Source organism: Pseudooceanicola sp. DL12, assembly GCF_056270665.1.
This window is the reverse complement of sequence record NZ_CM149884.1, coordinates 1-54610: the sequence shown is the minus strand read 5'-3', so window position 1 is coordinate 54610 and position 54610 is coordinate 1. Positions and strand designations below refer to the sequence as shown.

Annotated in this window: 57 protein-coding genes (1 of these 57 cut by a window edge); 27 read left to right on the top strand and 30 right to left on the bottom strand. The window is 65.6% G+C overall.

Annotated elements, in window-relative coordinates; all coding sequences use genetic code 11:
* Nucleotides 1-1872, bottom strand: partial view of a DNA helicase RecQ gene (recQ, locus tag AC0WR5_RS00285; RefSeq protein WP_475865923.1) — the 5' portion only. 171 nt of this gene lie to the left of the window's left edge; 1872 of the gene's 2043 nt are visible here — the first part of the coding sequence; the start codon lies at nt 1870-1872; the stop codon falls past the left edge of the window.
* A gap of 125 nt (nt 1873-1997) precedes the next feature.
* On the bottom strand, nt 1998-2288 hold the full coding sequence (locus AC0WR5_RS00280; protein WP_475865921.1) for a YggT family protein: 291 nt from the start codon (nt 2286-2288) through the stop codon (nt 1998-2000).
* 181 nt (nt 2289-2469) lie between these two features.
* Between AC0WR5_RS00280 and AC0WR5_RS00275 the strand changes: the two genes are divergently transcribed.
* The 6 genes from AC0WR5_RS00275 to arfB all read left to right on the top strand — a co-directional run bounded on the left by AC0WR5_RS00275 (nt 2470) and on the right by arfB (nt 8194).
* The gene (locus tag AC0WR5_RS00275; RefSeq protein WP_475865919.1) at nt 2470-3003 is read left to right on the top strand and encodes an acyl-CoA thioesterase; all 534 of its coding nucleotides are present in this window, start codon (nt 2470-2472) and stop codon (nt 3001-3003) included.
* Nucleotides 3004-3153: 150 nt separating this feature from the next.
* The gene (locus tag AC0WR5_RS00270) at nt 3154-4476 is read left to right on the top strand and encodes an MFS transporter (protein ID WP_475865917.1); all 1323 of its coding nucleotides are present in this window, start codon (nt 3154-3156) and stop codon (nt 4474-4476) included.
* 116 nt (nt 4477-4592) lie between these two features.
* Complete coding sequence (gene mepA / locus AC0WR5_RS00265; protein ID WP_475869090.1) at nt 4593-5402, top strand: penicillin-insensitive murein endopeptidase; 810 nt, start codon at nt 4593-4595, stop codon at nt 5400-5402.
* A 71-nt stretch (nt 5403-5473) separates the two neighbouring features.
* Complete coding sequence (locus AC0WR5_RS00260; RefSeq protein WP_475865915.1) at nt 5474-6271, top strand: esterase-like activity of phytase family protein; 798 nt, start codon at nt 5474-5476, stop codon at nt 6269-6271.
* Between the two features lie 77 nt (nt 6272-6348).
* Nucleotides 6349-6996, top strand: coding sequence for a queuosine precursor transporter (locus tag AC0WR5_RS00255; protein WP_475865913.1), 648 nt, complete (start codon nt 6349-6351; stop codon nt 6994-6996).
* A gap of 784 nt (nt 6997-7780) precedes the next feature.
* Complete coding sequence (gene arfB, locus AC0WR5_RS00250) at nt 7781-8194, top strand: alternative ribosome rescue aminoacyl-tRNA hydrolase ArfB (RefSeq protein WP_475865912.1); 414 nt, start codon at nt 7781-7783, stop codon at nt 8192-8194.
* A gap of 68 nt (nt 8195-8262) precedes the next feature.
* Here arfB and AC0WR5_RS00245 read toward each other — a convergent pair whose 3' ends face one another.
* From AC0WR5_RS00245 to AC0WR5_RS00235, 3 genes are all read right to left on the bottom strand, one after another.
* The gene (locus tag AC0WR5_RS00245) at nt 8263-9726 is read right to left on the bottom strand and encodes a hypothetical protein (RefSeq protein ID WP_475865910.1); all 1464 of its coding nucleotides are present in this window, start codon (nt 9724-9726) and stop codon (nt 8263-8265) included.
* Nucleotides 9727-9821: 95 nt separating this feature from the next.
* Nucleotides 9822-11114 (bottom strand): nicotinate phosphoribosyltransferase, encoded by a 1293-nt coding sequence (pncB, locus tag AC0WR5_RS00240; RefSeq protein ID WP_475865909.1) that lies wholly within the window; start codon nt 11112-11114, stop codon nt 9822-9824.
* Nucleotides 11115-11212: 98 nt separating this feature from the next.
* Entirely contained in the window at nt 11213-12094 is an 882-nt protein-coding gene (locus AC0WR5_RS00235; RefSeq protein ID WP_475865907.1) for a polysaccharide pyruvyl transferase family protein, read from the bottom strand.
* A 623-nt stretch (nt 12095-12717) separates the two neighbouring features.
* Here AC0WR5_RS00235 and AC0WR5_RS00230 point away from each other — a divergent pair.
* On the top strand, nt 12718-13785 hold the full coding sequence (locus tag AC0WR5_RS00230) for an AraC family transcriptional regulator (RefSeq protein ID WP_475865905.1): 1068 nt from the start codon (nt 12718-12720) through the stop codon (nt 13783-13785).
* 461 nt (nt 13786-14246) lie between these two features.
* On the opposite strand, the gene pncA is transcribed toward AC0WR5_RS00230, so the two are convergent.
* The gene (gene pncA, locus AC0WR5_RS00225; protein ID WP_475865904.1) at nt 14247-14852 is read right to left on the bottom strand and encodes a bifunctional nicotinamidase/pyrazinamidase; all 606 of its coding nucleotides are present in this window, start codon (nt 14850-14852) and stop codon (nt 14247-14249) included.
* Nucleotides 14853-15081: 229 nt separating this feature from the next.
* On the opposite strand from pncA, the gene AC0WR5_RS00220 reads away from it, so the two are divergent.
* The 3 genes from AC0WR5_RS00220 to AC0WR5_RS00210 all read left to right on the top strand — a co-directional run bounded on the left by AC0WR5_RS00220 (nt 15082) and on the right by AC0WR5_RS00210 (nt 17209).
* Nucleotides 15082-15636, top strand: a complete 555-nt coding sequence (locus tag AC0WR5_RS00220) for an NADPH-dependent FMN reductase (RefSeq protein ID WP_475865902.1) — start codon at nt 15082-15084, stop codon at nt 15634-15636.
* Between the two features lie 106 nt (nt 15637-15742).
* Nucleotides 15743-16654 carry an oxygen-dependent tRNA uridine(34) hydroxylase TrhO gene (gene trhO, locus AC0WR5_RS00215; protein WP_475865901.1) on the top strand — a complete coding sequence of 304 codons (912 nt, stop codon included), beginning with the start codon at nt 15743-15745 and terminating at the stop codon, nt 16652-16654.
* Nucleotides 16655-16663: 9 nt separating this feature from the next.
* On the top strand, nt 16664-17209 hold the full coding sequence (locus AC0WR5_RS00210) for a chloramphenicol phosphotransferase CPT family protein (protein WP_475865899.1): 546 nt from the start codon (nt 16664-16666) through the stop codon (nt 17207-17209).
* Here the strand turns inward: AC0WR5_RS00210 and AC0WR5_RS00205 are convergent.
* The 5 genes from AC0WR5_RS00205 to fliF form a co-directional block, all read right to left on the bottom strand.
* A complete protein-coding gene (locus AC0WR5_RS00205; protein ID WP_475865898.1) occupies nt 17191-18684 on the bottom strand; it encodes an FAD-dependent oxidoreductase in 1494 nt (497 codons plus the stop codon). The genes AC0WR5_RS00210 and AC0WR5_RS00205 overlap by 19 nt on opposite strands.
* A 275-nt stretch (nt 18685-18959) precedes the next feature.
* Nucleotides 18960-19688, bottom strand: a complete 729-nt coding sequence (fliP, locus tag AC0WR5_RS00200; protein WP_475865896.1) for a flagellar type III secretion system pore protein FliP — start codon at nt 19686-19688, stop codon at nt 18960-18962.
* A 1-nt stretch (nt 19689) separates the two neighbouring features.
* Nucleotides 19690-19977 carry a FliM/FliN family flagellar motor switch protein gene (locus AC0WR5_RS00195; protein WP_475865895.1) on the bottom strand — a complete coding sequence of 96 codons (288 nt, stop codon included), beginning with the start codon at nt 19975-19977 and terminating at the stop codon, nt 19690-19692.
* On the bottom strand, nt 19970-20575 hold the full coding sequence (locus AC0WR5_RS00190; RefSeq protein ID WP_475865894.1) for a FliH/SctL family protein: 606 nt from the start codon (nt 20573-20575) through the stop codon (nt 19970-19972). The genes AC0WR5_RS00195 and AC0WR5_RS00190 overlap by 8 nt, the downstream gene beginning before the upstream one ends.
* The gene (gene fliF, locus AC0WR5_RS00185; protein WP_475865893.1) at nt 20572-22194 is read right to left on the bottom strand and encodes a flagellar basal-body MS-ring/collar protein FliF; all 1623 of its coding nucleotides are present in this window, start codon (nt 22192-22194) and stop codon (nt 20572-20574) included. Before fliF ends, AC0WR5_RS00190 begins: the two co-directional genes overlap by 4 nt.
* 122 nt (nt 22195-22316) lie before the next feature.
* On the opposite strand from fliF, the gene AC0WR5_RS00180 reads away from it, so the two are divergent.
* The 9 genes from AC0WR5_RS00180 (at nt 22317) to AC0WR5_RS00140 (ending at nt 31587) form a co-directional block, all read left to right on the top strand.
* Complete coding sequence (locus AC0WR5_RS00180) at nt 22317-22811, top strand: flagellar basal body-associated FliL family protein (RefSeq protein WP_475865891.1); 495 nt, start codon at nt 22317-22319, stop codon at nt 22809-22811.
* A 13-nt stretch (nt 22812-22824) separates the two neighbouring features.
* Entirely contained in the window at nt 22825-23184 is a 360-nt protein-coding gene (locus tag AC0WR5_RS00175; protein WP_475865890.1) for a hypothetical protein, read from the top strand.
* A gap of 3 nt (nt 23185-23187) precedes the next feature.
* Nucleotides 23188-23829 carry a MotE family protein gene (locus AC0WR5_RS00170; RefSeq protein WP_475865889.1) on the top strand — a complete coding sequence of 214 codons (642 nt, stop codon included), beginning with the start codon at nt 23188-23190 and terminating at the stop codon, nt 23827-23829.
* A gap of 48 nt (nt 23830-23877) precedes the next feature.
* On the top strand, nt 23878-24747 hold the full coding sequence (gene motA / locus AC0WR5_RS00165; protein ID WP_475865888.1) for a flagellar motor stator protein MotA: 870 nt from the start codon (nt 23878-23880) through the stop codon (nt 24745-24747).
* Entirely contained in the window at nt 24744-27068 is a 2325-nt protein-coding gene (locus AC0WR5_RS00160) for a hypothetical protein (protein WP_475865886.1), read from the top strand. The genes motA and AC0WR5_RS00160 overlap by 4 nt, the downstream gene beginning before the upstream one ends.
* 133 nt (nt 27069-27201) lie before the next feature.
* The gene (gene flhA, locus AC0WR5_RS00155) at nt 27202-29292 is read left to right on the top strand and encodes a flagellar biosynthesis protein FlhA (RefSeq protein ID WP_475865885.1); all 2091 of its coding nucleotides are present in this window, start codon (nt 27202-27204) and stop codon (nt 29290-29292) included.
* Nucleotides 29293-29308: 16 nt separating this feature from the next.
* A complete protein-coding gene (locus tag AC0WR5_RS00150; RefSeq protein WP_475865883.1) occupies nt 29309-30049 on the top strand; it encodes a flagellar biosynthetic protein FliR in 741 nt (246 codons plus the stop codon).
* A 9-nt stretch (nt 30050-30058) separates the two neighbouring features.
* Nucleotides 30059-31144, top strand: coding sequence for an EscU/YscU/HrcU family type III secretion system export apparatus switch protein (locus tag AC0WR5_RS00145; protein WP_475865881.1), 1086 nt, complete (start codon nt 30059-30061; stop codon nt 31142-31144).
* A complete protein-coding gene (locus AC0WR5_RS00140) occupies nt 31144-31587 on the top strand; it encodes a hypothetical protein (protein ID WP_475865879.1) in 444 nt (147 codons plus the stop codon). Before AC0WR5_RS00145 ends, AC0WR5_RS00140 begins: the two co-directional genes overlap by 1 nt.
* A gap of 24 nt (nt 31588-31611) precedes the next feature.
* Here the strand turns inward: AC0WR5_RS00140 and AC0WR5_RS00135 are convergent, their stop codons facing one another.
* The 9 genes from AC0WR5_RS00135 to AC0WR5_RS00095 are packed head-to-tail and all read right to left on the bottom strand — an operon-like array spanning nt 31612 to nt 36181.
* On the bottom strand, nt 31612-32109 hold the full coding sequence (locus AC0WR5_RS00135; RefSeq protein ID WP_475865878.1) for a flagellar basal body-associated protein FliL: 498 nt from the start codon (nt 32107-32109) through the stop codon (nt 31612-31614).
* 33 nt (nt 32110-32142) lie between these two features.
* Nucleotides 32143-32874, bottom strand: coding sequence for a flagellar basal body L-ring protein FlgH (gene flgH / locus AC0WR5_RS00130; RefSeq protein WP_475865877.1), 732 nt, complete (start codon nt 32872-32874; stop codon nt 32143-32145).
* The gene (gene flgA / locus AC0WR5_RS00125) at nt 32874-33296 is read right to left on the bottom strand and encodes a flagellar basal body P-ring formation chaperone FlgA (protein WP_475865875.1); all 423 of its coding nucleotides are present in this window, start codon (nt 33294-33296) and stop codon (nt 32874-32876) included. Before flgA ends, flgH begins: the two co-directional genes overlap by 1 nt.
* On the bottom strand, nt 33296-34081 hold the full coding sequence (gene flgG, locus AC0WR5_RS00120) for a flagellar basal-body rod protein FlgG (RefSeq protein WP_475865873.1): 786 nt from the start codon (nt 34079-34081) through the stop codon (nt 33296-33298). The genes flgA and flgG overlap by 1 nt, the downstream gene beginning before the upstream one ends.
* 11 nt (nt 34082-34092) lie before the next feature.
* Complete coding sequence (locus AC0WR5_RS00115) at nt 34093-34806, bottom strand: flagellar hook-basal body complex protein (RefSeq protein WP_475865872.1); 714 nt, start codon at nt 34804-34806, stop codon at nt 34093-34095.
* Between the two features lie 3 nt (nt 34807-34809).
* Entirely contained in the window at nt 34810-35076 is a 267-nt protein-coding gene (gene fliQ / locus AC0WR5_RS00110; protein WP_475865870.1) for a flagellar biosynthesis protein FliQ, read from the bottom strand.
* A 7-nt stretch (nt 35077-35083) separates the two neighbouring features.
* Nucleotides 35084-35377: a flagellar hook-basal body complex protein FliE gene (fliE, locus tag AC0WR5_RS00105; RefSeq protein ID WP_475865869.1), complete on the bottom strand. Its 294-nt coding sequence runs from the start codon at nt 35375-35377 to the stop codon at nt 35084-35086.
* A gap of 21 nt (nt 35378-35398) precedes the next feature.
* Nucleotides 35399-35779: a flagellar basal body rod protein FlgC gene (gene flgC / locus AC0WR5_RS00100; RefSeq protein ID WP_475865868.1), complete on the bottom strand. Its 381-nt coding sequence runs from the start codon at nt 35777-35779 to the stop codon at nt 35399-35401.
* A 12-nt stretch (nt 35780-35791) separates the two neighbouring features.
* Nucleotides 35792-36181, bottom strand: a complete 390-nt coding sequence (locus AC0WR5_RS00095) for a FlgB family protein (protein WP_475865867.1) — start codon at nt 36179-36181, stop codon at nt 35792-35794.
* Between the two features lie 84 nt (nt 36182-36265).
* On the opposite strand from AC0WR5_RS00095, the gene AC0WR5_RS00090 reads away from it, so the two are divergent.
* On the top strand, nt 36266-37699 hold the full coding sequence (locus tag AC0WR5_RS00090) for a FliI/YscN family ATPase (protein ID WP_475865866.1): 1434 nt from the start codon (nt 36266-36268) through the stop codon (nt 37697-37699).
* A 285-nt stretch (nt 37700-37984) separates the two neighbouring features.
* Here the strand turns inward: AC0WR5_RS00090 and AC0WR5_RS00085 are convergent, their stop codons facing one another.
* The 6 genes from AC0WR5_RS00085 to AC0WR5_RS00060 all read right to left on the bottom strand — a co-directional run bounded on the left by AC0WR5_RS00085 (nt 37985) and on the right by AC0WR5_RS00060 (nt 41779).
* Complete coding sequence (locus AC0WR5_RS00085; RefSeq protein ID WP_475865864.1) at nt 37985-38803, bottom strand: DUF1217 domain-containing protein; 819 nt, start codon at nt 38801-38803, stop codon at nt 37985-37987.
* On the bottom strand, nt 38800-39204 hold the full coding sequence (flbT, locus tag AC0WR5_RS00080; RefSeq protein ID WP_475865862.1) for a flagellar biosynthesis repressor FlbT: 405 nt from the start codon (nt 39202-39204) through the stop codon (nt 38800-38802). The genes AC0WR5_RS00085 and flbT overlap by 4 nt, the downstream gene beginning before the upstream one ends.
* On the bottom strand, nt 39201-39581 hold the full coding sequence (gene flaF / locus AC0WR5_RS00075) for a flagellar biosynthesis regulator FlaF (RefSeq protein ID WP_475865860.1): 381 nt from the start codon (nt 39579-39581) through the stop codon (nt 39201-39203). The genes flbT and flaF overlap by 4 nt, the downstream gene beginning before the upstream one ends.
* Nucleotides 39582-39666: 85 nt before the next feature.
* Nucleotides 39667-40941, bottom strand: coding sequence for a flagellin N-terminal helical domain-containing protein (locus tag AC0WR5_RS00070; protein ID WP_475865858.1), 1275 nt, complete (start codon nt 40939-40941; stop codon nt 39667-39669).
* A 213-nt stretch (nt 40942-41154) separates the two neighbouring features.
* Nucleotides 41155-41514, bottom strand: coding sequence for a flagellar biosynthesis protein FlgN (locus tag AC0WR5_RS00065; RefSeq protein ID WP_475865857.1), 360 nt, complete (start codon nt 41512-41514; stop codon nt 41155-41157).
* Nucleotides 41480-41779: a rod-binding protein gene (locus tag AC0WR5_RS00060; protein ID WP_475865855.1), complete on the bottom strand. Its 300-nt coding sequence runs from the start codon at nt 41777-41779 to the stop codon at nt 41480-41482. The genes AC0WR5_RS00065 and AC0WR5_RS00060 overlap by 35 nt, the downstream gene beginning before the upstream one ends.
* A 117-nt stretch (nt 41780-41896) precedes the next feature.
* On the opposite strand from AC0WR5_RS00060, the gene AC0WR5_RS00055 reads away from it, so the two are divergent.
* The 3 genes from AC0WR5_RS00055 (at nt 41897) to AC0WR5_RS00045 (ending at nt 45461) form a co-directional block, all read left to right on the top strand.
* A complete protein-coding gene (locus AC0WR5_RS00055) occupies nt 41897-43765 on the top strand; it encodes a flagellar hook-length control protein FliK (protein ID WP_475865853.1) in 1869 nt (622 codons plus the stop codon).
* Nucleotides 43766-43780: 15 nt separating this feature from the next.
* On the top strand, nt 43781-44449 hold the full coding sequence (locus tag AC0WR5_RS00050; protein ID WP_475865851.1) for a flagellar hook capping FlgD N-terminal domain-containing protein: 669 nt from the start codon (nt 43781-43783) through the stop codon (nt 44447-44449).
* 127 nt (nt 44450-44576) lie between these two features.
* A complete protein-coding gene (locus AC0WR5_RS00045; RefSeq protein ID WP_475865849.1) occupies nt 44577-45461 on the top strand; it encodes a phosphotransferase in 885 nt (294 codons plus the stop codon).
* 9 nt (nt 45462-45470) lie between these two features.
* Here the strand turns inward: AC0WR5_RS00045 and ubiB are convergent, their stop codons facing one another.
* Nucleotides 45471-47000 (bottom strand): 2-polyprenylphenol 6-hydroxylase, encoded by a 1530-nt coding sequence (gene ubiB, locus AC0WR5_RS00040; RefSeq protein WP_475865848.1) that lies wholly within the window; start codon nt 46998-47000, stop codon nt 45471-45473.
* A gap of 3 nt (nt 47001-47003) precedes the next feature.
* A complete protein-coding gene (gene ubiE, locus AC0WR5_RS00035) occupies nt 47004-47747 on the bottom strand; it encodes a bifunctional demethylmenaquinone methyltransferase/2-methoxy-6-polyprenyl-1,4-benzoquinol methylase UbiE (protein ID WP_475865846.1) in 744 nt (247 codons plus the stop codon).
* A 195-nt stretch (nt 47748-47942) separates the two neighbouring features.
* Here ubiE and mutM point away from each other — a divergent pair, with 195 nt between their 5' ends.
* Together mutM and AC0WR5_RS00025 are read left to right on the top strand one after the other, a co-directional pair.
* Complete coding sequence (gene mutM, locus AC0WR5_RS00030; RefSeq protein WP_475865844.1) at nt 47943-48794, top strand: bifunctional DNA-formamidopyrimidine glycosylase/DNA-(apurinic or apyrimidinic site) lyase; 852 nt, start codon at nt 47943-47945, stop codon at nt 48792-48794.
* Nucleotides 48795-48860: 66 nt separating this feature from the next.
* A complete protein-coding gene (locus AC0WR5_RS00025) occupies nt 48861-49637 on the top strand; it encodes an enoyl-CoA hydratase (protein WP_475865843.1) in 777 nt (258 codons plus the stop codon).
* Between the two features lie 56 nt (nt 49638-49693).
* Here the strand turns inward: AC0WR5_RS00025 and AC0WR5_RS00020 are convergent, their stop codons facing one another.
* Together AC0WR5_RS00020 and AC0WR5_RS00015 are read right to left on the bottom strand one after the other, a co-directional pair.
* The gene (locus AC0WR5_RS00020; protein WP_475865841.1) at nt 49694-50845 is read right to left on the bottom strand and encodes an NAD(P)/FAD-dependent oxidoreductase; all 1152 of its coding nucleotides are present in this window, start codon (nt 50843-50845) and stop codon (nt 49694-49696) included.
* Nucleotides 50846-50976: 131 nt separating this feature from the next.
* Nucleotides 50977-51975 carry a zinc-dependent alcohol dehydrogenase family protein gene (locus AC0WR5_RS00015; RefSeq protein ID WP_475865839.1) on the bottom strand — a complete coding sequence of 333 codons (999 nt, stop codon included), beginning with the start codon at nt 51973-51975 and terminating at the stop codon, nt 50977-50979.
* Nucleotides 51976-52301: 326 nt separating this feature from the next.
* On the opposite strand from AC0WR5_RS00015, the gene rpsT reads away from it, so the two are divergent.
* The gene (rpsT, locus tag AC0WR5_RS00010) at nt 52302-52565 is read left to right on the top strand and encodes a 30S ribosomal protein S20 (protein WP_475869088.1); all 264 of its coding nucleotides are present in this window, start codon (nt 52302-52304) and stop codon (nt 52563-52565) included.
* Between the two features lie 517 nt (nt 52566-53082).
* Entirely contained in the window at nt 53083-54513 is a 1431-nt protein-coding gene (gene dnaA, locus AC0WR5_RS00005) for a chromosomal replication initiator protein DnaA (protein WP_475865837.1), read from the top strand.
* Nucleotides 54514-54610 lie beyond the last annotated feature (97 nt).

Below are 54610 nucleotides of genomic sequence, written 5' to 3'. Positions count from 1 at the left end.
CAGGTCGGCCTGCACCTGCATCAGCCGGTCGTAGAGATTGCCCGCCTCGCGCCCGGCCAGCTTGCGCCGGGTCGGATGCAGCTGTTCTGCCTCGCCCGCGATGACGGAGAGGAAGGTATCGCCATAGGCATCGAGCTTCTTGGCGCCGACGCCCGAGATGCCGGCCATCTGGTCGAGAGTCTGCGGCCGGCGCTCGGCCATCTCGATCAGGGTCTTGTCGTTGAAGATGACATAGGCGGGCACGCGCTGCTCCTCGGCCAGGGCGCGGCGCTTGGCCTTGAGAGCGGAGAGCAGCGGCTCGTCCTCCTCCGAGACCAGCGTGCGCACGGCGGGGCGGCGCTCCTTTGCGGCGGCGAGGCTGTCGCGGCGCAGGCGGATCGTTTCCTCTCCGCGCAGGATCGGGCGGGCGGCCTCGGTCATGAAGAGCGCGCCGTGACGCTCGCCATTGGGGCGGATCAGGTCATGGCCCATCATCTGACGAAAGATCGCCTGCCATTCGCCCTTCTTGAACTCCTTGCCCACGCCGAAGGTGGGCAGCTCGTCATGGCCGCGCTCGCGCACCTTTTCCGTCTCGGTGCCGGTGAGGACGTCGATCAGGTGGCCGGCGCCGAACCATTCGCCGGTGCGCAGGATGGCCGAGAGCGCCTTGCGCACGGCCTCGGTGCCGTCGAAGGTCTCGGGCGGACGGTCGCAGAGATCGCAATTGCCGCAATTCTCGCAGCTCTCGCCGAAATACTTCAGCAGCGTGGCGCGGCGGCAATCGAGCGCCTCTGCCAGGCCCAGCAGGGCGTTGAGACGGCCATGGTCGGCGGCCCGGCGTTCGGGCGGCGCGAGGCCCTCGTCGATCTGGGACCGACGCAGGCGGATGTCATCGGGGCCGAAGAGCGTGAGCGTCTCGGCAGGCGCGCCATCACGCCCGGCGCGGCCGATCTCCTGGTAATAGGCCTCGATGCTTTTCGGCAGGTCGGAATGGGCGACCCAGCGGATGTCGGGCTTGTCGACGCCCATGCCGAAGGCAACGGTGGCCACGACGATCAGCCCGTCCTCCTGCTGGAAGCGCAGCTCGGCATGGCGGCGGTCGTCGGCCTCCATACCGCCGTGATAGTGGATCGCCTCCATCCCGGCCTCGCGCAGGCCCTGGGCGATGTTCTCGGTGCGGGCGCGGGTGCCGCAATAGACGATGCCTGACTGCCCCTTGCGCGCGGCGGCAAAGCTCAGGATCTGCTTGCGCGGGGAATTCTTGGCGGCGAAGGCGAGGTGGATGTTGGGCCGGTCGAAGCCGCGCAGGAAGGTCTGCGGCTGCACGCCGTTGAAGAGGCGACGGACGATCTCGGCTCGGGTTTCCTCGTCGGCGGTGGCGGTAAAGGCGGCAACGGGCACGTCTAGCATTTCCCGCAGTTCGCCGATGCGCAGGTAATCGGGGCGGAAATCATGGCCCCACTGCGAGACGCAATGCGCCTCGTCCACGGCGATGAGCGAGACGTTGATGCGGCGCAGCATCTGCATGGCGCCACCCGAGGCCAGGCGTTCGGGCGCGAGGTAGAGAAGCTTGAGCCGCCCCTCCTCGATGGCGTTCCAGACGGCCTCGGTCTCTTCCTCGGTGTTGCCGGAGGTCAGGGCACCAGCCTCGACACCGGCCTCGCGCAGCCCGCGCACCTGATCGCGCATCAGGGCGATGAGGGGCGAGATCACCACGGTCACGCCGTGGCGCATCAGGGCAGGCAGTTGGAAACAAAGGGATTTGCCACCGCCCGTGGGCATGATGGCAAGGGTGTTGTCACCGCGCGCGACCGCTTCGACAATCTCCTGCTGGCCGGGGCGGAAGGCATCGAACCCGAAGATGTCGCGCAGCAGCGCCTCTGCCTCTGCCATGGCCTCGCCCGAATAATTCCAGAAATCGGAGGACTACATCCCACGAAACCGGGCGCGTCACAAGGGAGCGGGGCCCGCGGGCCCCGTCAGCTGTCCTGCATGTCAGGCAAGCGCCTGATCGGGCGTCAGTAGTAGAAGGCGCCGATGTTGTTCTGGATGACGATGCGGATCGCCATGATCGCCAGAAGCACCACCAGGGGCGCCAGGTCGAGCCCGCCCATCGGCGGCAGGATGCGGCGGATGGGGGCATAGAGCGGTTCGAGCACGCGGTTCAGGCCGTACCAGATCTGGCCGACGATCTGCTGGCGCACGTTCAGCACCTGGAAGGAGATCAGCCAGGACATGATCACCTGCGCGAGGATGAAGAACCACAGGACATTGAGGACGAGGTTGATGATCATCAACAGGGACATCATGGGCGCGGTCTCCGGATCTCTGGCGCGATTGTCAAAGGCCCGTATCAAAGGCCGGTCTGATGCCCCGCACGGGGGCCGAGCTTAGGTAAGCAGTCACGGGCGAAAGCACAACCCGGACGCAGGGTTCTGGTTGACGGCATCCGCGCGGCAGCGCAGCAAAGCCCGTGAAGGGAGCCCCTGCATGTATCCTATCGTCAGATTTGCCAAGGAACTGATAAAATTTCGCAATGCGCCGCCCCTCGCGGCAGGCGAGACACATGTCAGCCATCACCGCGTCTGGCTCTGGGACCTGGACCCCTGGCGCGAGCTGAACAACGGCCGCACCCTGACGCTCTATGACCTGGGCCGCATCCCCTTTGCCCTGCGCAGCGGGATGAACCGGGTGATGAAGGAGCACCAGTGGGGCCTGACCGTGGCCGGCAGCGTGGTGCGATATCGCAAGCGCCTGACCCACATGATGAAGGTCGAGATGCGCACCCGGCTGATGGGCTGTGACGAGAAGTTCATCTACATAGAGCAGAGCCTGTGGACCGAGGACGGCGCCTGTGCCAACCACGCCATCCTGCGCACGGCGGTGATCCACAAGCGCAAGCTGGTGCCGACAGCAGAGGTGATCGCAGCACTCGGCCAGGATCCCGCGGCGCTGGCCCTGCCCGACTGGGTGCAGGGCCTCTTCGAGCACGAGAACGCCCGGCCCTGGCCGCCCGAGATGTAGGCCCCGCCCCTCAGGCCGCCACTTTGCCCTTGATCTGAGGCGGTTTTGCCGCGTTCCGCCAGCGGCAGCGCCCGTCCTCAAGGATTGTCTTGCCCCACGGGCGCGATGCGCCTCATATCCACGCAAACGGATGGCCGGGGGAGAATTGGCATGCGCAAACGCATCTGGGGGTGGTTTTTCTTCGACTGGGCCAGCCAGCCTTACAACACGCTGCTGATCACCTTCATCTTTGCGCCCTATGTCAAGGAGCTGATCGGCAACGGCGCCCAGGCGCAATCGGCCTGGGGCTTCGGCATCGGCGCGGCGGGTTTCGTGATCGCCATCCTGGCGCCGATCCTGGGCGCCATCAGCGATGTCTCGGGCAACCGGCTGCGCTGGATCTGGGGCTTCTCGGTGCTCTACGTCGTGGGCGCCTGGATGCTATGGTACGCCGCGCCGGGCAGCTTCAACCTGCATCAGACGCTGTTCTTCTTTGCGGTCGGCATGATCGGCATGGAATTCGCCACGATCTTCACCAACTCGATGCTGCCCGACCTGGGCCCGAAGGAGGAGATCGGCCGGATCAGCGGAAACGGCTGGGCCTTCGGCTACCTGGGCGGGCTGATCGCGCTGGTCATCATGCTGACGCTTCTGGCCGAGAACGGCACCTCAGGCACCACGCTGATCGGCATTCCGCCGATCCTGGGACTGGATCCCGCGCTGCGCGAGGGCACCCGCGCGGTGGGGCCGCTGACCGCGATCTGGTACGCAATCTTCATGATCCCCTTCTTTGCCTTCGTGCGCGACCCGAAGCCGCCGAAACCGCCAAGGGGAGCGGTCAGGCTGGCGCTCGGCAACCTGGGCGACACGATCCGCCACCTGCCCAGGACCCCCTCGCTCTTTGCCTTCCTCGGTTCCTCGATGCTCTATCGCGATGCGCTGAACGGCATGTATGTCTTTGGCGGCATCTACGCCTCGGGCGTGCTGGGCTGGACCGTCACCCATATCGGCATCTTCGGGATCATCGCGATCATTTCCGGCGCGATCTTTGCCATGATCGGTGGCCGTGCGGATCAGCGCTTTGGCCCCAAGGTGGTGGTGCGCGTCTGCATCATCATCCTGACGTTGACGGCGATCTTCACCATCTCGATCTCGCCCACCTCGGTGCTGTGGATCCCCCTGCCGGAGGGTTCCTCGCTGCCGGATATCTCCTTCTTCCTGGTGGGCGCGCTGATCGGCGCTGCCGGCGGCGTGATCCAGTCGGCCAGCCGCACGATGATGGTGCGCCAGGCCCGCCCGGAGCGCATGACCGAGGCCTTTGGCCTCTATGCGCTGGCCGGCAAGGCGACCTCCTTCATCGCGCCGACGCTGATCGGAATTGCCACCGTGATCAGCGGGTCCCAACCGATTGGAATCCTTCCGCTGGTTTTCCTTTTCCTCGCCGGTCTGGTGCTGCTACGCTGGGTGAAACCGGACGGAGATCCCCAGCCCTGATGCGCCTGCCCCTGATCCTTTCCCTGGTCACCCTCGCTGCAACGGCCCTGAGCGGCTGCGTTCCGGACAGCGGATCGCGGGAAATCGCCTCACGCGCGGTCGCCATTCCAACGGAAATGCAGGGCGTCGAGGCGCGGCAGCTCTTCGGCAAGATGAGCTTTGCCTCGGCGCAGGCCCCCGCCCCCTTTGGCAGCTATGCCAAGGGCTGTGTCGCCGGTGCCGTGCAGTTGCCGGAAACCGGGCCGACCTGGCAGGCCATGCGCCTGTCGCGCAACCGCAACTGGGGCATGCCCGAACTGGTGGATTACCTCGAAGACCTCTCCGGCAAGGCGGCGCAACTGCCGGGCTGGAACGGCATCTACGTCGGTGACATGTCGCAGCCGCGTGGCGGCCCGATGACCTCTGGCCACGCCAGCCACCAGATGGGGCTGGATGCCGATATCTGGATGCTGCCGGCCACCAACCTGCGCCTCAGCCGCGAACAGCGCGAGAACCTCTCCTCTATCTCGCTGCGCCGCAATGCAGGGGCCTATGTGAATTCCAACTGGACGCCACAGCACGCCGCCCTCCTGAAGGCCGCCGCCAGCGATCCGCGCACCGCGCGCATCTTCGTCTTTCCCGGCGCCAAGGTGGAAATGTGCAAGACGGCCACGGCGGCCGATACGGAATGGCTGCGCAAGATCCGGCCATGGTACGGACATCATTACCATTTCCACGTCCGGCTGCATTGTCCCAAGGGCGCCGGCGGCTGTGTCGAGCAAACGCCGCCGCCCGCCGGTAACGGCTGCGCCGAGGCGCAGACCTGGGTCAACAACATCCTGAACCCGCCGCCGCCCGATCCGAACGCCCCCGCGCCGAAACCCAAGCGGCAGCTGACAATGGCCGATATGCCTGCGCAATGCGTTTCCGTACTGCAATCGCGTTAGGCACCGCCTGTTTCGTCGCCCTTGTCGGAACCGGTTTCGCCCTGGCGGACACGAGCGCCCGGAAACTGGAAGTGCACCTTTCGGAGCTGCCGGCCGATCCCGGGCTCGGCGGGTTCTCCGGCATCGAGGTGGACGACGACGGCAAGGGTTTCGTGGCGATCAGTGACCGGGGTTTTCTGATCCATGGCCAGCTCGAGCGCGACGGGCGCGGACGTTTGCGCGATGTCACGATAGACAGCAGGGAACGGCTGCGCCCCCCCCAGGTTGGGAAACATCTCCTGCGGGTTCTGGACACCGAGGGCCTTGCCCTTGCGGCAGACGGGCAGGTTTTCCTGTCGGCCGAGCAAAATGCCGGGATCCTGTACCAGGAAGCCGGCACGCCGAACCTGAACGTTTCTCCGGGCAAGCCGCCCGGCACGGAGGCGCTCTCTCTGAACAAGCAGTACGAGGCGCTCGCGATCGACGGCAACGGCGCGCTCTACACGATGCCCGAACGCACCACCTATTTCGCCGGCAGCTATCCGCTCTGGCGCCGGGACAAGAGCGGCTGGCAAGTGGTCCGCAATATCCGAGCCCAGTTTCCCTACCTGCCGGTGGGAGCCGATTTCGGCCCCGACGGACAGCTCTACATCCTGGAGCGCGCCTTCATGCTGGGCTTCAGCGCCCGGGTTCGCCGGCTGGACCTCTCGGATCCACAGGACGTCCGCGGCGAGGTGATCTGGCGCAGCAACGCCTACCCGATGAGTGACTTCGAAGGGCTCGCCGCCTGGCAAAGACCCAACGGGCAGACGGTGCTGACGCTGATCTCTGACGACAATTTCAAGGATTTCCTGGACGGCCAGATTCTGGAAATCTCCTTGCCAGACTGAGCGGGAAGGGCTAAACGCCGCCAATTCCCCACCCGGGGACAAGTCGCCGTCACCTTGTCTAAAAAACGGATCGTACAATGCAACGTTCTCATATTCCTGGCATTCTTGCCATGGGGGCCATCGTCGTGGCCTCCAACGTCCTGGTCCAGTTCCTGATTCTTGACGGGCTGCTGACCTGGGGCGCCTTCACCTATCCGCTCGCCTTCCTGGTCACCGACGTGATGAACCGCGTCTATGGGCCGGGGGCGGCGCGGCGGGTGATTTTCGCGGGCTTCATCGTGGGCATCCTGTGCTCTCTGGTGGGCACGCAGATCATGCTGCAGGGGGATGGCTATAGCTATGCCGCTGTCGCCACGCGCGTCGCCGTCAGCTCTGCGCTGGCCTTCCTGGTCGCCCAGATGGTCGATGTCGCGATCTTCGACCGGCTGCGTCACACCGGCAAATGGTGGAGCGCACCGCTGGTCAGCTCGATCGTCGGTTCGGCGCTCGACACGCTGATCTTCTTCACCATCGGCTTTGCCGAGTTCATCACCTTTTTCGGGGAAAACGCCGACGCACAGGTCAACTGGGCCTGGGAAACCGTGCCTTTCCTGAATGTTGGCCCGGATGCGCCCCTGTGGATCAGCCTGGCCTTCGCGGACTGGATGGTGAAGCTGCTGCTGGCCATGATCGCGCTGCTGCCTTTCCGGGCAATCGTCGCGAAAATGACGGTGAAGGCTGCATGAAGTTCTTTGAGTTTTAACACTTCCATGCTCTTCTGAATGCATCGGAAACATTCAGAAAGGAGGTGCTCTAGTGTCTAATGAGGTATTGGAGAAAGGGGTCGGAACAGCCAGGAGGTCGTTCAGCTGAGGCAGCCCTCGGCTGAAAAAAATCCTGGTTGGTCAAGGATCTAACCGAAACCACCTCCTGATCTCGATTGGGGCCGTCCTGTTTCCGGGGCGGCCCCTTCCGTTTGTTCGGGGGCCTGTTCCGGGGCCGGAGCGCGCGGCGGCGCGTGGCCAAAACATATTGATAATTCAGGTAAAACGAGGCGCCGGGGGCCAGTTGGCCGGGCGCCTTTTTTATGGGCAGATGCTACGTGTCCGGAGCGGGTGGCGCCCCTGGCGGGCCTGTTCCGGGGCAGGTGAACGCGGGTGCCCGGGGCGCGGCGGGGGCCTCCGGCGGGCGTATTTGGGGAAAGATGAAGGCGGGGGCGCAAGAGGGGGCGGCGTGGCGAATTTTGCGCGGGTCAGAGCGCCTGATCCCTGTTGAGAGTATAGCCTCACCTTATGAGTTAACGGATTTTGCAAGCGGTTGATTTTGGCTGATGTCGACGTCGGTATTACGTCGGTATTACGTCGGTATCGCGTCGGTGCGAAAAGCGCGGGATTATCACCGTTGAATGGTTAACGGGAGGCCGTGAGAGGGGGCGCGATCCGCGGTTGCCTTGTGCCGCGCGGGGCGGGCGGGCATGTAGAGGGGATGCGCGGCCCATGGGCGGCGCGCGGGAAACGGACCGAAGGCGCCATGTTGCGGATCAACGAGAGCATCACCATCGAGGACTGGGAGCTGACGGAGCAATTCGTGCGCAGCTCGGGCCCCGGCGGGCAGAACGTGAACAAGGTGTCGAGCGCGGTGGAACTGCGCTTCGAGGCCATGCGCTCGCCCAACCTGCCGGAGCCGGTGAAGAACCGGCTGCGCCGGATCGCGGGGCGCCGCTGGACCAAGGACGGAGCGGTGGTGCTGCAGGTGCAGGAGGAGCGCAGCCAGGCGCGCAACCGCGAGATCGCGCGCGAGCGGCTGGCCGAGCTGATCCGGAAGGCCTGTGAAAAGCCGAAGCGGCGGATCCCGACGAAAGTGTCGCAGAACCAGAAGCGGAAGCGCGTGGATGCGAAGAAGGCGCGCGCCGAGGTGAAGGAGAAGCGGGGGTGGGAGAGGTAGGGGGCAAGTGTGGTTCGGAGGTCTAGGACCTAACCCGCCTTTGCGCAGGTGGGTGCAGAAATAGTCGACTAACGCCCTCGTTCTTGAATAATTGACCACCAAGAACAAACTTCATTGAGTCGCTCGAAGTAAGGAAAAGAAATAACCTGTTCCCTATTTCTCTCCACTTCTGGGGCCGCTCGCGCAACTGCTGGAACAGAAAAACCTAGGTCTTGAGCCGACGTGGCCGCCCGCGAAAATTCGATGAACTTATCGAATGTAGCCAGTTCCAAGGATACCTCTGCATCCTCCAAAGATGCGAAGGAAACAGGGATCCGAGCATCGCCTGTCAAACCGAGCCGGTCAGCCCTTTCATTGCAAACCTTGAATATCTCGTCGTGGAGGTCGCCCAGCAACTGCATCCAAGGATCTAGGCTCAAGATCGTGCCGACAGCATCAGGGGAAATTTTTCGGCCTTCTTCTAACATTTCGCCCTTGGCAAGGTCGTCGGCAAATTGCCAGATTTGCAGCACCCCCTTAATGATGTCCTCATATTTGTCCATGTGAGATTCAACTGGGTTGGGCGATGACAACACTGCGTGCGGCAACCTTCGAGATTTGCACTCAACGACCATCTTGATGGCGTCGTCAGAGGTAGAAATGAGAATGTCCGGAGAATCCTTGGAGCCGTACTTAAACTCTGGCTCAACTCGGAAACCTACCTGTTCGGCATAGTGAGAGATAATTTCGAGACACAGACTTTCGAAATTTCGGCCATAGCCCTGTCGCACCCCCCCATCACCGACCAGATCAAAATAGAGCCCATCCGTAAATCTGGCGACAACCAGATCGCTCAATGGAGCGGTAAAATGGCGCCCATCGCCCCCAACGCGAATAATCGGAAATTCCCGGATCGGGCTTCGTTCGTAGGATGATATCTTTTGCGGGGACCGTATCTCCCTCGCAAGCTTTATCATAGAGACCCGCCTCTTCGAGAAAGCACTAAAAAAGGCCGCGACTTCTGATTTCTCATAGGGATAGACCTCCTCGATACTATCAAGCGAGACTGCCCTGTGTTCCCGAACCGCAGCCGAAACGGTGAAAGCGATAAAGGTCGCGCCGGACAAGCCAACACCATATTTTTCTGAGAAGTAATCGTCTGCATCCTCAAAATTGTAGATGCGCCACGCCCGATACAATTTATGAGAATTAAGGTAGCCGACCTGCCAAGCCGCCTGTGGCCAATACAACCTCGGCAAAGCCTTTAATATGCCCCCCTCCGGAATATCCATCAAGGACTCGGAGTTCTCAAAAGCCTTAAGCCGGTTCAGTATTTCAGCAAACGCCGACCAAGCTTGACAGTTCACCACTCTATTGTTTCTCACGGGCCGAGTTGGATTGGAGAAATATTCGTTAATTAAATTCTCAAGCTCCCATTTTGGAAACCATGCACGCCCTTGAAAATCGAATTCTTTCTCTAGGGGCAAACCTCGCAACCACTTCCGCCCGATTTCGTATTCCCCGTCCAGAACTGCATTAGCAGCCCAAATCATGGTGATAAAACTGTCAAACTCGCAACATGAGAGCAAGCTACGCAGACGTTTCCGATGAAACAGTCGCGTGTGGGGCGAATAGCGAGGGCTATTCCTCACACCACAACCGCCCTTCTCTCCTGCTCCCCAACTCCGAACACCCGTTTGTAGCGCTCGACTTCCTCCGCGGGGCCCATGGCCTTTTCGGGGTTGTCGGAGAGTTTGACGGTGGGATGGCCGTTGGCCTTCACGGCCTTGCAGACGAGGGAAAACGGCGCAAGGGCGTCGTCTTTCACCAGGCCGCGGAAATCATTGGTGAGCAGCGTGCCCCAGCCGAAGGAGACGCGGATGCGGCCGGTGAACTGTCGGTGCAGGGTCTCGATCTGCTCGACGTCGAGGCCGTCGGAGAAGATGACGAGCTTTTCGCGCGGGTCCTCGCCGCGGGATTTCCACCAGTCGATGGCGGTTTCGGCGCCGCGGGCGGGATCGCCGCTGTCGATGCGGATGCCCGTCCAGCCGGCGAGCCAGTCGGGGGCGTTCCTGAGGAAGCCCTCGGTGCCGTAGGTGTCGGGCAGGATCATGCGCAGGTTGCCGGAATGCTCCTCGTGCCAGTCGGCGAGCACGTCGTAGGGGGCGCGGGCGAGGGCGGCGTCATCCTCGGCCAGGGCGGAGTAGACCATGGGCAGCTCATGGGCATTGGTGCCGACGGCCTCGAGATCGTCGCGCATGGCGATGAGGCAGTTGGAGGTGCCGATGAACTTGTCGCCGAGGCCCTCGATCATGGCCTGCACGCACCAGTCCTGCCAGAGGTAGGAATGGCGGCGGCGGGTGCCGAAATCGGCGATCTTTAGGCCGTCGAGGGCGCGCAGGCGTTCGATCTTTTCCCAGAGCTTGGTCATGGCGCGGGCGTAGAGCACCTGAAGCTCGAAGCGGCCCATCTTGTGCAGCACGGCGCGGCCGCGGAGCTCCATCAGGATGGCGAGGGCGGGGATCTCCCAGAGCATGACCTCGGGCCATTTGCCCTCGAAGGTCAGCTCGTACTGATCGCCCTTGCGCTCGAGGTGGTAGGGCGGCAGGCGCAGGTTTTCGAACCACTCCATGAAATCGGGGCGGAACATCTGGCGCTTGCCATAGAAGGTGTTGCCGCGCATCCAGGTGCTCTCGCCACGGCGGAGCGAAAGGGAGCGGACATGGTCGAGCTGTTCGCGCAGCTCGCCCTCGTCGATCATCCGGGCGAGGGGGACGTTCTTCGAGCGGTTGATGAGCGAGAAGGTGACATGGGTGTCACGCTTGTTGCGGAAAACCGACTGGCACATCAGCAGCTTGTAGAAGTCCGTGTCGATGAGGGAGCGGACGATCGGGTCGATCTTCCACTTGTGGTTATGGACGCGGGCGGCGATGTCGACCATGGCGGAACTCCTCACATTCCGTGCGATAAAGCAGGGCAGAGGGATGGAATGCAAGCATTCAGCGGGTGATCTGTGATCACTCGACCGTTTTGCTGTGATCACATGGCGCGGCGGGTGGGCGGGAAATAGGCATCCCGGACCCCGTCGAGAGCCTCGCGGAAGCGGGCGGTCAGGGCCTGTAGATGGGCGCCGTCGCTGAGCAGCGGGGGCGTTTCGGCCGCACGGCGCAGGCAGCGCGGCAGCCGGGAGGCCTCGAGCCGGTGCCGCAGGCGACCGCGACGCGAGAGGCGCTGGCCGAAGGGCAGCTCTCCCAGGCGGCCGTAGAGCGGCTGCGGCGCGCCCTCCAGCTCCAGGGCCTCGAAGACGTCGCGCCATTTCCCGGCATTGAACTGCCAGGAGGCCCAGACCGGCACCCATGGCACGCGGAAGGCATCGGCGATGATCGCCGCATGCATGGATTCCGCCACCACCAGCGGCGCCAGGGCAATGCGGCGGATCACCGAATGCGCCTCCTCGCGGGGCGAGGCAAAGGCAAGGCCGGCACGGGCACAGGCCTGGCGCCAGTCGTGGCGGCCGATGCTCTCGTGGTGCGGCACGAAGAGGGGCCTGTCGGCGCGGGGCTGCACCGAGAGGCCGGCAAAGCGGGGCATCTGCGGCAGCAGCATGGCCGGATCGATCATGCCGAGCTCGGGCGAAAGCTGCAGGGTGCGGGCGCTGACCGGGCCGCGCAGGGCGCGGATGTCCCAGGCGGGATCGAGCGGCAGATCGGGCGGATCGCCATAGCCCACCCCGGACCCCAGCACCAGCAGGCGACGCCCGGCAAAGGGCGCGAGCCGGGCGGCGTTGAGCAGGGTGCCGATGCCGAAGAGCGTGACATCCGGCGCCGCCTCGCGCCAGCCGGGCAGGACCTCGTCCCAGAACCAGAGGTTCATGTCATCGCCAAAATTACCCTCTGGATCCCGGTGATAGAACAGGTCCACGACACACCCCCCAACTCGCAAGCACTCCGGCCACACTAACCCTATGCGTGTTCTTGAGCCAATAGCCGCAACCCGGAATGGCACGCACACGCAGCACTCCGCCGGGGACAGCCCCCCCGGCGGAGCGGATGCGGCACGAAACTGAAGCAACGGGGAGAGACGCCGGCCAGGGAGCCAGCGATCAGGGCCCCCTGTCAGCGCGGGCCCGAACGGGGAGCCGGCCGGCCGCCCGCCCCCTCCGGACCGCGAGAGCACATGTCCGAAAGGGCCGGGACGGCCCGGCCGGCATCGCCCGGGTGTGTCCCTCCGGTGGTCCGATGCCGCATCACTCTTGAAGAACGGAGCACGAGGGCGTGCCCTACGCAGTACGCGCGACATGGAACCACCGGCCTTGACCGGCACGACCGCGAAGGCCGGGACCGGCCGTGGAGCTTTCCACTTCTACCCGGGCCCTGAATGCCCCCTGCCGGGCGTTCGCACTTGCCTGTTCCTGCCGATGACTTGCCAATTCCTGCCGGCCGGCGCAAAGTCACGCAACGGCAGGCCCCCGCCGGCAGCTGCAGCGGGCAAGGATCCGGGACACCCGGTCGAGAGCCGGCCAGGAACGGCATGGAATCAGGACGATGAACGAGACCACGCGGATCGACACGACGACAGGCGCAACCGGCGGCGGCACGACGGAAGACAAGGCCGCAGGCGAATCGGGCGCGGCGGCCACGGTTGCAGGGGAAACAGGCGACGACAGCCTGCGCGCGCGGCTTTATCGCCGCACGGTGCGCTATGCCCGGCAGGAGGGACTGGGCCTGGTGCCGCTGCCGCTTCTGATGTCGAACCTGGGGATCCTCTATACCGACCACCCGACCGACGTCAGCCACACGATCTATCAGCCGCTGTTCTGCGTGGTTCTGGGCGGCGAGAAACTGGTGGATTTCGACGGCCAGCGCTGTGTCTTCGGGCCCGGCAACGGCATGGTGCTGTCGACCGACCTGCCGGGCACCGCCCGGATCAGCAAGGCCGACCGCAACGCGCCCTATGTCACCATGGCGATCCTGCTCGATCGCGGGCTGCTGCGCAGCCTGGCGCGGGACCTGGGGCTGACCGAGGCCACCGCCGGGGCCGGTGCGGGGGGCGGGGCGGGGTTCGGTGCGGGACCCGGTGCGACAGGCGCGCAGGCGGTGCGCGGCCACGCGGTGACGGGCGCCGCACCTGATCAGCGGATCCTGGGCGTGCTGGACCGGATGATGGACCTGCTGGAGAGCGAGCAGCCCGACAACCCGATGCGCGCCGCCAAGCTGACGCGCGAGCTGCATGTCCTGCTGCTGCGCGACCCGGCGAACGCGGTGCTGCGGCGGCTGGCCTGCGAGGGCAGCGAGACCGGGCGGGTGGCCGACACCATGGCCTACCTACGCCACAACCTGCACCGCCAGATCCCGGTGGAGGACCTGGCGCGGCGCGCCGGCATGAGCGTCACCGTCTATCACCGCAGGTTCAAGGCGCTGAGCGGCACCACGCCGCTGCAGTTTCACAAGCGGCTGCGGCTGCTCGAGGCCCGGCGGCTGATCACCTCGGGCGAGACGGCGGTGACCGGCGCGGCCTGGCGCACCGGCTACGAGAGCGCGTCGCAGTTCAGCCGCGATTACAGCCGGATGTTCGGCCACCCGCCACGCGCGGACCGCAGCACCGGGATGTGATCAGGGTCTCGGAGAACCGGGATACTTCTCCAAGCCTCCGTAGATACGCAGGTGAGGAAGCTGTTCGAGGGCTGCGAGTGCAAGTTCGACAGTTCGTGGCAAATTAGTCTCCGAACATTCCCAGCCCGAGATGGTAGAACGAGAGCCAAGGCCCAGCTCCCGCTGCAAATCCTGCTGACGGTAGCCGTTGCGCAGCCGCCACGCCTTCAGGTCAAAGCCGATCATGCCTCACGCCCCCATTTGTGCGCCAGCGGACAGAAACAAAGACTATCTTTCGCACTCTGAGGCTGATCGCGAGGAAATGTGAGCGTGCACTTCGAAGCTTCGGAGACGTGTCTGAAAACCGGACATCTGATTGTTGGCATCTTGCGTCGGATTGGGGCATTTGGGCGTCCTTTTGTGTTGGTGTGGGCCCATAATCGCACATTAACCCTAACGCCAGGTTTCCGTCCGCCAGCGAGCTACGCGATGGTCACGCCGGCATCGCGCATGCCGGCGAGGGCCGCGGAGAGGGAGCCGTCCATGTCGATGCCACGGCAGAGATCGCTGCGCAGAGTGACGTTGAAGCCCAGTTTCGCGGCATCCACGGCGCTGAAATTGACGCAGAAATCGGTGGCGATGCCGACCATGGTCAGATCGGTGATGCCGCGCGTCTTCAGATAGCCCTCGAGCCCGGTGGGCGTGACGTGGTCGTTCTCGAAGAAGGCGGAATAGCTGTCGATCGCCGGGTTGAACCCCTTGCGGATGATCAGCTGGGCCCGATCCACGGCGAGATCGGCGTGGAAATTGGCGCCGTCCGAGCCCTGGATGCAGTGATCGGGCCAGAGCACCTGGGGCCCATAGGGCATTTCGGTGAGACTCATGACCGCGGCGCCGGGATGGGAGCTGGCAAAGGAGGAATGACCGGCGGGATGCCAGTCCTGGGTCAGGATGGTGGCATCGAATTCGGTCATCAACATGTTGATGCCGCCCACGATTTCATCGCCGCCGGCCACCGCCAGGGCGCCACCGGGGCAGAAATCCTTTTGCACGTCGATCACGATAAGGGCTTTGGGGGCGTCACTCATGGCACATCCTCTCTGGCGTCCGGGCCTGGCATTCGGGCCTGACATTCTGGCCTGGCATTCGGGCCTGGCATTCGGGCAAAACCTGACCGAGGCCGCGGGAAAGATCAACGCCCGCCTCGCCCGCGCGGCATTCTGCCTGTGCATCGGCGCAGGGCTGCTATCGGTTTCAGGGCATGGTCTTTGCCCTATCTGTCACTGTACGTAGTGTTGAACGACAAAGGAGACGATCATGTCCACCAAGATCGCCGTGATCAACGGCTCTCTGCGCAAGGCTTCCTTTTCCGAGGCCATCTGCAACACCCTGCCCGAGCTGGCCCCGGGCGCGGACTTCATCAACGTCGATTATGCCGACGTGCCCTTCTACAACGAGGACCTGAAGGCCGAGGGATCGCCCGCCGCGGTGCGCGCCGTGGTCGAGACCCTTGCCGGCTGCGATGCCATCGTCTTCGTCACCCCGGAATACAACCGCGCCATGTCGGGCGCGATGAAGAACCTGATCGACTGGCTGTCGAAGGAGCCGGAAGCGCCGCTGAAGGGCAAGGCCGGCCTGGTCGTGACCCAGTCGCCGGGCGCCGTGGGCGGGCTGACCGCCAACTACAACCTGCGCCAGGTCCTCTCGGTCTGCGGCATGCACCTTGTCTCGGGCTTCGAGGTGGCGATCGGCGCGGTGATGACCAAGGTCGCCGACGGCAAGCTGACCGACCAGGCGACGCGCGACTTCGTGGCCGCGAACCTGGACGCGCTGACCGAGATCGTGGCCTTCACCCGCAGCCGCGCGGCCTGAGCCCGCGCAGGTTTCGGAGAGGCTCCGGGCGGCCAGGCGCCGCCCGGTTAAACCTGAGCCGCGCATACATCTTGCGAGGGTGCGCGGTTCGTCCTAGATCGCAGCCATGTATACCGTCTGCGCCCTCTACCACTTCACCCGTTTCGATGACCCCGCCGCCCTGCGCGGCCCCCTGATCGCGCTCTGCGACCGCGAGGGGATTTCCGGCACGCTGCTGCTGGCGCGGGAGGGGATCAACGGCACCATCGCCGGGCCCCGCGCGGGGATCGACGCCGTGCTGGCCCATATCCGCGCCCTGCCCGGCTGCGAGGACCTGGAGTGGAAATTCTCCACCGCCAGCGAACAGCCCTTTGCCCGCATGAAGGTGCGGCTGAAGAAGGAGATCGTGACCATGGGCCAGCCGGACGTGGATCCGCTGGCACGGGTGGGCCATTACGTGGCGCCCGAGGACTGGAACGATCTGATCCGCAGCGAGGACGTGGCGCTGATCGACACCCGCAACGACTACGAGGTGGCCATCGGCACCTTCGAGGGCGCGGTGGACCCCAAGACGGCCAGCTTCCGCGATTTTCCCGCCTGGTGGGAGGAGAACAAGGAGCGTTTCCACAACAAGCGCATCGCCATGTTCTGCACCGGCGGGATTCGCTGCGAGAAATCAACGAACTACCTGCTGGGGCAGGGCGTGCCCGAGGTCTACCACCTGAAGGGCGGCATCCTGAAGTACCTGGAGGAAGTGCCCGAGGAAGACAGCACCTGGGAGGGCGAATGCTTCGTCTTCGACCGGCGCGTCTCGGTCGGCCATGGGCTGAAGGAAGGCCCGCACGAGCTCTGCCATGCCTGCCGCCGGCCGATCCTGCCCGAGGACAAGGCCCGCCCGGACTACGAGGAAGGCGTCTCCTGTCATCACTGTGTCACGGAGACCAGCGAAGAGGACAAGATGCGGTTCCGCGAACGCCAGAAGCAGATTGCCCTGGCAAGGGCCCGCGGCGAACGCCACCTCGGTGATTTCGACGATTAAGGGAGCCCGATGGCTCAGGTTATCTTCCTTCACGGCGCCTCGAGCAGCGGCAAATCCACCATCGCAAAGGCGCTGCAGGCCCGGATCGAACGGCCCTTCTGGCATGTCTCGATCGACCACATGCGCGACGCCGGCGTGCTGCCCCTGCCCCGCTACCAGAGCGGCGAGTTCGACTGGCGCGCCGACAGGCCGGCGTTTTTCGACGGGTTCCATGCCTCGCTCGGCGCCTACGTGGGCGCGGGCAACAACCTGATTCTCGAGCATATCCTGGATACCGAGGGCTGGCTCGAGGCGCTGCAGGCAGAGTTTGCCGGCCACGACGTGCTCTTCGTCGGGGTGCATTGCCCGCTGGATCAGCTGATCCGGCGCGAGGCCGCGCGCGGCGACCGCCCCGGGGGCAGCGCCGCGCAGGATTTCGCCACCATCCACGAGGGGCGCCGCTATGACGTCGAGGTCAATTCGCCCGATGGCGTGGAGGTGAACGCCGCCCGCATCCTGAGCGCCTGGCGCAGCGGGACGCGGACGGGCGATTTCGCCTATTCGCCGGCGGTGTAATCCGTCGCCGCCGCCCCGGCGATGCGCCCGGAGATATAGGCAAAGGCCGCCGACATCCCCTCGACCGTGGGATAGCTGTCGCCGTAGATTCCGCCGGCGTTGTTGCCGGTGACATAGAGGCCCGGCACCGGGGTGCGGGCGCGGGTGACGGCCTCGAACTTCTCGTTCACGCGCACGCCGCCAATGGTGCCCAGCGTGGTGGAGCGCGGCCGCAGCGCGTAGAAGGGGCCGGTTTCCACCTTGTATTTCAGGAACTTCGCCGGCTTGTAGAAGAGCGCGTCCTCGCCCTGTTCGACCGCATCGTTATAGGCGGCAACACTGGCCACCAGCGTCTCGGCCGGCACGCCGATCTGCGCGGCAAGATCCTCGAGCGTGTCGGCACGCCAGGCAACGCCCTTCTCCACTGCCTCGGCCAGGGCCTCGTCGATATCGGCGAGTGGTGCCACGCGGCCGGTCGGCGGCTGATGCGCCAGGCCCATGAAGGTGCGTTCGAAGGAATCGGGCATGTCGGTGCCCTCGGCCTTGAGGCTGGCGACGGTGGGGGCATCGAGCAGCGCGTAGTAGAAGCCGCCGGCGGCATAGGTCACGTTGCCCCAGAGCGCGAAGTCATAGACGATATCCTCGCCGGTGAAGCGCTGGCCGGTGCTGTCGAGCCAGAGCAGCGGCAGGTCGGTCAGGGTCATCACCGTCATCCCGGTGAGCTTGCCCTTGCCCGGCGCCGGGATGGTCGAGGCGGCGTGCAGCTCGTACATGCCCATGGCGCATTTGTCGGCGCCGGCCTCGAAGGCCATCCGCTGGGCATCGCCCACGGCCTTGCGCTCGCCCATGGAGTAGAGATCGGCGGGATCCTCGATCTCGAGATATTCCTCGGCCATCTCAGGATCGGCGACATAGCCGCCGGTGGCCAGGATCACGGCCGGCGCGGCAATGGTGATCGCCTCGCCCTTCGTCTCGGCCTCGATGCCGGTGATGCGGCCGGCACCGTCGCGGATCAGGCCGGTGCAGGCGGTCTCTGTCATCAGAAAGCCGCCGAGCGACTTGAAGCGGTCAAAGAGCGCCTCGTAGCCTTTGAACTTGTCGATGTACTGGTGATAGGTGCGCGGGTGGCTCTGATGCACTTCCTGAGTGTTATCAACCAGTTCCGTGGCAAGACCACGCTCTTCCAGCCAGTCGACCGTCTCGCCCGAGAGCGCGATCACCGCCCGCGTCAGCCGGGCGTTGGAGCGGTGATGGGTATAGGCCATCATCTCCTTGAAGCCATCCTCGACGCTCACGCCCTGCTCGCCCGCGGCCTTCTGCTTGGAGCTCTCGAACCCGGCAAAACCCTGGGAGCCGAAGAGCCCGGCGCCGCCCACCTTGTTGCCCTTTTCCAGCAGGATCACCCGGCGGCCCGCCTCTGCCGCGGTCAGGGCGGCGGCGATGCCAGAGGCCCCCGCGCCGGCGATGACGATATCGCATTCATGTGTGCTGCTCATGTGGTGCTCCTTGGTCCCGGCCGCCGGTGGCGGCCTCTGCCGGGAGTAGAGGCCGCAGCGCCGGGAGCCTCAAGGTGCGGTGCCGGCCGCCAAGGTGGAAACCGGCGGGATGTGGCCGACGGGCAAACATATTTTGCCCGCAATTACAGCAAGTTGACTCTGCGATACATGTTATGTCCCGGCCCGCACAACGCAGCGCTGAATCGGCAATTCCGGATGCCCGCAACGGCTGTTTTCACCGCCCCGGCGGGCAGTCAGATGGGGCCAGGCACCGGTCAGAAGTAGCTGCGCACCAGGCTGCCGGTGATCAGCGTCCAGCCGTCGGCCACCACGAAGAAGGCGAGCTTGAACGGCAGCGAGACGATGGCCGGGGGCACCATCATCATGCCCATGGACATCAGCACCGCGGCCACGACGAGGTCGATGATCAGGAAGGGCAGGAAGAGCAGGAAGCCGATCTGGAAGGCGCGGCTGATCTCGGACAGCATGAAGCTGGGCACCAGAACGGAAAGCGGCGCCTCCGGGCCGGTGACGATGCTGGCGGCATCGGGGCGCAGCGAGGCCATGGCCTCGAAGGTGGTGGGATCGGTGCGCGCCGCCATGAAGGTGCGGAAGGGCCCGATGGCGAGGGGAAAGGCCTCCTCGATGGTCATCTGCTCGTTCACGAAGGGCTGGATGCCCAGGGTCCAGGCCTCCTGGAAGACCGGCTCCATGATGTAGTAGGTCAGGAACATCGCCAGGCTGACGATCAGCATGTTGGGCGGCGACTGCTGCAGACCGATGGCCTGGCGCAGGATCGACAGGGTGGTCACCAGGAAGGGGAAACAGGTGATCATCACCAGTATCCCCGGCGCCAGCGAGAGCACCGTGATGAGCAGGATCAGCTGGATCCCGCGGGCCGACATCGAGCCGTTCTCGGCGATGTTCACCGTCACGTCCTGAGCCAGGAGCGGCAGGGGCAGGACAATCAGGAAAACAAGGAGAATTCTTCCCCAGGTTTTCAAGTCAGAGCTCTCCGGACAGGTCCACGACCTCGGTCAGGCGCACGGCAAGCTGGCCGGCCTGATCCCCCTCCATCTCCTCGAGCTCGCCGCGGGCGATCAGGCGATCGCCGACATAGAGCTCGACCGGATCCTCGACACGCTTGTCGAGCGGCAGCACGCTGTCGCGCGTCAGCTTGAGCAGATCGCGGATCAGCGGCCGGGCCTTGCCCACCGAGATGGTGATCTCGATCGGCACGACGGTGAAGGGATTGCCCCGCGGCGCGGCGGCCTCGGCGGTAGAGTCATCCATTCTCGATTTTCCTTTCCTCTTCGGTGAAGAACCCCTCGACCGCCAGGCGGATGCCATCGGTCACCGCGGCAAGGTCGATCTCGGTCTCTTCCTCTCCGATGCGGAGAAAGACCTGACCCTCGCCGAGGGTGTCATCTGGCAGGACGGCCAGGGGAAAGCCGAAGTCCTGCATCGTAAGGTCCTGGACCCGCTCGACATTTGCCGGCGCCACGACGATCTCGACCCGCTGGGTCGACTTGCGTTTCACCAGCGCCTCGAGCTCCTCCTTCAGGCGCAGACCCATGGTCTCGCGCGCGGCATCGGGCACCACCTTGTCGATGATGTCGGTCAGCAGCGGCCGGATCGCCGCCAGCACCGCCGCATGGGCCTCGTGGTAGGTGAAGGAGAGATCCTGCAAATTGCGCGCAAATTCCGCCGAGAAGGTCGATTGCTCCTCGCCCAGCGCCTTGCTCGCATCATCCCAGCCCGCCTGGTAGCCGCTCTCGTAGCCATCGAGGCGGATCGTCTCGATCTCCTCCTCCGACATGGCCGGCGCCACGGGCGGAGCCGGGGCCCTGGAGCTGCCGAAATCCTCGAGGATATGGGCTATGGCCTTCATGCGGTGCCCTCGCTTTCCTCGAGCCAGCTGCGCAGGATCTCCATGGTCTCCTCCTTGCGCTCCTCGATCAGCGCCTGCAGCTTGGCCACCGGATCGTCGCCGCCGCCGCTGTCGCCCATGCCGTCGAAATCGGAAATCATCGGGAAGCCGCCGCCGCCGGCGTCATCCCCGAACCCGGGCGCGAAGTTCAGCTCTGGCAGGGCGAAATCGTCGTCCTCCACCTCGCCGTCGAGCGCCCCGGCACTGCCGCCCTCGAGCAGGGGCACATCGGCTGTCTCGTCACGGCCCACCAGCACCGGGCGCACCACGAAGAGGCCCAGGACAAGCGCCACCACGGCAAGGACCGCCATCTGGATGATCGACATCATGTCGAGGTTCAGTCCGGCGACAAAGCCCATGTCGCTGCCGGTTCCAAGCGGCGGAACCGGTTCGAATTCCATGGATTTCAGCGTGATCACATCGCCCCGCCCCTCGTCGTAGCCGACGGCGGAGGAGACCAGTTCGCGCAGGCTCGCCATTTCCTCGTCGGTGCGGATCGAGGGTACCAGCTCGCCCGCCTCATTGGGCGCCATGACGTTGTTCACCAGCACCGCAACGGTCATCCTGCGGATCGCGCCGGGCGCGCGCACAACCTCGCGGTTCACCTCGGTGACCTCGTAGTTGACGCGCTCGCGGGTCTCGCTGTTCTGGGACGAAGAGGTGTTGTTGTTGTTGCCGGCGGCGCCATTGGGCAGGTTCGACGCAACGGTCACATCACCGCCGTCGGTATTCTGGGAATTGTTGCTGCGCTCCTCTGTGTCGGTGCTGACCGCCACGCGGCCATCCGGGTCGAAGCGCCGTTCACGGATCGATTCGCTCTCGGTGACGGTATCCACCGAAACCTCGACCACCGCGTTGCCATGGCCCACCCGCGCCTCGAGCAGGCGCTGCACGCGCTCCTTGATCTCCTGGGCCCGGTCCTGGGCGGTGCTGCCGCCGCCATCCTCCTCGGCGGCCACGATCAGCTCGCCCGAATCGTCGATCACGGCCACATCATCGGGGTTCAGCCCCGCCACGGCCGAGGCCACGAGATAGCGCAGCGCCTTGGCCTGCGCCGGGGTGATGTCGCCATTCGCCGTCACCGAAATCGAGGCCGTGGGCCGCAGGTCGCGCTGAAAGGGCGTGGCGCCCTGATGCGCGATATGAACCCGTGCCGCCTCGATCTGCGGGCTGGAGGCGATGGTCCGGGCAAGCTCGCCCTCCTTCGCACGCCAGTAGGCCGCATCGAACATCTGCGACGTGGTGCCGAATCCGGACAGGGAATCAAGCAGTTCGTACCCCTGGCTGGAGTTCCGCGGCAGCCCCTCGCTGGCCAGGGTCATCCGCAGTTCGTCCCGCGATCCGCCCTCGACATAGATCGATCCGCCCCGCACCTCGTAGGTGACACCACGCTGTTCCAGGGCGCGCACGATCTCTCCGGCCTGGCCGTTTTCCAGGCCCGAGTAGAGCAGGCTCATGGAGGGCTGCGAGGCCATCTTTGCGAGCCCGAGCACCGCCGCGAACATCGCGACCGCCGCCAGAATCGTCACGATTCGGCGTCTCGGTTCCATGTTGGTCCACAGGGTCAAAAGCTGTTGCAAACCGCATCTCCCGTCCAGCCAGCCTTCTGCCGGCGACTGACCCTTAATTGGCCGAACGGGCTTAACAATCGGTTAGTCCATGAGCGCTAAAACGGACCCTGCTGAGAGAATTTGGTAGGGCCATGTCCGAAGAGACCGAAGAAGAACAGGAAGAGCCGAAAAAGCGCTCCAAGCTGCCGCTGATCCTTGCGCTCGTGCTGGCGCTGGGCGGCGGGGGTGGCGCATTTTTCGCCATCTACAGCGGCATGATTCTGGGCGGCGGGCACGAGGATGCGGCCGCGGCGGATCAGGAACCGCACGAGGAATTCGTGGCGCCCGACGTCGCCTTCGTGCCGCTGGAGCCCATGGTGATCACCATGGGCGCCGCGACCGAAAACAAGCACCTGCGCTTCACCGCCAATCTCGAGGTGCCCTCGCACCAGGTGGAGAACGTCACCGCGGTCACGCCGCGGGTACTCGACGTGCTGAACAATTACCTGCGCGCCCTGCGCATGGAAGACTTCGAGGATCCCGCGGCGCTGGTGCGGATCCGGGCCCAGATGCTGCGCCGGATCCAGGTGATCACGGGGCCCGAGGCCGTGCGCGACCTGCTCATCACCGAATTCGTCATGACCTAGAAGGGGGAAAGACATGGAAATGATCTCGGATATCCTGCTGGTGGCCGGCGCCCTGGGCGCCGCCTTCTACTGCTTCATCCTCGCCCGCCGCCTGTCGCGGTTCAACGACCTGGAAAACGGCGTGGGGGGCGCGGTGGCAGTGCTCTCGGCTCAGGTCGACGACCTGACCAGGACGCTGAAGACGGCACAGGCCGCCGCGGGCGAGTCGAGCGCCTCCCTGGAACAGCTGACCGACCGCGCCGAGGCGGTGGCCAAGCGACTGGAGCTGCTGGTGGCCTCGATGCACGACCTTCCCGACGCGGCCGAGCCCGCGCCCAAGGCCGCGAGCCTGCCGGCCGAACCGGTGTTCTCGCGCCGCGCGGCAAAGGGCTGATCCATGGCCAAGGCACCCCGCAAGACATCCAAGGCCGCGAAGCCCGCCGCCCCGGCCGTGAAGCGGAAGAAGCGCCGCACCCGCCGCGGCACGCTGACGCTGATCGCGCTGCTGCTTGTCAGCTCGGCCATCCTGCGCGTGGGCGCCCATACCGGTGGCGTGGTCGCGCTCGAGAAACCGGCCGAGCATGGCGACACGATGGCCGCGGGCACGCCGCCCGCCGGCTGTGCCCCGGCGCCGGATGTCGAGGCGATGATGCAGGCCTTCGACGCCCGCGAGGCCAGGATCGAGGCCCGCGAGGCGCAGATTCGCGACCGGATGAACGCGCTTGCCGTGGCCGACCAGGAAATCGACAAGAAGCTGGCGCAGCTTGAAACCGCGGAAGCCGCGCTGAAATCCACGCTCGCCCTGGCCGACAGCGCCGCGGAGAACGACATCAGCCGGCTGACAGCGGTCTACGAGAACATGAAGCCCAAGGACGCTGCGGCCCTCTTCGAGCAGATGGACCCGGAATTTGCAGCGGGCTTCGTGGGCCGCATGCGCCCTGATGCCGCCGCGGCCCTGATGACCGGCCTTTCGCCGGACCGCGCCTACACGATCTCGGTGATCCTGGCCGGGCGAAATTCATCTGTTCCAAAGGAATGACCCTTAGCGTGAAGACATCATACAGGCAGTGGATTCGGGGCTAAACACATGATCGGTTTCGTTGGTATCGGCGTCATCTTCGTGATGGTCTTCGGCGGGTACATCCTTGCCGGCGGCAAGCTTGGCATCATCCTGAAATCCCTGCCGTTCGAGCTGATGATGATCGGCGGCGCCGCCCTGGGCGCCTTCCTGCTGTCCAACGACATGGCGGCGGTGAAACATACCGCAAAGGACGTGGGCAAGGTCTTCAAGGGCCCCAAGTGGAAGCACGGGGACTACCGGGACCTGCTCTGCCTGCTGTTCGAGCTGATCCGCCTGGCCCGGCAGAACCCCGTCGCCATCGAGGAACATATCGAGGCGCCGGAGAATTCCTCGATCTTCTCGAAATACCCCAAGATCCTGGCGGACCAGGAGGCGATCGAGCTGATCTGCGACACCATGCGCTCGGCCTCGATGAACTATGATGACCCGCACCAGGTGGAAGAGGTCCTGGAAAAACGCATGGATGCCAACCTGCACCACGCCATGCATTCCAGCCATGCCCTGCAGTCGGTGGCAGACGCCCTGCCCGCACTGGGCATCGTGGCCGCGGTGCTGGGCGTGATCAAGACCATGGCCTCCATCGACCAGCCGCCAGAGGTGCTGGGCAAGATGATCGGCGGCGCCCTCGTCGGCACCTTCCTCGGCGTGTTCCTGGCCTATGGCATCGTCGGCCCCTTCGCGGGCCGCCTGAAGACGGTGATCGAGGAGGACGGCCACTTCTACCAGCTGATCCGCGAGGTGCTGGTGGCGAACCTGCACAACCACGCCACGAATATCTGCATCGAGGTCGGCCGTCAGAACACGCCGTCTCACTGCCGCCCCAGCTTCTCGGAGCTGGAGGACGCGTTGAAAGAGGTGAAAAGCGGGGCCGCATGATAAAATCATTCCTGACCGCCTGCATTGCCCTGCTGCCCCTGACCGCCGCCGCCCAGACGGCGGTTGTGCGCACCGGCGACCATCCCGACTTCACCCGCCTGACGGTGCCCATGCCGACCGGCACCGACTGGCAGCTGGACCAGGCCGCACAGGATGTTTCGCTGCAATTCTCCGGTGCCCTGCAACGGCTTGATATCTCGCAGGCCTTCACGCGGATCAGCCGCGACCGGATTGCGGCTATCACCACCGGCGCCGGCCCGGCCCTCAACATCCAGCTGGCCTGTGACTGTGTGGCCGAGGCCTTCGTGGCCGCCAACAACCTGCTGGTCGTCGATGTCGCGCCCGGCTCCGCGAGCCCGGCGGCGGTGCGTCCCAACTGGCGCCCCGCCCTGCCCAATCTCTACACCGCCGGCACGCTGCGCTTCGGCCCCGAGAATGGCGGCGGCATCGCCCCGCCGCGCCCGGCCAGGCCGGCACAGCCCGCACCGGTCCAGGTCGACCTGCCCCGCCTGCCCACCGCGCCGCGGAACTCCATGCAAGACGTCGCCAACGACAGCTTCGCCCGCAGCGCCATCAACGGGTTGCCCTCGACCGTGCCCGATCCCGGCGCGTCCGGAGCAGAGCTGACACGGGAACTGGAAACACGCCTGCTTGCCGCCATCGGCCAGGCCGCAACCGAAGGCCTCCTCGAGGCAGATCCTTCCAATGTGTCTCAATTGCCCGATGACGTTCGGCAAATGAGCGACCCGGCCACCACTCTGCACGGCTCCGACCCCGGCCTCTCTGCCAAGCCAAGCACGCTCGAAGCTGACGAAGCCGAGGATCCCCGCCGCTACTTGCTGTCCCGGGACAGCTGCATGACGCACCTCGCTCCATTCATGTCGAGCGCCGATGATGAACCCTTCGTGCGACGCCTCGGCCAGTTGCGCTCGGCACTGACCGAGGAATTCGACCACGACAACCCCCGCGCCTACCTGGAATTGGCGCAGTTCTACCTGCTGAACGGCTTCGGCGCAGAGGCACGCCAACTGGTCGCCTCCGTGCCGCAACAGCCCGAGGTTCATGACGAAATCGTCTCCATCGCCAATATCATGGACTATGGCCATGACCACGCGGACGGAGCCTTTGCCAACCGGCTGGACTGCGAGACCGAGGCGGCAATGTGGGCCGCGCTAACCGGCCCCAGGATTCCGCCCGGCAGCGTCTATGACGGCGCCGCGATCAAGCGCAGCGTTATGACCCTGCCTGCACCGCTGAAATCCTACCTCGGCCCGCTGCTTGCCGAGCGCTTCACGATCGCCCAGGAGAAGGATTTCGCCAAGGATATCCTGCGTCTGGTCGATCGCGACATCGAGGAACCCACCGCCCGGCGCGACCTTGCTGAAGCCTTGATCCAGACCGAGGAAACCGGGCAGCCCGACCGCGAGGCCTATGACGCGCTGATCGCCAACAACGACGAGATCTCGCCCGAGGCGCTGCTGCATTTCACCAACGAGACCCTCGCCGCAGGAAATGCGGTGGACGCGGAAACAATCGGTCTGCTCGAAAGCTATCGCACGCAATTCCGCGACAGCGAGGTGGCGATCAGGCTGCTCCAGGCCGAGATCGTGGCCCATGCCTCCGCGGGCAACTTCCCCACTGCCTTCGATCTCTTCACCGCCGGCCGGCCGGACATTTCCGAGATCGAGAGCCGCCGCATCGCCGAGACACTTGCCGGCGACCTTGCAGAGAAGGCCTCTGATGCGGTCTTCGCGCGGATGTTCTTCCAGAACGAGGACGTGATCGCCCTGGCCGACCGCACCACGACGCAGAACCGGGTTGCCGAGCGGCTGCTCGATCTCGGGTTTCTCGAGGCCGCGGGGCAGATGGTCACGCGCGGGGCCGATGGCACGGCCGGCCGTGACCGCCGCATCCTGCGCGCCCGGATTGCACTGGCCGACAACCGCCCCCGCGCGGCAGAGGCCGAGCTGTTTGGCCTGGAAGGAGAAGATATCGACAGGCTGCGGGCCGAAGCCCGGCTGATGGCCTCGGAATTCGGCGCCGCGAAAGACCTGTTCACCGCCGCCGGCGACACGGCCGCCGCTGACGAGGCTGCCTGGCTGGCACGCGACTGGAACGCCCTGCGCAGCAGGGAGGAGGCCCCCGCGTCGCGCCTGGCCGAGGTGGTCACCGCGCAGGAGGCCGCGCCGGTCACCCTGCCCGAGGTCGGCCCGCCGACCCTGGCCGCCAGCCGCGATGCCCTGACCCAGGCCACCGAGACACGCGCTGCCCTGCAGGAACTGCTGTCGACGATGCAGGTGGATACCGCACTCGACCAATAGGCCGCAGCGCAAACATCGCTTCGACGAGGCAAGTTTGCGAGTCCTAAACCATTTCCGGATTTAACGGATACATCTCGCCGCCGGTCCGCCCAGGGCGCCCGGCGCGCACCCTGCAGAATGCAACGGGACCCCGATGAACGAAACCACCGCCCGCCCCCTGTTCCAGCCGACGATCCTGCTCGCACTGGCGCTGATGTCGATCATCGTGATGATGATCCTGCCCGTGCCCGCCTTCGTCCTGGACGTCGGCCTTGCCGGCAGTTTCGCCCTCGCGATCCTGATCTTCACCGTCACGCTCTTTGTCGAGAAACCGCTCGATTTCTCGGCCTTTCCGACGGTGTTGCTGGCCTCGCTGATGCTGCGCCTCTCGCTCAACATCTCCTCGACCAAGCTGATCATCGGACAGGGGCACACCGGCACGGCGGCCGCGGGCGACGTGATCCAGGGCTTTGCCGATTTCGTCATGAGCGGCTCGGTCTTTCTGGGGCTGGTGGTCTTTGGCGTGCTGCTGATCGTCAATTTCATGGTGATCACCAAGGGCGCCGCCCGGATGGCCGAGGTGGGCGCACGCTTTGCCCTCGACGGGATGCCTGGCAAGCAGCTTGCCATCGACAGCGACATGTCCGCCGGCGCCATCGACCACGTGCAGGCCAAGGAACGCCGCGAGCGCGAGCAACTTGAAACCACCTTCTTCGGCTCGCTCGACGGCGCCTCGAAATTCGTCAAGGGCGATGCCGTTGCAGGCCTGCTGATCACCCTGCTGAACCTCATCGTCGGCCTGCTGATGGGCGTTGTGGTTCACGGCATGGCGATCGGTGATGCCTTTGAAACCTATGCGATTCTCACCGTCGGCGACGGGCTGGTCACGCAGATTCCCGCGGTGATCATCTCGATCGCCTCGGCGCTGCTGCTCGCCCGTGGCGGCTCGACCGGCGCCACCGACCTGGCGCTGGTGGGACAGCTGGGCCGGCACCCCGCGGCGCTGGCCACGGTCGGCGTGCTGATGCTGCTCTTCGGCCTGGTGCCCGGCCTGCCCTTCGTGCCCTTCGTGCTCGGCGGGCTGGTGCTGGGCGGATCGGCATTGTCGGTGCATCGCAAGCAGCTGGCCGCCGCGACAAAGGCCGCCAGGCCAAAGGGCGAAACCCCTGTCATGAAACCGAAATCCCTGGGCGATACCCTCGACCTGGACGATATCCACGTGGAATTCGCCCCCGACCTGGTGAACATGGTCCTCGACCCCGGCACCGGCCTCGATGCCCGGATCGAGAACATGCGCCTGCACGTGGCCGAGAGCTACGGCCTGATCCTGCCCGAGATCCGCCTGACGGATGACCCTTCGCTGCCTGCCGGCAGCTACGTGATCCGCATCCAGGGGGTCGAACAGGCCCGCGCCACGCTGCGGCCGGAACGGGTGCTGGCGCTGACACAGGGCGCCACCTCCGGGCTGCCGCCCGGCGAGGAGGTGAAGGAGCCCGTCTATGGCGCGCCGGCGCGCTGGATCGACCAGGCGGCGCAGGATCACGCCGCGCTCTCCGGCCTGACACTTGTGACGCCAACCGAGGTCCTGGCGACCCATCTGCTCGAGACGATCAAGCGCAACTTTGCCCGCCTGCTGACCCTGAAGAGCCTGCGCCGCGTGCTCGAGGAAATGACCAACCTGTCGGACGAACGCCGCGCCGAGGCCAACCGCAAGCTGCTCGACGAGCTGATTCCGGAGAAGGTGCCGCTCGACCTGCTGCACCAGGTGCTGCGCCTGCTGGTGGCGGAACAGGTCTCGATCCGCAACATGCCGCTGATCCTGGAATCGGTGGCCGAGATCCGCCCCCAGACCCATCAGCCCGAGGCGATCTGCGAGCACGTGCGCCATCGCCTCGGCTTCCAGCTGATCGCCGACCTGCGCCGCGCCGACGGCAGCCTGCCGCTGATCCAGCTGGCCCCCGGCTGGGAGGACATCTTTGCCGCCTACCAGCTCGACCGCGAACGCGGCAGCATCGACATCGCCCTGCCGCCAGAGCTCTTCAACCGCCTGGTGAACAATGTCTCCGAGGCGGTTTCGGATGCCTCGGACAAGGGTATCTACCCGGCCATCGTCACCTCGACCCAGCGCCGCCGCTTCCTGCGCATGGCGCTGAGTGCGCGCGGACTGACCAACCCGGTGCTGTCCTTCGAGGAAATCGGCATCGAGGCGCGGCCCTCGCTGATCGCCATGGTGTCCGATGAATGAAACCGCCGCAGAGATCATGGCATTCGTCCGCACCGAGGGCTGGGCGGCGGCGATGATCTTCCTGCGCGTCGGCGCCTTCGCCTCCTTCCTGCCCGGCTTCGGCGAGCAATCGGTGCCCGCCCGCTTCAAGCTGATCACGGCCATGGGCCTGACCCTGATCGTGCTCTCCGCCGGGCCGGACCTGCCCGATATCGCGCCGGGCTATCGCAGCTTCCTGCGCCTGATGCTGACGGAAACCGTCGCCGGGCTGCTCCTCGGCGTCGGGCTCAGGCTCTTCGTCATCGGGCTGCAGACTGCGGGTACGATGATCGCGCAATCGACATCGCTGTCGCAGATCCTGGGCAACGCCGGGGTCGAGCCGATGCCCGCCATCGGCCATATCCTTGTGATCGGCGGGCTGGCCCTGGCCATGGTGCTCGGGCTGCCGGTCCATGCGGTGATGCTCATGCTGATGTCCTACGAGGTCATGCCCGTGGGCAGCCTGCCCGCAGGCGCGGACCTGGCGCAATGGGGCATCGGGCTGATCTCGCAGAGCTTCAAGCTGGCCTTCAGCCTGGCTGCGCCCTTCCTGATCATCTCGCTGATCTACAACCTGACCCTCGGCGTCATCAACCGCGCCATGCCGCAGCTGATGGTGGCCTTTGTCGGCGCCCCGGTGATCACCTTCGGCGGGCTGGCCCTGCTCTGGCTGCTGGCCCCGCAGATCCTGCAGACCTGGTCGCGCGCCATGTTCACCTTCCTCGTGGCCCCCTTCTGAGGCGCGGCCATGGCAGAGGAAGACAACGGGGGCGAAAAACCGCACGAACCGACACAGCGCAAGCTGGACAAGGCACGCGAGAAGGGCGAGATCCCGCGATCCGCAGACCTCTCGACCGCGGCGGCCTATGGCGGCATGTGCATTGCCGCCGTCTCGGTGGGCGGCGCCGCGCTCAGCCGCTTCGGCTCGGTGCTGCAGAGCCTGATCGACCGGCCCGAGGCGCTGTCTCCGCTGTTTTTCGATGGTTTCGGCAGCACTCCCACGGGCGGGCTGATCGGCAGCGTGCTGCTGGCGATCATGCCCTTCTTCCTGGTTCCGGCGGTGGCCGCGCTGACGGCCATCATCGCCCAGCGCGCCTTCGTCTTCTCGGGTGACAAGATCAAGCCCAAGCTCTCGCGGATCTCGATCATCTCGAACGCCAAGAACAAGTTCGGCCGCGGCGGGCTGTTCGAATTCTTCAAGAGCTTTGCCAAGCTGCTGATCTATTCCACCTGCCTGTTCCTCTTCGTGCGCGCCAAGCTGCCGGAGATGACGAACACCCTCTACCTCGATACCGGCATCGCCACGGCGACCCTGCTGAGGCTGTGCCTTGAATTCATGTTCATCGTCTGCGCCATTGCCGCCTGCATCGGCGGCATCGACTATCTCTGGCAGCGGTCCGAACACATGCGCAAGAACCGCATGACCGACAAGGAAATCCGCGACGAGATGAAGGAATCCGAAGGTGACCCCTACATCAAGCAGCAGCGGCGCCAGCGCGGTCAGGAGATTGCCCGCCAGCAGATGATGGCGGATGTGCCAAAGGCCGACGTGGTGATCGTGAACCCGACCCATTATGCCGTGGCGCTGAAATGGAGCCGCGCGCCGGGGTCCGCCCCGGTCTGCGTGGCCAAGGGCGTCGACGAGGTGGCCGCGGTGATGCGGCGCATCGCCACCGAGAACGGCGTGCCCCTGCACAGCGATCCGCCGACCGCCCGCAAGCTGTACGCCGAAGTCGAGATCGGCGCCCAGATCAGCCCGTCGGAGTATCGCGCCGTAGCCGCCGCGATCCGCTTTGCCGATGACATGCGCCGCAAGGCGAAAGGAAGGATCTGATGCCGCAATCCGATGAAGCCAAACGCCTGGCCCCGCTCGCCCGGATCACCGCCATGGTCTACGAGACCGAGCTGATGGAGCTGCAGCGGATCTCGGGGCGTGAGAAGACCCTGCGCACTGCCCTGGCCGACCTCGATGCCCAGGGCGCCGAGCGCTTCCTGCGCTCGGTCGCCTCGGCGGAGGGCGCACTGAGCCAGATCGACGCCCAGGATCGCGCCTGGCAGGACTGGGTCTCGATCCGCCGCGGCGCGCTTCAGGTGGAGCTGGCCGGGGTGCTGGCCGAGAAGACCGAGCACATGCTGGTGCTGACCCGCAGCCTGGGCCGCAAGGACATTGCCGCGAAGATGCTGAAAACCCGCGAGGCCACGGATCGCGAGGAGCGCATGCGCAAGCAGATGGCCGCGCTGCAGGAACTCTCGCTCATGCAGCGCGGCCGAAGCTGAAACAGCTGGGAGAAGGCCCGACGCTCAGGAATCCTGACGGGCGATATCGACGATCAGCACATCCGAGACGATCGGGCCCAGCACCTTGCGCGCGGCGCTGAATAGGCCGGCCCGCAGCACGTCGAGATTGTTCGAATTGGTGAAGGCCCCGTCGAAACCGCCGACATTGGAGTGATCGAACATCACCTGCAGGAATCCATCTCGCAGCTTCGGCTCGCGCGCATAGATGAACTGCTGCTGGCCCGGATCGGCCTCGAGGCTGAGAGAGATCGCCACCAGGGCGCCGATCCGGCCATTTTCCACCACCGGCACGATGAACTGGTTATTCATCTTGACGTATTCCTTGTCGGTGGGCTCTTCCTCCTCGGCGGGCGGCGGCGCCTCCTCATGGGCGACGGCCTGACCATCGCCACAGGGGTTGATCGCGGCCATTTCCTGTGGCGCCGGGCGCAGCATCAACCCCGCCGCGGCACCGCCGCCGATACCGATGATGATCAGGAGAAGGGGCAGGAGCTTTTTCATCGAGACACCTCGGGCAGGTTCATCGGAAACGGATCAGAAGGGCAGAACGTAATCGACGATCTGCTGGCCGATCCGCGGCTGTTGCACATCGGTGATCTGGCCACGGCCGCCATAGGACACGCGGGCCTGGGCGATCTTGTCATAGGTGATCTCGTTCTGGCGCGAGATGTCCTCGGGCCGGACGAAGCCGCTGACCAGCAATTCGCGCAGCTCGAAGTTCACCCGCACCTCCTGGTTGCCGGAAATCGAAAGTACGCCGTTGGGCAGGACCTGCACCACGGTGGCAGCGACGCGCAGGGTCAGCTTCTCGTTGCGGCTGACAGAGCCGTCGCCACTGGAACTGGAGTTGGAATCAAGGCCGACGGCAGCATTCATCGAGGCCCCGACCGGCAGCTGCTCGTCCAGCATCTGCGGGATCCCGAGCAGGTTCGGCACCGACATGCTCTCCGAGCCGGAGCGCGACCGCGAGGTGGAATTCGAAATCTCGGCGCTGTCGTCGATCTCGATCACCACGGTCAGGATATCGCCCTGCTGCATCGCGCGCCGGTCGCCCAGCAGCGACGAACGTCCGGCCGCCCAGAGCGAGGCTTCCTGCGCGCGGGAGCGGAAGGGCGCGGTGCTGGCCGGCAGGCCCGGCGACATCATGGCGGTGTATTCGCGGGTGTTCGTCTCGGGCGAGAAATCGGGCGCCTTGCCGATGTGGTCGCCGCATCCGGCCAGGAAGAGGGCGGCACCGGCGGCGATAAAATGGGAAAAACGGGTCATCACTGAACTTTCACTGTTCCATCGGGCTGGATGGTTCCGGTCACGGTTTGCCGCGACGACATGTTCATCACGCGGATGGCTTCGCCCACGCCGCCCCGGCCCAGCGCGCGGGCCTCGGTGACGATGACGAGCCCGCCGCGATCATAGATCAGGCTGACAATGCCATTGCGTTCGACCAGCGCCGGCGGGCCGAGGTCGCCGGGCCGCACGGGCCGCCCGGCATAGAGCGCGGTGCGCGTTTCCTGCCCGATCAACCCCTCCATCGAGGAATAGGCGCCGGGCACATCGATATCCTGCAGGGCCAGGTCTTCGGGGCCGACCACGCTCTGGGCGCGCAGGGTGCGCGCGGCGATGACGGTATCGGCCAGAACCGAGGGCGCCGGAACCAGCAGGGCGAGGACGAGAAACGCGCAGATCCTCATCAGCGCACCTGGGCCGTCGCGGCCAGCATCTGATCGGCGGCAGTGATCACCTTGGCATTGAGCTCATAGCCGCGCTGGGCCTCGATCAACTCGGTGATTTCACGCACGGGATCGACGGAACTGTCCTCGAGATAGCCCTGGCGCAGGGTACCGAGGCCATCGAGGCCCGGCGTGGTCACGTTGACCGGCCCGGAGGCCTCGGTCTCGACGAAGAGGTTCGAGCCGATCGCCTCCAGCCCCTTGGGGTTGGTAAAGCCGGCGATATTGATCTGGCCCAGCAGCTGCGCCTCGGTCTGGGTGGCGAAATAGGCATAGATCTCGCCATCGGCATTGATAGAGATCGAGCGGGCATCGTCGGGAATGGTGATCTCGGGCGAGACGGGATAGCCGTCGGAAGTGACGATCAGCCCGTCGCCGGTGCGCTTCAGGGCACCGTCCCTGGTATAGGCCGTCTGGCCGGAGGGCAGCGTCACCTCGAGATAGCCCCGCCCCTCGATCGCCACGTCGAGGTCGCCGCCGGTCTGGCTGAGCGACCCCTGGGCCAGCTGCATCGTCACCGCTGCCGGCCGCACGCCGAGGCCGAGCTGGATGCCGGTGGGCAGGATCGTTCCGTCGGAGGCATTGATGGTGCCCGCACGGCTCATCTGCTGATAGTGCAGATCGGCGAATTCGGCCCTCCGGGTGTTGTAGCCGGTGGTGGCCATGTTCGCGAGGTTGTTCGAGATCGTCTCGACCCGCATCTGCTGGGCAGCCATGCCGGTGGCCGCGATCTTCAGGGCTCTCATTCTGGAAAATCCTATCTCATCAGTGTTTTGACAGTGTCGGTGATGCGGCCATCCTCGCGCTCGAGGAAGGATTGCCCGAGTTCATAGGCGCGCTGGACGGAAATCATCCGGGCGATCTCGCTGATCGGGTCGACGTTGGAGGATTCCAGGAACCCCTGGACGATCCTCGGCTCCTCCACCGGGTCGAAGCCGGCCTCGGCGCTGAACATCGTGTTGCCGACGCGCTGAAGGCCCAGCGGATCGATCGGCATGACCAGGCCGAGCTGGCCCACCGGCACGCCACCGGCCGAGATCGTGCCGTCGGCCGCGACGCCGATCGCGCTGGCATCCGGCGGAATGAAGATCGGGGCGCCGCCCGCATCGAGCACCGGATAGCCCTGCAGCGTCACCAGGTCGCCCGCCGGCGAGGTCGCGAAGCTGCCCGCACGGGTCAGCCGCGGGCCGTCGGGCGCCTGCACAAGGAAGAAGCCGTCACCCTCGATGGCGAAATCGAGCGAGCTGCCGGTCTGGGTCAGGGCCCCCTGCATGAAAGAGGTGTTGCGCACGTTCGCCGTGGCCATTGACAGCGACGGCCCCTCGCGGGTCGAGGCGATGAACTCAGAGAAGATCAGCCCCTCCTGCCGGTAGCCGGTGGTGGCCATGTTCGCCATGTTGTTCGCGATCACGCTCATCTCGCGCATCAGGCCCGATTGCCGGGTCAGCGTCGTATAGCCCGCGTTGTCCAAGGGTCAGCCTCCGATGATGAGGGGGATGAGCTGGTCCTGGAAGAAGGAGACCAGCGTCTGGGTCATGAAGCCCATCGACAACCAGAAGACGACGACGATCGCGATCAGCTTGGGTACGAAGGTCAGCGTCATTTCCTGCACCGATGTCAGCGCCTGGAAGAGGCCGATCACCACGCCCACGATCAGCGCCACGGCGAGGATCGGGGTAGAGGTGATGACCGCCACCCAGAGGCCCTGGCGCAGCGTGTCGAATATCTGGGCTTCGGTCATGTCCGGGTCAGACCGGCATCCGCAGAATTTCCTGGTAGGCCTCGACGACCTTGTCACGCACGGCGACAGCGGCCTCGACGGCCAGCTCGGTCTGGGCCAGTGCCTGGACCAGGGCGTGGGAATCGGCTTCGCCGATCATGGCCGCTTTTGCGGTTTCCTCGCCTTGGCGGAAGGTCTGGCCAAAGTCCTGTGCCAGCTCTCCGAGGGCCTTGCCCAGGCCATCTCCGGTACCGGGAACAGGTTCCGTCGCCGGACGGGCCGCCGCGTAGTTCCGCGCGGCGTTCAGTGCACGAATGTCCATTCTGGACCTCCTTTGAGTGCGTTATCTGCGCAATAGGTCGAGCAGGCTGGCCGACATCTGCCGGGCCTGGTCGAACATCTTCAGGTTGGCCTCGTAGCTGCGCTGCGCCTCGCGGGCGTCGGCGATCTCGACCACGAGGTCGACGTTGGATCCGTCGTAATTGCCGGTGGCGTCGGCCAGCGGGCTGGACGGATCGTAGATCCGGCTCAGATCGCTCTGGTCGAGCTGCACGCGGCCGGTCTTCACCCCCCCCTCCTCGGCCTGGGCCTCGAAGGGCACAGTCTTGCGGCGATAGCCGGGCGTGTCGGCATTGGCGATATTCTCGGACGTGTGCTGCAGCCGCTGCGCCTGGGCGCGCAGGCCACTGGCCGAGACATTCATGGAATGCAGGAAATCCGTCATGGCGATCCCTCCTTACCGGCGGCCGATGGAGGTGCGCATCAGGCCGAGCGCGCTCTTGTAGATGGCGAGCGCCTGGCTGTGCTGCTTCTGAACCTCGACCGACTTGAACACCTGATCCTCCAGCGAAACCGAGTTGCCGTTGGGCGACATCCACGGATTGCGGTCCTCGGTCGCCTCGTAGCTCGCGGAGCCCTCCGCGGCATTCAGGTGACTGGCGCGGGTGGCCCTCAGACCAAAGGTTGGGGCGGAAGTGTTGATGGTTTCTGAAAAGGGACGAATGTCGCGCGCCCGGTACTTGGGCGTATCCGCATTCGCCATGTTCTCGGCGATCACGCCCTGCCGCACGCCCGCGTGGCGGGCCATGGCATCAGCCATGCGGAAGACTTGCAGATTCTCGAACACCGGGGCTTCTCCCTCGCTGGTTTCAATCAAGGCTTAACTCTGATTCCTTTAGAAATGGTTGGCATCAGATGAAGGAGCCGACCGATGACACAGAACGTGCTGCAAGGGGTCAGGGCAGAGATCGACGCGCTTTCCGCCGTCCGTCACGTGGGACGGATCGAGGCGGTGGAAGCCGAAGTGCTGAAGGTCACCGGGCTGGGCCGGCATGCCCGGCTGGGTGACGTGCTGCGCATCACGCGGCACGACGGTTCCGTCCTGCATGGCGAGGTGATCAAGCTCGACCGCGAAGCCCTGACCGTGCTGCCCGATGCCCCGCCCGAAGGGATCTCCCTCGGGGATCGCGTGGTGCTGCGTGGCGCCCTGCGCATCGCACCGGACGCCTCCTGGATCGGGCGCGTGATCGACCCGCATGGCCAGCCGCTTGATGGCAGGCCGATCCTGCCGGGTCTGCACGCCGTGCCGCTGCGAGCCGACCCGCCGCCGCCCGCCGAACGCCGTGGCCTCGGCACCCGGCTGGAAACCGGAATGGCAGTGCTGAACACCATGCTGCCGATCGTGGAGGGCCAGCGAATCGGGCTCTTCGCGGGTTCCGGCGTGGGCAAATCCAGCCTGATGGCGCACCTGGCCCGCAACATGGACGCCGACGTCGCCGTGATCGCCCTGGTGGGGGAACGCGGGCGCGAACTTCGGGAATTCATCGACAAGGTCCTCGGTCCGGAGGGGATGGCGCGGGCCGTCGTCGTGGCGGCAACCTCAGACCGGTCCGCCCTCGTGCGTCGCCGCTGCGCCTGGACGGCCATGACCGTGGCAGAGCATTTCCGCAGCCAGGGCAAGCATGTGCTTTTCCTGGCAGATTCGATCACGCGCTTCGCAGAAGCCCATCGCGAGGTGGCCGTGGCCGCCGGCGAATTGCCGGCCCTGCGCGGGTACCCCCCATCGACCGCGCATCAGATCATGCAGCTTTGCGAACGCGCAGGGCCCGGGGCGGGCGATGCCGGCACGATCACCGCGGTGCTCTCCGTTCTGGTCGCCGGCTCAGACATGGAGGAGCCCGTGGCCGACATCCTGCGCGGCGTGCTCGACGGGCACATCGTCATGGATCGCCAGATCGCGGAACGCGGGCGGTATCCGGCCATCGACCTGCTTCGCTCGGTATCGCGCAGCCTGCCCGATGCCGCCACACCGGAAGAGAACCAAGCCATTGCAGAGGCCCGCCATCTGCTCAGTGCCTATTCGCGGTCCGAACTGATGATCCAGGCAGGACTTTATGTGCAGGGCAGTGACGCCACCCTAGATCAGGCAATCCGCGCCTGGCCCGACCTGGAAAGTTTCCTTGCCGAGAAGGAGGATCAGGATACCGAAGCCTCGTTCAACCGGCTGCGCCTTATCCTGCGCCGCTCTGCCAGCGGCCCCGGACGCACCCCTGCCGGCAAGCGCCCGCAGGTCCCGAGCGGCAAGGAGCGGGGAGAGCGCCTGCGAAAAGGCGGCACGGCACTGACCGTTCCCGTCGTCAGATGAAGAAAGGGGGCATTGCCCCCTTCCCATCTTTACTTTTCAGTCCGCAGAGGGGTTTCCCGCCAAGAGGCACGAACCCAGCCGTGTCATGTAATGAACTGTCCTGTCACTCGCCGAACGACACGATCCGGAGGACCACTGCAACCGCAGAATCAGGATAGAAAGTCGCTGCACCATAGTCGTGCCAAGGCTTGCCACGAAAAGTCATCGATGTGGCCCCCTCGCTCACCAGTTGGCATGCTTGATGGGCTGAGACCTGTGCAAAGCGGCGTCGGACGGGTTCGGGCTTCAATAGCTCCGCATGCTTCGGCCAAAGCTGATGGCGCTGGCCAGAAGCGTCTGGGCAATCGAACCGGAGGAGGCCGCCTTGATATCGTTCAACTGGCTGCCAACAAGATATTTCTGGACAACCTTCTTGCGGATTTCATCGCTGGCGATCTCTGTTGGGTCGTCAGATCCCAGAATCGAGTCGGAGCGATCCTTGAAGATCTCAAGCTGTTGATCAATATCCAACTGACCAAAGCTGCTGGGTAGGTTGAGCGCCGTTTCAAAGACTTCGCGCAAGGGCGGATTGCCCATGATCTTGAACCATTTCGTGTCGGTCGAGCTCGTATCTGTCAGGAAATCCTGCAGCGAGCGATCCGCGTTCATGGCCAGGCGCATGGTCTCGTCCTGCTCCCCTACCGCCAGCTCGAATTCCTGGCGGCGGAATTTCTCGGTGATCGTCGCGCCAAATGTCGAGATCTTCGTGCTGGGCGTGCCACGGTCAAAACCGAAGGCATTTGCGAGGTCCTTGTATCGCTCGTCCGAGAGCTTGTTGGCGAGAGAGTCCGATTCCAGGGTCCCCTCTTCCAGCACCTTCCGGATGAAATAGCTGTTATTGATATCATCCTGCAGCCCGAATGCGCCCAGGGCCACGCGCAGAAGTCTCCGATCCTTCACCAATTCCTCTGCCGTCGTGATCTTGCCGATATTCTCTTCGAAATAGGCAGTGTCGCGGGTGATCAAAGGCGACTTGTCAAAGCTGGCTTTCTGGTTGTCATAGGTGCGCTCCAGAAAGATCCAGCCGGCAAGGTCACTGCTCGGTATGATCGGCGAGAATGTCATGACAATCTGGCGTTCAATAGGCGGTCTTCGCGCGGCAGAAGTCCCCGCAGCGCCTTCAGGCATTGATAGAACTGGTTGCCGATGACAGCTTCGGTGGCCGTGGCCAGCAAGGCCCTGCTGTCCGGATCCGTCAGGATCTGGCTCAATTCCTCGATACGGCGCAGCAACTGAAGGCGCGTCTCGTCCGGGTCGGCATCACCGGTCAGCACCAGCTGCGCCGCATAGCAGACCCGGCGCACAGGCGTGTTCGCCTCTTCCGGATGAATTGCATCGCGCAGGCGCAGGATGTTTACGTTGGGCGTCACGATGGACAGACGAGAGCGTCGGTCACCGTTTTCGATGACAGCCCCGTTGATCAACACACGCTCCTTCGGGGAGAGTTTCAGAACAAGACCACTCATTTGGTGGGCCCCCCATTGCGCAATCCGCGCATGATGGCCGAATTCACCTCGATCAGGGGGCGCACTCCGGCCTTTCCGGCCAGCACCTTCCGGCTGTGCGCCTGGGTAAATTCAGCAAGGTAGAAGATCTGGGCACGCAGCTCCGAAGGAAGCTCGTTCCCGTCCCCAGCGACATCGGAGGCAAGAAGGATCCAAAGGCGCTGATTTTCGTATATGGCGCGTGCCAGCTCCGGAAAATGCATCATGCGATCTTTCCGGGCGGCCGTGATCAGGCGATGCGTGATGCGCGCGAAGACTTCGTATTCGGTTCCGCGAGGTGTGCGGATGGGGGCCGAGGCCTGCCCGTAGGCGCGCAATGCTTGGGAATGAGCGGTCACGTGGAATCCTTCCAGTCTGCCGTGAGATCATTATTGGAACCTCATCAGGGGCGCGCTTTGCGCGCCCCTGACTGTCACGCTTCCATTAGCGGAAGAGCGAGAGCAGCGTTTGCGGAGCCTGGTTGGCGATCGACATGGCCTGGACTGCCAGCTGCTGCTGGACCTGCAGGGCCTGCAGACGGGCCGAGGCTTCTTCCATGTTGGCGTCGACGAGCGTCCCGATGCCGGACTTCAGCGAGTCGGTCAGCGAGTCGATGAAGTTCGCCTGGGTCTCGATGCGGCCCTGGACCGAACCGAAGGACGCAGCCGCGTCAATCGAAGTCTGGATCAGGCTTTCGACCTCGGTCAGCGCGCTGGCGGCACCGTCGTCGGTCGTCACGTCGATGTCGGTCACGGAAGCGAGACCACCACCGATCGTGTTGCCAGCGGCGGCATAGCCGGTGCCGGAGATCGAGAAGTTGTCACCCGTCACCGAGGAACCGGTGAAGGTGATGGTGCCGGCGGAGTTCGTTGCCGCGACCGTGCTGACGTCATCGCCGAAGTTCTCGGTCGCCCAGCTGTTGAAGGCTGCAACGAGGCCATTGGCCACGTCCGTAACGGTGTCACCGTCACGGGCGACGTAGGAGATGGCGTTGACGTCCGCAGTGGAGATACTGGCGAAGTTGCCCGCACCTGCGCTGACGGCAATCGAGTAGCCGAAGCCGGCTTCGACGGCGTCGACAACCAGGGTGGTCGTCGGCGGGGTAGCGGCGCCGGTCAGGGCTGTCACCGTGGCGTTGGCTGCACCGGACAGGTTGTCCGAAGCGGTTGCCAGCGCCGTACCGGTAATGGCCGATGCACCGGTACCAAGGTCCTGCTTGGTGACGCTGATCGAGCTGACACCCACGCCGGAGGCCGAACGGTCGAGCGAGGACAGGATGTTGGTGGAACCGGACCCTGCAGTGGTATCGGTGTTCGACAGCAGGTTCAGGCCGTTGAACTGGGCAGCGCCCACGACGGCACCGATCTGGTCACGCAATGCGTCGATGTCCGCCTGGATCTTGTCACGGTCGACGTTCTCTTCCTGAGCGGCGACGATCTTGCCCTTCATCTGGGTCAGGAGGTCGGTCACGCTTTCGGAAGCGGCACGGGCGACGGCAACGGTCGATTCGCCCAGTGCGAGGCTTTCAGAGATGCCCTTGAAACCCTTCACGTCGGATTCCATCACTTTCGAGATGGCCCAGACGGCGGAGTTGTCCTTGGCGGTGGCGACCTTTTTACCGGTCGAGATCAGGCCCTGGGTTTCGGTCATCGAAGCGTTGACGGATTTCAGGGTTTGCAGCGCGACCATTGCGCTGTTGTTCGTCAGAATACTGGACATGCATTGTTCCTTTGGTCGAAGGGCGCTTTACGCCCGTTAAACATTCCGCCCTGTGAGACGGATCGAATGTCGTTCTGACGGATGCAGGAGATCGGGTTTTCCCAATTCTGCGCCACCCTTTCAGGATGCAGAGGGGAGAATGCGCTCCAGTTGCTAATGGATCCCTAAATGCCGGGCTGTGAATGCCCGGCATTTAACGCAAATGCAGAGCGCTCAGGCTCGTTTTTCCAACTTGTTGTCATGACTTTGCCGCAAAGACGATTTGCGCCCCTGGTCGTCGTAGGTTTCCAGGGACTTGCGAATCTTGCGCAGGGCAGAGAAGCGGTTGGCCACGGTGCGAATGCCGCGCAGCGCCCCGTCAAGAAGCGCCTGGTTGCGCATCACCTTGCCACGCAGCGGTTGCAGGAATTCGGCCTCCAGGCCGTCGAGCTGGCTCAGGGCGCTGATCAGCGCCTCTTTCTGTTCCAGCAGTTCGGGCAGCGCGTCAAGCTTGCCCTGAATCAGCAGTTCACGTTCCTTTTCGAGCAACAGGTCGAGTTCATCGATCAGGCTCTGATGCGGGTCTTGAGACATTCTGTTTCTCCAGAAGTGAGTTATAGAGCATTTCCGCCAGGCCGATTCCCCCTGCTTCCACCATCGCGCCGGCCTGTTCCTGTCGCAGGAAGGAAGCAAACTGGTCCTCTCCCGCACCGCCACCGAATCCTTCCGGCGTTTCCCCGAGTCCCGCGGCCTTCAGCATTTCCGAAAGGAAATTCGCCTCCAGCTCCTTCGCCACAGCCCAGAGGCGCTCCTGTTTCACGGGAGTAGCTGGCAGGGCATTGGTCACGGGATCGGTCATCGTCAGATCATCCAATTTGAAGCAGTTTCAGGAAAATGCAGGACGACCGGTAAAGATGCGGTAACCGGGATCCGACCATAGTGCCTCAAACGCGGAAGAATTCCCGGAGTGCACGATATGAACATATCCCAGCTGCCCCTGTCCGGCCTGTCCGGCGGCTCGCCCGGCCCCTCGCGGGGCGACGGGCAGGGCACCAAGGCCGATGGCGCCCAGGCGTTCGGCAAGGTCTTTTCCGATGGCGCCTCCCCCCCCTCTGCACCGCGCGCCCAGCCCATGCGCCCCGGTAAGGCCGAGACTGTCGGGGAAACGGAGCCAGCAGCGGAAAAAACTGCAGAAGCAACTGAAACCGAAGAAGAAACATCCACTCTTCCTGCCGAGGACTGGGCAGGGGACGACACGCTCGACGCCGATCCCGCGGAAGACACGGCCAGCGCGGACGACGTGGCGGAGGGCGACACGCCCGACGCCGCGCAGGCAGAGCCGCCCCGCCGCCCGCGGCCCGTGCATGGCGCCTCGGTTCAGGCGCTGGCCTTTGCGGCCCAGGCCACCCCCGCGGTCCCCGCAGCCCAGCGCGAATCGGCCGTGCCCGGCACGGAGCAAAGTGCCCCCGCCGCGGCCGTGGCCAAGGCCTCCGGCGGCATCCAGACGGCACGCGCAGAGGGCACCGCAACGGCGGACCTCACAGGCCGCGGGCCGCAACAGGACGGCGCGACCAACGCGCCGGTCGCGCCACCGTCCCGCCGCGAAGGCCATCCCCAGGCCACCGCAGTCGCCCACGGCCTCCCCTCCGCGTCCGAGACCGCCCGGGCCCTCCCGACACGCGATGCGGGACTATCGGCGACGGACACGCCTCAGCGCTCCACCGGACAAACGGGTGTCATGCAAACGGCTGAGAAGGCCGCCGCCACCAGCGAGCCCCCACGTGCGGCAGCCCCTGCCACTCCCCCCCTGGCTGGCGATGCTTCGGCCCGGGTCGCCGGGCGCATGCCCCAGGCCGAGGCGGCGCAACCGCCCCGCACCATGCCCGCCATGACCTCCACGGACAGCGCCGCGGCCGCGGCCGCCCCCCATGCGCCACAGCGCCGGCCGGAGAGCGCCCCCCGCGAGCTCCGCGCCGAGAGCGCGCCCCAAAAAACCGGCCCGGCCGTGCCAGAGGCCGGAGTCCGCACCGGAGGCCCGGGCGACACCCGCAGTCAGCCCACGCCCCTGCGCCCGGTCAGAGAGGCCGATGCGCCGACCGCCGCACAACGTCCGGCCCCCGATGCCCCACGCCGCATGGCCGAGCGCCGGGAAATCCCGATCAAGCAGAGTGACGGCACCGCGCAGGCCGCACCTGCCGCGAGCCGCAGCATGATCGCCGCACCGGCGCCGGCCGTAATCCAGACGCTCGCACAGCCGATGGCACAGGCGCTTGTACAGGCCCCCCGCCCGGCGGTCGACGGCCCGCTTCGCACTCCCGAAGATCTCTCCATGCCGGAGGCCGAGAGCCTGCCAGAGGGGGCAGAGCCCAGCTTTCACCTCCCGGAGCAGCGCCCGGCAACGCTCGGCCGCCCGGAGCTCGCCCGCCATGTCGCGGCCCAGGTGGCCCAGGCGCTGCCGCGGCCCGCGGGCGGGGCCGTCGAGCTGCGTCTCGACCCCGAGGAACTCGGCCGCCTGCACCTTCAGATCAGCACCGACGACACCAGCGTGACCCTGCACGTCACCACCGAGCGGGCCGATACCTCGGACCTGATGCGGCGGCATATCTCGGCACTGGAAGAGAGCTACCGCGCGCTGGGCTACGAGAAGATCCAGATCTCGATCAACGGGCAGCAGGCCGGCTCGGCGCGGCACGGCTTCGGCCAGCAGGGCGGCTCGGCCGGTGACACCTCGGGCGGCCCTTCCGGCGGCAGCGCCCCGATCGCCGAAGGTGCCGCGCCCCCGCCCCGGCCCGCCTCCACGCCTCTCGCCATCGCCGGCACCGAGCGTGTCGACATCCGCCTCTGACAGACAGGTTATTCAATGGACGCAGTTACTTCCGCCACTTCCACCGCCGCGGCCAGCAGTGCGAGCAGCACCGACAAGGCCACCACCGCCACCGCGATCAGCTCGGATTTCGAGACCTTCCTGAAGATGCTCTCGACCCAGCTGCAGAACCAGGATCCGCTGAACCCGGTCGATTCCGCCGATTACGCGGTGCAGCTCGCGACCTTCTCCTCGGTCGAACAGCAGGTGCTGACCAATGACCTGCTGCAGAGCCTGATGAGCCAGATGGTGACCTCGGGCATGTCCGACCTGGCCAACTGGGTGGGGATGGAGGCGCGCTCGCTTGCGCCCGCCGCCTATCAGGGGCAGCCGATCTCGGTCTCGCCGGATCCGCTTGCCGCCGCCGATCAGACGTTCCTCGTGGTCCGAAACGAAGCCGGGTCGGAGATCTATCGTGGCGAGATCCCGGTTTCGGCCGATGTCATCGAATGGGACGGTCATGATTCCGCTGGGCGCGAGGCGACCTACGGCAATTACACCTTCGAACTGGAGAACTACCTCGGCGACGACCTGCTCGCCGTGGACCAGGTCGAATCCTATTCCCGCGTGGTCGAGGCCCGGGTGCTGAACGGCGAGACGCTGCTGGTCACACCCTCCGGCAGCCTTGTGCCGAGCAGCTCGGTTTCCGGCCTGCGGCAGCCCTGACGACGGCGCTCTCCCGGCGCCTTTTCGGAAGGAGTGACCGGGGAAATTGACAGACGAAATTGACTGGGGGGGATGCTTGTCGGGGGGCTCCGCTGGTTGTAGGCAGGTGGAAAACGGACAGGGTTCCATGGAAATCACCGCCTTGCATGCCGAACGTCACGGGCCCGAGTTTCTGGCGCCCGATCTCGTGGCGCATGGCATCGTACAGGATCCCGGCGCCTGGCAGCGGTTGGCCGGCGGGCGCAGCAACATCGGCTGGCGGGTACCGGCCAGTGGCGGCGCCTGCGTGGTCAAGCTCTTCCGCCCGGATCGCGCCTGCCCGGTCTTTCCCAATGATGCCAGCGCCGAGGCCGCCATGCTGGCACATCTCGAGGGCCAAGGTATCGCCCCCCCCCTGCTTCATGTCTGGCAGAGCGCCCTGGGCCCGGCACTGGCCTATCGCCACCTTCCCGGCAGCACCTGGCAGACCGATCCGGCGCCGGTGGCGCGGCTGCTGCGGCAGCTGCATGCCCTGCCCGCGCCCGAGGGCCTGCGCCCGGGGCCGGACGGCTCCGAAGCACTGAAAAGGGAAACCCAGTTGCAGGGCGGCGCCGGGGCCGAGGCTCTGCTGTCGCTTCTGCCCGAGGCAGAGGTGCCGCCCCTCGACCGGCCGCAGCTGATCCATGCCGACCCGGTACCCGGCAATATCGTGATGACGCTGCAGGGGCCGCGACTGATAGACTGGCAATGCCCGGCGGCAGGCGATCCGGCGCTCGATCTCGCGACCTTCCTCTCGCCCGCCATGGCGCTGATCTATCGCGGCAGCCTGCTGACCCGGGAAGAGGCCGCCACCTTCCTCGCCACCTACGGCGATGCAGCGGTGATCGCGCGCTACCACGCGCTGCGCCCCTTCTTTCATGCCCGGATGACGGCCTATTGCCTCAGCCGCGCGGCAGAGGGCTCGCCCCTCGATGCCCGCGCGGCCGAAGCCGAGATGCTCGCCCTGCTGGACAGCCTGCGCGACGCAGGCTGATCCCCCGCCTCAGAAGGCGCCCAGCAGCGCCGAGAGTACGATGCCTGCCGCCAGTCCGCCAAGGCCCCAGCCGAGCCGCGCCGGCCAGCGCGAGGGCTGCTCTTCCGGCGCCTCGTCGACCTGGGCGCGCAGGGCGCTTTCCATCAGCCGCGGCAGCCGCGGGCCAAAGCGCGCCATGACCTGCGCCGTGCGGCCCAGGTCGCGCGCCAGGGCCCGGGGCCCGATGTTCTTCGAGATGTAATCCTGCACCACCGGCTGGGCGACTTCCCAGATGTTGATGTTCGGGTTCAGCCCGCGGGCCACCCCCTCGACCACCACCATGGTGCGCTGCAGCAGGATCAGTTCGGTGCGGGTCTGCATTCCGAAACGTTCCGTGACTTCAAAGAGGTAGGCCAGAAGCCGCCCCATGGAGATCTTGGTGGCATCCATGCCGAAGATCGGCTCGCCCATGGCGCGGATGGCGCGGGCGAACTCCTCGACGTCGCGGTCGGCGGGCACGTAGCCCGCTTCGAAATGCACCTCGGCCACGCGGTGGTAATCGCGCTTGATGAACCCATAGAGGATCTCTGCGTAGACCCGGCGGGTATATTCATCCAGCGTGCCCATGATCCCGAAATCATAGGCGATGATGTCACCGTTGGGGGCGACCTTCAGGTTGCCCTGGTGCATGTCGCCATGGAAGAACCCGTCGCGCAGCGCATGGTTCAGGAACAGCCTCAGCACCCGCTCGCCCAGTTCGGCACGGTTGATGCCCGCGGCGTCCAGCGCATCGTTGTCGCCCAGGGAAATCCCCTCGGCCCAGTCCATGGTCATCACCCGGCGGCTGGAATGGCCCCAGTCGATGGCGGGCAGCACGAAGCCCTCGTCGTCCTTGGTCGTGGCGGCGAATTCCGAGGCGCTCGCGGCCTCGAGGCGCAGGTCCAGCTCGGAGCGCACGACGCCGTCGAAATGCTTGATCACCTCTGAGGGGCGCAGCCGCCGCGAGGCGGGCGAGAGCATCTCGATCAGCGAGGCGGCGAGATAGAAGGCATCAACGTCCTTGCGAAAGGCCTTCTCGATTCCCGGGCGCAGGATCTTGACCGCCACGTCCTTGCCGCCGTCGCGCATCCGGGCGCGGTGCACCTGGGCGATCGAGGCGGCGGCGACGGGCTCGGAGAACTCGGAGTAGATCTCTTCGGACGGCACGCCGAGCTCGGCGGCGACGGCGGCGCGCGCCTCGCTCACCGGAAAGGGCGGCAGCTTGTCCTGCAGCACCCGCAGCTGCTGGGCCAGCTCGGGGCCCACCACGTCGGGGCGGGTCGAGAGGATCTGGCCGAACTTGATATAGGCCGGGCCCAGCGCCGTCAGGGCACGGGTGACCGGCGGCATCGAGGGATCACCCTTGAGCCCCAGCCACTGGAACGGCCAGCCGATGATCCGCGCGGCCAGCCGCAGCTGCGGCGGCGCCTCGTAGGCGTCCAGCAGCACCGACATGGCACCCGAGCGTTCGAAGGTGGCACCGGTTCGCACCAGGCGCCAGATGTTATGGGGTCCGCGCATGCGTCAGATCTTCCAGCCGGAATGCAGGGCGGCGATGCCCAGGGTCAGGTTGCGGTATTTCGCATTGCCGAACCCGGCGTTGCGCACCATCTGCAGGAAGGTCTCCTGATCCGGGAACTTGCGAATGGATTCAACGAGGTACTGATAGCTGTCGCGGTCGTTGGCGATGACCTGTCCCATCACCGGGATGCAGTTGAAGCTGTAGCGGTCATAGGCCCATTGCAGCGCCGGCGTGGGGATCTGGCTGAATTCCAGCACCATCAGCCGGCCGCCGGGTTTCAGCACCCGATAGGCCTCGTGCAGGGCGTCCTGCGGGCGGGTGACGTTCCGGATGCCGAAGGAGATCGTGTAGACGTCGAAGGTATTGTCGGGGAAGGGCAGTTTCATCGCGTCGCCAGTGACCCAGTCGAGGCTCTCGGCCATGCTGGCCGCCTCGGCGCGCTTGCGCCCGGCAACCAGCATCGGCTCCGTCAGGTCGAGCACGGTGGCATGGCCATGGCCGGCACGCTTGAGGAACTTGAAGGAGATGTCGCCGGTGCCGCCGGCCACGTCGAGCAGCTTCTGCCCCGGGCGCGGCGCCAGCCAGTCCATCATCGCATCCTTCCAGATCCGGTGGATGCCCAGCGACATGGCGTCGTTCATGATGTCGTACTTCGAGGCGACCGAGTTGAAGACGCCCTGAACCCGGCCCGCCTTTTCACTCTCGGGGATGTCTGTAAATCCGAAATGGGTGGTCTTTTCGTTCATGGCTCTTGCGCTTCTCCGACGTGTGCCCTTCCTTATAGGGCGCTGAACTCTCGCTGCAATGCGTGGCGGGTACAAGTGCCCGTGTTGGAAGGTTGCCGCGGCGGCGGGGGCTCTGCCCCGGCTCCCGTACGGGGAGCCTCCCCCGGGATATCTGGAACAAGAAAATGGGGGCCGGGCCCTCCTGCGGAGAAGATCATGCCGGAATTGCCAGAGGTCGAGACGGTGCGGGCGGGGCTTGCGCCGGCGATGGAGGGCGCGGTGATCGCCCGCGCCGAGGTGAACCGCCCCGACCTGCGCTGGCCCTTCCCCGAGCGCATGGCCGAGCGGCTGACCGGCCAGCGGGTGCTGCGCCTGCGGCGGCGGTCGAAGTACATCCTCGCCGATCTCTCGGGCGGCGAGACGCTGCTGATCCACCTCGGGATGAGCGGGCGGATGACCGTCTCCGGCGATCCTCTCGGGCAGTTCGTGCATGATCACCCGGCGGCGCAGAAACACGACCACGTAGTCTTTCACATGGAGAACGGCGCCCGCATCACCTTCAACGACCCGCGACGTTTCGGCGCGATGGACCTGATGCCCACGGAAGGGGCAGCGGGGCACAAGCTGCTCGCCGGTCTCGGGCCCGAGCCGCTGGGCAATGCCTTCTCGGGCGACTACCTGGCGGCAATGCTGAAACCGCGACGCTCGCCGATCAAGGCGGGGCTGCTGGACCAGCACGTGGTGGCCGGCCTGGGCAACATCTACGTCTGCGAGGCGCTCTTCCGCGCAGGCCTCTCGCCGGCCCGCAGATGTGACAAGATTGCGACACAGCGTCTCGCCGACCTGGCTCCGATCATCCGCCAGGTGCTGACCGAAGCGATCGCCGCGGGGGGCTCCTCGCTGCGTGATTACCGGCAGGCGGACGGCGAATTGGGCTATTTCCAGCACTCTTTCGACGTTTACGGAAGGGAAGGAGAGCCCTGCCGCACCGAGGGGTGCGGACATGCGATTCGACGCATCGTCCAGTCGGGCCGGTCGAGCTTCTACTGCCCGCAATGTCAAAGATAGCTTGATCAGTGGGGGCAAACTGTTAGGGAATCGGTCCCACATCTGAACCAAAGGGACACAGACCCCATGGCCTATGAGACGATCATCGTCGAAATAGAAGATCACATCGCACTGGTAAAACTGAATCGTCCGGATGCGATGAACGCGCTGAACGACGTCCTGCTGACCGAACTGGCAGAGGCTCTCACCGCCGCTCAGAAGAATCCCCAGGTCCGCTGCATCGTCATCACCGGGAGCGAGAAGTTCTTCGCCGCCGGTGCCGACATCAAGATGATGGCCGAGAAAAGCTTCGTCGACGTCTTCGCCGGCGACCTCTTCACCGCCGAGGTCGGCGCCATCCTGCGGGTGCGCAAACCGATCATCGCCGCGGTCTCCGGCTATGCCCTCGGCGGCGGCTGCGAGCTGGCCATGATGTGCGATTTCATCATCGCCGCAGACAACGCCAAGTTCGGCCAGCCCGAGATCAACCTCGGTGTCATCGCCGGCCTCGGCGGCACCCAGCGCCTGACCCGCTTCGTCGGCAAGTCCAAGGCGATGGACATGAACCTGACCGGCCGCTTCATGGATGCCGAGGAGGCCGAACGCTCCGGCCTCGTCAGCCGCGTCGTGCCCTGCAAGAAGCTTCTCGAAGAGGCGATGGGCGCCGCCAACAAGATCTCGGAAAAGAGCATGATCTCCGTGATGGCGGTAAAGGAGGCGGTAAACCGCTCCTACGAGACGCCCCTGACCGAGGGCCTGCTCTTCGAACGGCGCATGTTCAATGCCATGTTCGCCTCCGAGGACCAGTCCGAAGGCATGACCGCCTTCCTGGAAAAGCGTGAAGCGCAGTTCCGCGACAAGTAACGCCTGCCACGGCAGCCTATCGGGAGAGGGCGCCTTTCGGGGCGCCCTCTCGCGTTTCAGCCCCCCGCGACCCGGCCCATCTGCTCGGCCAGTCGCTCCGGTGCAAACATATCCGCCGTCACCCCCTCGCCGCGCATCTGCGGATCGGGCGGCGTGCCGGTGATCATCGCCACGGCCAGCGCGGCCAGCGCCGGCGAGGTCTGGATGCCCATGCCGCCCTGCCCCGCCAGCCAGAAGAATCCCCCCACCAGCGGATCGAACCCCACCACCGGCAGCCGGTCGCGCACATAGGATCGCAGCCCGGCCCAGGGCGCATCGGGATTGTCGAGCTGCAGCTGGAACGCCGTGTGCAGCCGGTCGATGCACAGCGTGATGTCGAGCGGATCGGGGCGCGCATCCCCCGGCAGAACCGGCGTTTCGTCCGCCGGCGAGGCGATCAGCCGCGCGCCCTCGGGCTTGATGTAGAAGCGTTCGTCCACGTCGACCACCATCGGCAGGCTGCGCGGATCGGTGCCCGCCGGCGCCGGCAGGTAGACGCCGCTGCGCCGCAGGGCCATCAGGCCGATCGGCTGCGCCCCGGCCATCACCCCGATCTGCCCGGCCCAGGCCCCGGCGGCATTCACCACCAGGGGCGCCACGAAGGCACCCGCCTCGGTCTCGATCCGCCACAGTGCCCCGGTCCGGCGCAGCTCCGTCACCTCGGCGCCGGTCACGATCCGGCCGCCTCGGGCGTTCAGCCGGCGATGATAGAGTTGCTGCAGGCGCAGCACGTTGATGTCGCGGGCCTTGTCCTCCAGCAGCCCGCCCGCCGCATAGCCCGGCCGCAGCAGCGGCACCCGCAGCATCAGTTCCTCCGGCTCGAGCCAGCGCGCGATGCCCAGGCGTTCCAGTTTCTCGCGGCCCTTCCCGAGCAGCTCCTGCTGATCCTCGCGCCCGATGATCACCATGCCCCGCGGGCTCAGCAGCGGCGCACCCTCGATCTCCTCGTGAGCGGCCTCGAAGAAGGGTTCCGACAGGCGGGTCAGCGCCTTCATCGGCATGGCGCCATAGCTGGTCATCATGATGGGTGCGGCGCGGCCGGTGGCGTGATAGCCGGGGCGCACTTCGCGCTCCAGCACGGCCACCCGCGCATGCTCCGACAGCCCGGCGGCCACCGAGGCGCCAACGACGCCGGCGCCGATCACGACGATGTCAAAAGCTTCCGCCATGTTTTCCCCCACGGCCTTCTCCTCTCTCGCGGCGCGGCAGACCCCTCATTTCCGCATCCACGTCTTTGCGCACACCCTACCGCCCGGCTTCCCTTCCGTAAACATGCCAGTCGGGTCGATTTCCGGACAGCTCAGGCGCCCGGAATGTCCCGGGCCACCTCTCCGCCCGGTTCGCCCCCGGCGCGCGGAAAAATAAGCAGCGGCTTGGCGGTTCCGGGGCGCGCGGCCAGCCGCAGCGCCTGCCGCCATCCGGCCAGCGGCACCGCCATCGCCGGCGCCGGCCCGGGAAAGGTCCGAAGCAGCGGCCAGACCCGCGCCATGGCCGCCTGCCAGGCCTCAGGCGTCATCTCCGACAGGCTGTCGCGCAGGTGAAAGCGGCCAAATCGGGCCCGCGGCGGGGCTGACGGGCGCACCGGCTGGCCGGTCAGCAGCCCGTAGCCCACGAAATCGGCCCCCTCCTTCAGCCCGTCCAGCAGGCCGGAGGCCACCGGCCCGCCCAGCGCGTCAAAGACGATATCGGCCCGCGCCGCCAGGGAGGCCAGCGCCGGGCCATCGTCCTGCGACACCGGGCTGAGGCCCAGCGCGCGCAGCCCCGGCACCCGGCTTTGCGAACGATAGAGGGCAACCACCTCGCGGGCGCCACGCTGCAGCGCCAGCCTGCCCAGGTAGCCGGCACAGGCCGACCCCGCGCCGCTCAGCACCACCACCCGTCCGGCCACCGGCCAGAGGTCCAGCAGCCGCAGGGCGGCCAGCGGGTTGATATAGGCCCGCGCCGCCAGGCTGTCGGGGATGTCTCCGGGCACAGGCACGGCCAGCGCCGGGTCGCAGTCGACCAGGCTCTGCCAGGTGCCCGGCCCGCGCAGCGGCAGCACCCGCCGACCGATCAGCGCCGCCTGCTCCGCCGGCGCCTCGATCACCTCGCCCAGGCCCTCATATCCCGCCACCGCCGGCAGGCGGATCCGGTGCGCATAGGCGCCGGTCACGGGAATCAGGTCGGAGGGATTGACCGGTGCCGCGCGCATCGCCACGCGAATCCGTCCCGCGGCCAGCGGCTGCGGCGGCTGCGCTTCCAGCCGCAGCACCTGTTCCGGCGCGCCGAATGTCCTGTAGACGAGGGCCAGTCCGGGCATGTCGCCTCTTTTTGCACTCATTTCACCGGTGCTGATCGGCCCCGGAGCTCCCCTGGTCAAGCGCACGCCCGCCTCCGCAGACCCGAACGTGGCGTTTTCGCAGGCTTCATTGCACTGATGCCGCGCTTTCTCCTTGCCCGCGGGGTCAACCTGTGGCATCCGGGCGCCACAACCGGGGCTTGCCAGCAGGCCCCTGCCGCAAGTTTTACCCAGGCACGCGGTCGCCGTGGGAAAGAATCCCCCGGAGGCTGTTGACTCGAATGCGAGTCGGCCCTAAAGACGCGGCTTCAGAATGCACCGAACCCAAAACATGGGACGATACGAACATGGCTAATTCGCCTCAGTCGAAGAAACGCGCCCGTCAGGCAGAACGCCGCCTTGACGTGAACAAAGCGCGCCGCTCGCGTATCCGCACCTTCCTTCGCAAGGTGGAAGAGGCGATCGCGTCGGGTGACAAATCCGCTGCCCAGGCAGCCCTGCAAACGGCTCAACCCGAGCTGATGCGTGGCGTCACCAAAGGCGTTTACCACAAGAACACTGCTGCCCGGAAAATGTCGCGCCTCTCGTCGCGCGTCAAAGCCATCGGCTAATCTCCGGACAAGTGATTGAGACAAAAGGCGCAGCTTCGGCGGCGCCTTTTTTCGTGCCCTGAGGGCGGCCGAAACCGGCCTGCAACAGCGGCGCGATTCCTTTTTGCAAAGGTCTGAGTCAAGCGCGTTGTGCTGTTGTAAGCGGCGCCTGAACGTTGCTAGCTTTGATCCTGCGAGTCACTTCGCCTTGGGGGGGACATCGCGATTCCATCAGGAGTCGCAGGCCGACAGGTGCACGAACGCTGCTGTTCCGTGCAATAATAGCCGTCGGCAATGTCCATGCACAGACAGCGGGTCCTGTGCCTTTCGGCAGCGCCTTTTTCAGGCATGCCACCGAAAGGGCTGGAATCCTTTTGTCATCTGAATGTTGGTCACGAGACCAGCAGCCGTTTCGTCTAGGCAACGGAACGGATCGGTATTTTTGTGCGCCCCCGAACGTCGTGAAATGTCCCCGGGCCTCGGGGCGCGCACCAGAGGCATACGTATATTCGGCAGATCAGGGGCGATAGAAAAGAAGATGGCGGCACATAATTGGGGCGAGCTGAAAGACAACCTGCGCAAGACGGTCGGCGAACATAACTTCACCAACTGGATCGCGCCTCTCGAGCTGGAATCGCTGAAGGACGGCGTGGCCACCCTTGCGGCGCCCACCTCCTATGCCGGCAGCTACGTGCAGCGGAATTTCGGCGACCTGATCCTGGGCGAACTGTCCAGCTTCGAGGACAATGTCCGGCGAATCGAGTTCCGCGTCGCCCGCAAGCCGGTGCAGACCGGCGCCGCGCCCCGCATGCAGGCCGACAACACCAATGCCGCCGCCTATGCCGCGTCTGCCGATGCCGCCCACCCCGCGCCTGCCGCCTTCGACAGCCCGCGCAGCGAGGATGCCCGCTCCATGCAGGAACGCATGCTGCAGCCCGCGCCGCTCGATCCCAGCTACACCTTCGACAGCTTCGTCGTCGGCAAGCCGAACGAACTGGCCCATGCCGCCGCGCGTCGCGTCGCCTCGGGTGGCGAGGTCGAGTTCAACCCGCTGTTCCTCTACGGTGGCGTCGGCCTCGGCAAGACCCACCTGATGCACGCCATCGCCTGGGAGCTGAAGGCCGCCAACCCGCATCTGAACGTCGTCTACCTCTCGGCGGAGCAGTTCATGTACCGCTTCGTGCAGGCCCTGCGCGACCGCAAGATGATGGACTTCAAGTCGCTCTTCCGGAACGTTGACGTGCTGATGGTCGATGACGTCCAGTTCATCGCGGGCAAGGATTCCACCCAGGAGGAATTCTTCCATACCTTCAACGCGCTGGTCGAACACAACAAGCAGATCGTCCTCTCCGGCGACTGTGCCCCGAACGAGATCAAGAACCTGCCCGCGCGCCTCAGCTCGCGGCTCTCCTCCGGTCTCGTCGTCGACCTGCACCCCACCGACTACGAGCTGCGCCTCGGCATCCTGCAGTCCAAGGTCGACCAGTTCCGCGTCAAGCACCCCGAGCTCGTCGTCTCCGACGGCGTGCTGGAGTTCCTGGCGCACCGCATCTCCACCAACGTCCGCGTGCTCGAAGGCGCGCTGACCCGGCTCTTCGCCTTTGCCTCGCTGGTGGGCCGCGAGATCACCATGGAGCTGACCCAGGACTGTCTCTCGGATGTGCTGCGCTCCTCCGACCGCAAGCTGACGATCGAGGAGATCCAGCGCCGCGTCGCCGAGCATTACAACATCCGCCTCTCCGACATGATCGGACCCAAGCGCGTGCGCTCCTTTGCCCGCCCGCGTCAGATCGCCATGTATCTCTGCAAGAAGCTCACCTCGCGGAGCCTGCCCGAGATCGGCCGCCGCTTCGGCGGGCGCGACCACACCACCGTCATGCACGGGGTCAAGCGCATCGAGGAGCTGATGGCCCAGGACAGCCAGATCGCCGACGACCTGGAAATGCTGCGGCGTTCGCTCGAAGCCTGAGCCGGCCCCTTGCCACCACCCTTTTCCATTGCCTTTTTCGGCCCGGCCCGCGCCCCTGCGGCCGGGCCTTTTTTCTTGCCCGCAAGGGCGGGCGTGC

Excerpts from the sequence above, each read along its gene's own strand:
- AC0WR5_RS00280 (WP_475865921.1), bottom strand. The coding sequence starts at position 2,288 with ATGATGTCCCTGTTGATGATCATCAACCTCGTCCTCAATGTCCTGTGG.
- AC0WR5_RS00275 (WP_475865919.1), top strand. The coding sequence starts at position 2,470 with ATGTATCCTATCGTCAGATTTGCCAAGGAACTGATAAAATTTCGCAAT.
- AC0WR5_RS00270 (WP_475865917.1), top strand. The coding sequence starts at position 3,154 with ATGCGCAAACGCATCTGGGGGTGGTTTTTCTTCGACTGGGCCAGCCAG.
- mepA (WP_475869090.1), top strand. The coding sequence starts at position 4,593 with ATGCAGGGCGTCGAGGCGCGGCAGCTCTTCGGCAAGATGAGCTTTGCC.
- AC0WR5_RS00255 (WP_475865913.1), top strand. The coding sequence starts at position 6,349 with ATGCAACGTTCTCATATTCCTGGCATTCTTGCCATGGGGGCCATCGTC.
- arfB (WP_475865912.1), top strand. The coding sequence starts at position 7,781 with ATGTTGCGGATCAACGAGAGCATCACCATCGAGGACTGGGAGCTGACG.
- AC0WR5_RS00245 (WP_475865910.1), bottom strand. The coding sequence starts at position 9,726 with ATGATTTGGGCTGCTAATGCAGTTCTGGACGGGGAATACGAAATCGGG.
- pncB (WP_475865909.1), bottom strand. The coding sequence starts at position 11,114 with ATGGTCGACATCGCCGCCCGCGTCCATAACCACAAGTGGAAGATCGAC.
- AC0WR5_RS00230 (WP_475865905.1), top strand. The coding sequence starts at position 12,718 with ATGAACGAGACCACGCGGATCGACACGACGACAGGCGCAACCGGCGGC.
- pncA (WP_475865904.1), bottom strand. The coding sequence starts at position 14,852 with ATGAGTGACGCCCCCAAAGCCCTTATCGTGATCGACGTGCAAAAGGAT.
- AC0WR5_RS00220 (WP_475865902.1), top strand. The coding sequence starts at position 15,082 with ATGTCCACCAAGATCGCCGTGATCAACGGCTCTCTGCGCAAGGCTTCC.
- trhO (WP_475865901.1), top strand. The coding sequence starts at position 15,743 with ATGTATACCGTCTGCGCCCTCTACCACTTCACCCGTTTCGATGACCCC.
- AC0WR5_RS00210 (WP_475865899.1), top strand. The coding sequence starts at position 16,664 with ATGGCTCAGGTTATCTTCCTTCACGGCGCCTCGAGCAGCGGCAAATCC.
- AC0WR5_RS00205 (WP_475865898.1), bottom strand. The coding sequence starts at position 18,684 with ATGAGCAGCACACATGAATGCGATATCGTCATCGCCGGCGCGGGGGCC.
- AC0WR5_RS00195 (WP_475865895.1), bottom strand. The coding sequence starts at position 19,977 with ATGGATGACTCTACCGCCGAGGCCGCCGCGCCGCGGGGCAATCCCTTC.
- AC0WR5_RS00190 (WP_475865894.1), bottom strand. The coding sequence starts at position 20,575 with ATGAAGGCCATAGCCCATATCCTCGAGGATTTCGGCAGCTCCAGGGCC.
- AC0WR5_RS00180 (WP_475865891.1), top strand. The coding sequence starts at position 22,317 with ATGTCCGAAGAGACCGAAGAAGAACAGGAAGAGCCGAAAAAGCGCTCC.
- AC0WR5_RS00175 (WP_475865890.1), top strand. The coding sequence starts at position 22,825 with ATGGAAATGATCTCGGATATCCTGCTGGTGGCCGGCGCCCTGGGCGCC.
- AC0WR5_RS00170 (WP_475865889.1), top strand. The coding sequence starts at position 23,188 with ATGGCCAAGGCACCCCGCAAGACATCCAAGGCCGCGAAGCCCGCCGCC.
- motA (WP_475865888.1), top strand. The coding sequence starts at position 23,878 with ATGATCGGTTTCGTTGGTATCGGCGTCATCTTCGTGATGGTCTTCGGC.
- AC0WR5_RS00160 (WP_475865886.1), top strand. The coding sequence starts at position 24,744 with ATGATAAAATCATTCCTGACCGCCTGCATTGCCCTGCTGCCCCTGACC.
- flhA (WP_475865885.1), top strand. The coding sequence starts at position 27,202 with ATGAACGAAACCACCGCCCGCCCCCTGTTCCAGCCGACGATCCTGCTC.
- AC0WR5_RS00150 (WP_475865883.1), top strand. The coding sequence starts at position 29,309 with ATGGCATTCGTCCGCACCGAGGGCTGGGCGGCGGCGATGATCTTCCTG.
- AC0WR5_RS00145 (WP_475865881.1), top strand. The coding sequence starts at position 30,059 with ATGGCAGAGGAAGACAACGGGGGCGAAAAACCGCACGAACCGACACAG.
- AC0WR5_RS00140 (WP_475865879.1), top strand. The coding sequence starts at position 31,144 with ATGCCGCAATCCGATGAAGCCAAACGCCTGGCCCCGCTCGCCCGGATC.
- AC0WR5_RS00135 (WP_475865878.1), bottom strand. The coding sequence starts at position 32,109 with ATGAAAAAGCTCCTGCCCCTTCTCCTGATCATCATCGGTATCGGCGGC.
- flgH (WP_475865877.1), bottom strand. The coding sequence starts at position 32,874 with ATGACCCGTTTTTCCCATTTTATCGCCGCCGGTGCCGCCCTCTTCCTG.
- flgA (WP_475865875.1), bottom strand. The coding sequence starts at position 33,296 with ATGAGGATCTGCGCGTTTCTCGTCCTCGCCCTGCTGGTTCCGGCGCCC.
- flgG (WP_475865873.1), bottom strand. The coding sequence starts at position 34,081 with ATGAGAGCCCTGAAGATCGCGGCCACCGGCATGGCTGCCCAGCAGATG.
- fliQ (WP_475865870.1), bottom strand. The coding sequence starts at position 35,076 with ATGACCGAAGCCCAGATATTCGACACGCTGCGCCAGGGCCTCTGGGTG.
- fliE (WP_475865869.1), bottom strand. The coding sequence starts at position 35,377 with ATGGACATTCGTGCACTGAACGCCGCGCGGAACTACGCGGCGGCCCGT.
- flgC (WP_475865868.1), bottom strand. The coding sequence starts at position 35,779 with ATGACGGATTTCCTGCATTCCATGAATGTCTCGGCCAGTGGCCTGCGC.
- AC0WR5_RS00090 (WP_475865866.1), top strand. The coding sequence starts at position 36,266 with ATGACACAGAACGTGCTGCAAGGGGTCAGGGCAGAGATCGACGCGCTT.
- AC0WR5_RS00085 (WP_475865864.1), bottom strand. The coding sequence starts at position 38,803 with ATGACATTCTCGCCGATCATACCGAGCAGTGACCTTGCCGGCTGGATC.
- flbT (WP_475865862.1), bottom strand. The coding sequence starts at position 39,204 with ATGAGTGGTCTTGTTCTGAAACTCTCCCCGAAGGAGCGTGTGTTGATC.
- AC0WR5_RS00070 (WP_475865858.1), bottom strand. The coding sequence starts at position 40,941 with ATGTCCAGTATTCTGACGAACAACAGCGCAATGGTCGCGCTGCAAACC.
- AC0WR5_RS00065 (WP_475865857.1), bottom strand. The coding sequence starts at position 41,514 with ATGTCTCAAGACCCGCATCAGAGCCTGATCGATGAACTCGACCTGTTG.
- AC0WR5_RS00060 (WP_475865855.1), bottom strand. The coding sequence starts at position 41,779 with ATGACCGATCCCGTGACCAATGCCCTGCCAGCTACTCCCGTGAAACAG.
- AC0WR5_RS00055 (WP_475865853.1), top strand. The coding sequence starts at position 41,897 with ATGAACATATCCCAGCTGCCCCTGTCCGGCCTGTCCGGCGGCTCGCCC.
- AC0WR5_RS00050 (WP_475865851.1), top strand. The coding sequence starts at position 43,781 with ATGGACGCAGTTACTTCCGCCACTTCCACCGCCGCGGCCAGCAGTGCG.
- AC0WR5_RS00045 (WP_475865849.1), top strand. The coding sequence starts at position 44,577 with ATGGAAATCACCGCCTTGCATGCCGAACGTCACGGGCCCGAGTTTCTG.
- ubiB (WP_475865848.1), bottom strand. The coding sequence starts at position 47,000 with ATGCGCGGACCCCATAACATCTGGCGCCTGGTGCGAACCGGTGCCACC.
- ubiE (WP_475865846.1), bottom strand. The coding sequence starts at position 47,747 with ATGAACGAAAAGACCACCCATTTCGGATTTACAGACATCCCCGAGAGT.
- mutM (WP_475865844.1), top strand. The coding sequence starts at position 47,943 with ATGCCGGAATTGCCAGAGGTCGAGACGGTGCGGGCGGGGCTTGCGCCG.
- AC0WR5_RS00025 (WP_475865843.1), top strand. The coding sequence starts at position 48,861 with ATGGCCTATGAGACGATCATCGTCGAAATAGAAGATCACATCGCACTG.
- AC0WR5_RS00020 (WP_475865841.1), bottom strand. The coding sequence starts at position 50,845 with ATGGCGGAAGCTTTTGACATCGTCGTGATCGGCGCCGGCGTCGTTGGC.
- AC0WR5_RS00015 (WP_475865839.1), bottom strand. The coding sequence starts at position 51,975 with ATGCCCGGACTGGCCCTCGTCTACAGGACATTCGGCGCGCCGGAACAG.
- rpsT (WP_475869088.1), top strand. The coding sequence starts at position 52,302 with ATGGCTAATTCGCCTCAGTCGAAGAAACGCGCCCGTCAGGCAGAACGC.
- dnaA (WP_475865837.1), top strand. The coding sequence starts at position 53,083 with ATGGCGGCACATAATTGGGGCGAGCTGAAAGACAACCTGCGCAAGACG.